Annotated in this window: 48 protein-coding genes (2 of these 48 only partly in view); 26 read left to right on the plus strand and 22 right to left on the minus strand. The window is 60.8% G+C overall.

Translation table 11 applies throughout. The annotated features are described in order from the left end of the window. Positions 1-1,092: the 3' portion of an HAAAP family serine/threonine permease gene (locus AB5Y73_RS15335; protein ID WP_005338498.1), read on the plus strand. Its footprint begins 201 nt before the window's first position; 1,092 of the gene's 1,293 nt are visible here — the last part of the coding sequence; the start codon falls outside the window, past its left edge; it ends in the stop codon at positions 1,090-1,092. A 91-nt stretch (positions 1,093-1,183) separates the two neighbouring features. Here AB5Y73_RS15335 and AB5Y73_RS15340 read toward each other — a convergent pair whose 3' ends face one another. Together AB5Y73_RS15340 and AB5Y73_RS15345 are read right to left on the minus strand one after the other, a co-directional pair. Then, entirely contained in the window at positions 1,184-1,903 is a 720-nt protein-coding gene (locus tag AB5Y73_RS15340; protein ID WP_043818930.1) for an ABC transporter substrate-binding protein, read from the minus strand. Between the two features lie 91 nt (positions 1,904-1,994). Further along, positions 1,995-3,017, minus strand: a complete 1,023-nt coding sequence (locus AB5Y73_RS15345; RefSeq protein ID WP_181497527.1) for an MBL fold metallo-hydrolase — start codon at positions 3,015-3,017, stop codon at positions 1,995-1,997. Between the two features lie 155 nt (positions 3,018-3,172). Here AB5Y73_RS15345 and AB5Y73_RS15350 point away from each other — a divergent pair, with 155 nt between their 5' ends. The 6 genes from AB5Y73_RS15350 (at position 3,173) to pdxY (ending at position 12,656) form a co-directional block, all read left to right on the plus strand. Further along, entirely contained in the window at positions 3,173-4,072 is a 900-nt protein-coding gene (locus tag AB5Y73_RS15350; protein WP_181497526.1) for a LysR family transcriptional regulator, read from the plus strand. A 101-nt stretch (positions 4,073-4,173) separates the two neighbouring features. Further along, a complete protein-coding gene (yjeH, locus tag AB5Y73_RS15355) occupies positions 4,174-5,454 on the plus strand; it encodes an L-methionine/branched-chain amino acid transporter (RefSeq protein WP_107682419.1) in 1,281 nt (426 codons plus the stop codon). Between the two features lie 392 nt (positions 5,455-5,846). Continuing rightward, positions 5,847-7,400 (plus strand): lysine decarboxylation/transport transcriptional activator CadC, encoded by a 1,554-nt coding sequence (cadC, locus tag AB5Y73_RS15360; RefSeq protein WP_107682418.1) that lies wholly within the window; start codon positions 5,847-5,849, stop codon positions 7,398-7,400. A 757-nt stretch (positions 7,401-8,157) separates the two neighbouring features. Then, the gene (gene cadB, locus AB5Y73_RS15365) at positions 8,158-9,492 is read left to right on the plus strand and encodes a cadaverine/lysine antiporter (RefSeq protein WP_005338486.1); all 1,335 of its coding nucleotides are present in this window, start codon (positions 8,158-8,160) and stop codon (positions 9,490-9,492) included. A gap of 77 nt (positions 9,493-9,569) precedes the next feature. After that, entirely contained in the window at positions 9,570-11,702 is a 2,133-nt protein-coding gene (locus AB5Y73_RS15370; RefSeq protein WP_005358790.1) for a lysine decarboxylase CadA, read from the plus strand. 93 nt (positions 11,703-11,795) lie between these two features. Then, on the plus strand, positions 11,796-12,656 hold the full coding sequence (gene pdxY, locus AB5Y73_RS15375; protein WP_107682417.1) for a pyridoxal kinase PdxY: 861 nt from the start codon (positions 11,796-11,798) through the stop codon (positions 12,654-12,656). A 76-nt stretch (positions 12,657-12,732) separates the two neighbouring features. Here pdxY and AB5Y73_RS15380 read toward each other — a convergent pair whose 3' ends face one another. After that, entirely contained in the window at positions 12,733-13,170 is a 438-nt protein-coding gene (locus tag AB5Y73_RS15380; RefSeq protein WP_107682416.1) for a PliI family lysozyme inhibitor of I-type lysozyme, read from the minus strand. A gap of 58 nt (positions 13,171-13,228) precedes the next feature. Next, positions 13,229-15,262: a M13 family metallopeptidase gene (locus tag AB5Y73_RS15385; RefSeq protein WP_181497525.1), complete on the minus strand. Its 2,034-nt coding sequence runs from the start codon at positions 15,260-15,262 to the stop codon at positions 13,229-13,231. A 180-nt stretch (positions 15,263-15,442) separates the two neighbouring features. Here AB5Y73_RS15385 and tilS point away from each other — a divergent pair, with 180 nt between their 5' ends. After that, positions 15,443-16,801, plus strand: coding sequence for a tRNA lysidine(34) synthetase TilS (gene tilS / locus AB5Y73_RS15390; RefSeq protein WP_107682414.1), 1,359 nt, complete (start codon positions 15,443-15,445; stop codon positions 16,799-16,801). An 85-nt stretch (positions 16,802-16,886) separates the two neighbouring features. Here the strand turns inward: tilS and AB5Y73_RS15395 are convergent, their stop codons facing one another. Continuing rightward, positions 16,887-17,789: a GGDEF domain-containing protein gene (locus AB5Y73_RS15395; protein ID WP_107682413.1), complete on the minus strand. Its 903-nt coding sequence runs from the start codon at positions 17,787-17,789 to the stop codon at positions 16,887-16,889. A gap of 118 nt (positions 17,790-17,907) precedes the next feature. Between AB5Y73_RS15395 and AB5Y73_RS15400 the strand changes: the two genes are divergently transcribed. Then, positions 17,908-19,860 carry a monovalent cation:proton antiporter family protein gene (locus AB5Y73_RS15400; RefSeq protein ID WP_162516072.1) on the plus strand — a complete coding sequence of 651 codons (1,953 nt, stop codon included), beginning with the start codon at positions 17,908-17,910 and terminating at the stop codon, positions 19,858-19,860. A gap of 28 nt (positions 19,861-19,888) precedes the next feature. On the opposite strand, the gene AB5Y73_RS15405 is transcribed toward AB5Y73_RS15400, so the two are convergent. From AB5Y73_RS15405 to AB5Y73_RS15420, 4 genes are all read right to left on the minus strand, one after another. Beyond that, positions 19,889-21,034 (minus strand): patatin-like phospholipase family protein, encoded by a 1,146-nt coding sequence (locus AB5Y73_RS15405; protein WP_107682412.1) that lies wholly within the window; start codon positions 21,032-21,034, stop codon positions 19,889-19,891. Between the two features lie 112 nt (positions 21,035-21,146). Continuing rightward, the gene (locus tag AB5Y73_RS15410; protein WP_107682411.1) at positions 21,147-22,025 is read right to left on the minus strand and encodes an alpha/beta hydrolase; all 879 of its coding nucleotides are present in this window, start codon (positions 22,023-22,025) and stop codon (positions 21,147-21,149) included. A gap of 82 nt (positions 22,026-22,107) precedes the next feature. Further along, entirely contained in the window at positions 22,108-22,704 is a 597-nt protein-coding gene (locus AB5Y73_RS15415; protein WP_058059041.1) for a TetR/AcrR family transcriptional regulator, read from the minus strand. Between the two features lie 113 nt (positions 22,705-22,817). Continuing rightward, complete coding sequence (locus tag AB5Y73_RS15420) at positions 22,818-23,462, minus strand: response regulator transcription factor (protein ID WP_076492859.1); 645 nt, start codon at positions 23,460-23,462, stop codon at positions 22,818-22,820. Between the two features lie 170 nt (positions 23,463-23,632). On the opposite strand from AB5Y73_RS15420, the gene AB5Y73_RS15425 reads away from it, so the two are divergent. Beyond that, positions 23,633-24,259 (plus strand): glutathione S-transferase, encoded by a 627-nt coding sequence (locus tag AB5Y73_RS15425; protein WP_107682410.1) that lies wholly within the window; start codon positions 23,633-23,635, stop codon positions 24,257-24,259. A gap of 68 nt (positions 24,260-24,327) precedes the next feature. On the opposite strand, the gene AB5Y73_RS15430 is transcribed toward AB5Y73_RS15425, so the two are convergent. The 5 genes from AB5Y73_RS15430 to AB5Y73_RS15450 form a co-directional block, all read right to left on the minus strand. Then, positions 24,328-26,439, minus strand: coding sequence for an alpha-amylase (locus AB5Y73_RS15430; protein WP_118854194.1), 2,112 nt, complete (start codon positions 26,437-26,439; stop codon positions 24,328-24,330). Positions 26,440-26,668: 229 nt separating this feature from the next. Further along, on the minus strand, positions 26,669-27,835 hold the full coding sequence (locus AB5Y73_RS15435; RefSeq protein ID WP_005338464.1) for a hypothetical protein: 1,167 nt from the start codon (positions 27,833-27,835) through the stop codon (positions 26,669-26,671). Continuing rightward, a complete protein-coding gene (locus AB5Y73_RS15440) occupies positions 27,835-28,206 on the minus strand; it encodes a GtrA family protein (RefSeq protein WP_005338463.1) in 372 nt (123 codons plus the stop codon). Before AB5Y73_RS15440 ends, AB5Y73_RS15435 begins: the two co-directional genes overlap by 1 nt. Beyond that, positions 28,203-29,222: a glycosyltransferase family 2 protein gene (locus AB5Y73_RS15445; RefSeq protein WP_100646553.1), complete on the minus strand. Its 1,020-nt coding sequence runs from the start codon at positions 29,220-29,222 to the stop codon at positions 28,203-28,205. The genes AB5Y73_RS15440 and AB5Y73_RS15445 overlap by 4 nt, the downstream gene beginning before the upstream one ends. Before the next feature lie 55 nt (positions 29,223-29,277). Next, the gene (locus AB5Y73_RS15450; RefSeq protein WP_041202288.1) at positions 29,278-29,823 is read right to left on the minus strand and encodes a hypothetical protein; all 546 of its coding nucleotides are present in this window, start codon (positions 29,821-29,823) and stop codon (positions 29,278-29,280) included. Between the two features lie 316 nt (positions 29,824-30,139). Here AB5Y73_RS15450 and AB5Y73_RS15455 point away from each other — a divergent pair, with 316 nt between their 5' ends. From AB5Y73_RS15455 to AB5Y73_RS15470, 4 genes are all read left to right on the plus strand, one after another. Beyond that, positions 30,140-30,904, plus strand: coding sequence for an ABC transporter substrate-binding protein (locus tag AB5Y73_RS15455; protein ID WP_107682408.1), 765 nt, complete (start codon positions 30,140-30,142; stop codon positions 30,902-30,904). A 92-nt stretch (positions 30,905-30,996) separates the two neighbouring features. Then, on the plus strand, positions 30,997-32,481 hold the full coding sequence (locus AB5Y73_RS15460; protein ID WP_107682407.1) for a murein L,D-transpeptidase: 1,485 nt from the start codon (positions 30,997-30,999) through the stop codon (positions 32,479-32,481). 164 nt (positions 32,482-32,645) lie between these two features. Continuing rightward, entirely contained in the window at positions 32,646-33,191 is a 546-nt protein-coding gene (locus AB5Y73_RS15465) for a DUF882 domain-containing protein (RefSeq protein ID WP_005338458.1), read from the plus strand. Between the two features lie 47 nt (positions 33,192-33,238). Beyond that, positions 33,239-33,490: a hypothetical protein gene (locus tag AB5Y73_RS15470; RefSeq protein WP_021229156.1), complete on the plus strand. Its 252-nt coding sequence runs from the start codon at positions 33,239-33,241 to the stop codon at positions 33,488-33,490. Positions 33,491-33,574: 84 nt separating this feature from the next. Here AB5Y73_RS15470 and AB5Y73_RS15475 read toward each other — a convergent pair whose 3' ends face one another. Together AB5Y73_RS15475 and cysZ are read right to left on the minus strand one after the other, a co-directional pair. Beyond that, positions 33,575-34,189 (minus strand): trimeric intracellular cation channel family protein, encoded by a 615-nt coding sequence (locus AB5Y73_RS15475; RefSeq protein WP_005338456.1) that lies wholly within the window; start codon positions 34,187-34,189, stop codon positions 33,575-33,577. 146 nt (positions 34,190-34,335) lie between these two features. Next, complete coding sequence (cysZ, locus tag AB5Y73_RS15480; protein WP_005338455.1) at positions 34,336-35,100, minus strand: sulfate transporter CysZ; 765 nt, start codon at positions 35,098-35,100, stop codon at positions 34,336-34,338. Between the two features lie 213 nt (positions 35,101-35,313). On the opposite strand from cysZ, the gene AB5Y73_RS15485 reads away from it, so the two are divergent. The 3 genes from AB5Y73_RS15485 (at position 35,314) to ligA (ending at position 41,977) form a co-directional block, all read left to right on the plus strand. Then, positions 35,314-38,688 carry an AAA family ATPase gene (locus AB5Y73_RS15485; RefSeq protein WP_107682406.1) on the plus strand — a complete coding sequence of 1,125 codons (3,375 nt, stop codon included), beginning with the start codon at positions 35,314-35,316 and terminating at the stop codon, positions 38,686-38,688. 15 nt (positions 38,689-38,703) lie between these two features. After that, positions 38,704-39,870: a cell division protein ZipA gene (zipA, locus tag AB5Y73_RS15490; protein ID WP_107682405.1), complete on the plus strand. Its 1,167-nt coding sequence runs from the start codon at positions 38,704-38,706 to the stop codon at positions 39,868-39,870. A 100-nt stretch (positions 39,871-39,970) separates the two neighbouring features. Continuing rightward, a complete protein-coding gene (ligA, locus tag AB5Y73_RS15495) occupies positions 39,971-41,977 on the plus strand; it encodes an NAD-dependent DNA ligase LigA (RefSeq protein ID WP_107682404.1) in 2,007 nt (668 codons plus the stop codon). Positions 41,978-42,059: 82 nt separating this feature from the next. On the opposite strand, the gene AB5Y73_RS15500 is transcribed toward ligA, so the two are convergent. After that, complete coding sequence (locus AB5Y73_RS15500) at positions 42,060-43,034, minus strand: ABC transporter substrate-binding protein (protein ID WP_005338444.1); 975 nt, start codon at positions 43,032-43,034, stop codon at positions 42,060-42,062. Positions 43,035-43,478: 444 nt separating this feature from the next. Here AB5Y73_RS15500 and nrdD point away from each other — a divergent pair, with 444 nt between their 5' ends. The 4 genes from nrdD (at position 43,479) to AB5Y73_RS15520 (ending at position 47,010) form a co-directional block, all read left to right on the plus strand. Next, entirely contained in the window at positions 43,479-45,596 is a 2,118-nt protein-coding gene (gene nrdD, locus AB5Y73_RS15505; RefSeq protein WP_107682403.1) for an anaerobic ribonucleoside-triphosphate reductase, read from the plus strand. 100 nt (positions 45,597-45,696) lie between these two features. Next, on the plus strand, positions 45,697-46,206 hold the full coding sequence (nrdG, locus tag AB5Y73_RS15510; protein WP_107682402.1) for an anaerobic ribonucleoside-triphosphate reductase-activating protein: 510 nt from the start codon (positions 45,697-45,699) through the stop codon (positions 46,204-46,206). Positions 46,207-46,270: 64 nt separating this feature from the next. After that, the gene (locus AB5Y73_RS15515; RefSeq protein WP_005338440.1) at positions 46,271-46,441 is read left to right on the plus strand and encodes a YqaE/Pmp3 family membrane protein; all 171 of its coding nucleotides are present in this window, start codon (positions 46,271-46,273) and stop codon (positions 46,439-46,441) included. Positions 46,442-46,617: 176 nt separating this feature from the next. Further along, positions 46,618-47,010, plus strand: coding sequence for a TonB family protein (locus AB5Y73_RS15520; RefSeq protein WP_107682401.1), 393 nt, complete (start codon positions 46,618-46,620; stop codon positions 47,008-47,010). Between the two features lie 56 nt (positions 47,011-47,066). Here AB5Y73_RS15520 and AB5Y73_RS15525 read toward each other — a convergent pair whose 3' ends face one another. The 5 genes from AB5Y73_RS15525 to AB5Y73_RS15545 all read right to left on the minus strand — a co-directional run bounded on the left by AB5Y73_RS15525 (position 47,067) and on the right by AB5Y73_RS15545 (position 51,160). Continuing rightward, on the minus strand, positions 47,067-47,423 hold the full coding sequence (locus AB5Y73_RS15525; protein WP_042058536.1) for an MliC family protein: 357 nt from the start codon (positions 47,421-47,423) through the stop codon (positions 47,067-47,069). A gap of 142 nt (positions 47,424-47,565) precedes the next feature. Continuing rightward, complete coding sequence (locus tag AB5Y73_RS15530; protein WP_118854192.1) at positions 47,566-48,330, minus strand: ABC transporter substrate-binding protein; 765 nt, start codon at positions 48,328-48,330, stop codon at positions 47,566-47,568. 173 nt (positions 48,331-48,503) lie between these two features. Next, complete coding sequence (locus AB5Y73_RS15535; RefSeq protein WP_205422049.1) at positions 48,504-49,601, minus strand: DUF2955 domain-containing protein; 1,098 nt, start codon at positions 49,599-49,601, stop codon at positions 48,504-48,506. Next, a complete protein-coding gene (locus tag AB5Y73_RS15540) occupies positions 49,591-50,646 on the minus strand; it encodes an HlyD family secretion protein (RefSeq protein WP_118854191.1) in 1,056 nt (351 codons plus the stop codon). Before AB5Y73_RS15540 ends, AB5Y73_RS15535 begins: the two co-directional genes overlap by 11 nt. Position 50,647: 1 nt before the next feature. Beyond that, a complete protein-coding gene (locus AB5Y73_RS15545) occupies positions 50,648-51,160 on the minus strand; it encodes a MarR family transcriptional regulator (RefSeq protein WP_118854190.1) in 513 nt (170 codons plus the stop codon). Between the two features lie 298 nt (positions 51,161-51,458). Between AB5Y73_RS15545 and AB5Y73_RS15550 the strand changes: the two genes are divergently transcribed. The 5 genes from AB5Y73_RS15550 to AB5Y73_RS15570 form a co-directional block, all read left to right on the plus strand. Next, a complete protein-coding gene (locus AB5Y73_RS15550) occupies positions 51,459-51,629 on the plus strand; it encodes a hypothetical protein (protein WP_088869905.1) in 171 nt (56 codons plus the stop codon). Between the two features lie 521 nt (positions 51,630-52,150). Beyond that, entirely contained in the window at positions 52,151-53,467 is a 1,317-nt protein-coding gene (locus tag AB5Y73_RS15555) for a 2-hydroxycarboxylate transporter family protein (protein WP_118854189.1), read from the plus strand. A gap of 23 nt (positions 53,468-53,490) precedes the next feature. Beyond that, complete coding sequence (gene maeA / locus AB5Y73_RS15560) at positions 53,491-55,041, plus strand: oxaloacetate-decarboxylating malate dehydrogenase (RefSeq protein WP_181497521.1); 1,551 nt, start codon at positions 53,491-53,493, stop codon at positions 55,039-55,041. 17 nt (positions 55,042-55,058) lie between these two features. Next, positions 55,059-56,627, plus strand: coding sequence for a sensor histidine kinase (locus AB5Y73_RS15565; protein WP_107682396.1), 1,569 nt, complete (start codon positions 55,059-55,061; stop codon positions 56,625-56,627). Between the two features lie 3 nt (positions 56,628-56,630). After that, positions 56,631-56,998 carry the 5' portion of a response regulator gene (locus AB5Y73_RS15570; protein WP_107682395.1) on the plus strand. The gene runs 328 nt beyond the window's last position, so 368 of the gene's 696 nt are visible here — the first part of the coding sequence; the start codon lies at positions 56,631-56,633; its stop codon lies beyond the right edge, outside the window.

A 56,998-nucleotide genomic window follows, 5' to 3' on the forward strand; every position in this document is an offset into this window, starting at 1 on the left:
TTTGCTCACCGTGGTCTGACCCGCTTCGTGCTGTCCGGCTCTACCCGTGATGGCGACATCACTGAAGTAGTAGAAGAGCACTTCGGCAAGACCGCAGGCAAATTCATCACCCTGCTCTACTTCTTTGCCATCTACCCGATCGTGCTGATGTATTCAGTCGCCATCACCAACACCGTCGAGAGCGTGATTGTTCACCAGCTGGGCATGTCTGCACCTCCCCGTGCCGTTCTGTCACTGGCCCTGATCCTCGGTCTGATGGCGGTTGTTCGTCTGGGCGGCCAGGTTATCGTCAAAGCGATGAGCGTGCTGGTATTCCCGTTCGTGCTCACCCTGATGGGTCTGGCGTTCTACCTGATCCCGCACTGGAACGGTGCCATCATAACTGAAGCTCCGGCCCTGTCCGACGCCTTCAACGGTGACTTCATCAAGACCCTGTGGCTGGCTATCCCGGTAATGGTGTTCTCCTTCAACCACTCCCCGATCATCTCTTCCTTCGCGGTGGACAACAAAGGTCGTTACGGTGAAGGTGCCGAGAAGAAGTGCAGCAACATCCTGCTGGGCGCCCACGTCATGATGGTGATGACCGTTATGTTCTTCGTATTCAGCTGCGTACTGAGCCTCTCCCCGGCTGACCTGGCTGCTGCCAAAGAACAGAACATCTCCATCCTGTCCTACCTGGCCAACCACTTCGACAACCCGGTTATCGGTACTGTGGCTCCGCTGATCGCCATGGTTGCCATCAGCAAATCCTTCCTGGGTCACTACCTGGGTGCGCAAGAAGGCATGAACGGCCTGATGGCCAAGGCGCTGCGCGAGAAGGGCAAGAACGTTGACACCAAGCAACTGAACAAAGTCACTGCCGTGTTCATGATCCTGACCACCTGGGCCATCGCTACCATCAACCCGAGCATCCTCGGCATGATTGAAGACCTGGGCGGCCCGATCATCGCAATGCTGCTGTTCCTGATGCCGATGTACGCCATCACCAAGGTTCCGGCCATGCGCAAATACGCTGGCAACATCAGCAACGGCTTCGTGACCATCATCGGCCTGATCGCCATGTCCGGTATCATCTACAAGCTGATTGCCTGATAACGCCGGTTACCAAGTTGAATGAAGAAGCCGCCTCGCAAGAGGCGGCTTTTTTTATGGCTGTTTGGGGTGGTGAGCGGATGCGGTATCGCTACTTCATCAGCTTCTTCACCTCGTCGCTGGCCAGCGCCTTGTTGAATTTGTCCCGCGCCTCTTTCCCCTTGGCGGAGTTGGTAAAGCAGACGTGGAGGGATTTGTCCTCGAGGATCTTGCCGTTGAAACCGAGGTTGGCGGCGACGTCCTTGAGCTGGGGATCGCTCTCCAGCAGATAGGTCATCACATTCTGGTCGATGACCGCCAGATCGAGCCGACCGTTGCCGAGCTTGAGCAGGTTCTGGCTGTCCGAGCTGGTGGCGTCAGCCGAGAGCGCCTTGCTGGCCACTTTTTCGTCGAACTCGGTGGTATTCACATAGCCGGTGACGACACCAATTTTCTTGCCCTTGAGGTCATCAAGGCTCTGCCAGGTGACCGGCTGATCGGCTCGCTGGGCAAACCCGAGAGGGCCGTTACCTATGGGGTCAGAGAAAAGGCAGCTGCTCTTGGGGTCGAGATACTCGGGGAAATAACCCAGTACCTCGGGGTTGTTGGTCGCCTCGTCCACGGCCCGTTGCCAGGGATAGAACTTGATGGTCAGCGGGTCGCCAGCCAGGGCAAAGGCTGCGGTCACCACCTGACTGCTCTTGCCCTGTTCAGGGAGGCTGGCGCTGGTGTAAGGGGGCCATTCAAGGCTGGTCAACACCGCCGCCTGCGCGGCCGACATGCCGAACAAGGGAAGAGTGGCCAGGGCGAGGTGCTTCCATTTCAGGCTCATAGAGATAACTCCTTGTGGTCAAACACCCCTTAAAGATAGCCCCCGGTGTCGATTGCGGATGCCGACCATGGCTGACCGGCATCCGTGCCATCTATTTGTTGTCGATATTCTCCGACTGCCAGAGGGCATAGCCCTTGCCAGAGGCCGTGGTGGTCAGATCAATCTGCATCAGGTCGTTGCCGATGACAAAGGGGCCCGTGTAGCGGGCGCGCAGATCCTGCGCCAGATCTTTGACCCTGATCTTGCCGTTGAGGCCGATATGGCTGAACACGGTCAGCGCCGGTTTGGCTTCGTTCATTACCCGGGCCGCCAGCTCGGGGGAGGCGAGGTGACCGGCGATCGCCTTGTAGCCGGGGTTGGCCTTCATCTGCTCGGCAGAGGTCATGGAGACGCAGTGCACCAGCAGATCGGCCCCTTTGGCCTGCTTCACTACTTCGGGGCTGTAGCGGGTATCGCCGGAGAGCACCACGCTGTGGCCGTGATAGTCGATGCGATAGCCGAATGACGGCTTGATGTTGACCCCGTGGTCGTTGTCAAAGGCGGTTACCTTGACCCCGTCATGGTTGTAGACCACCCCGGCGGTGACCTCGTGGCTGTTGATCTCCACCCCGTCCAGCGGCGTTCCCTCATCCTTGACCCGGGTGGCGATGTCAGTGGCGTAGGCCTGCTGCAAGCCACGGGCGAGAGCTGTGGTGCCTTTGGGGCCGTAGAGTTCCATCGGCGCGTGGCGCTGGCCATAGGCCGGTTGCAGCCAGCCGGTCAGCCAGAGATCCGCCAGCCCGTTGGTGTGGTCGGAGTGAAAGTGGGTGAGGAAGAAGGCGTTGACCCGGCCGATGGGGATATGCAGCTGCCACAGGCGAGTGGCGGAGTTGCGGCCAAAATCGAACACCAGCTTCTGGTTGCCTGCCTCGACCAGGGTGCTGTAGCCGCCCCGACTGATCTGGGGCACCGGAGTGCCGGTGCCGAGCAGGCTGACCCGAAAGATATCGGGCCGGGCTTGAGTTGCTGAGGCAGGGGCTTGATCGTGGTTGCTGATAAAGCTGCTCTCGGCAGCCTGACTGACACCGGTAGCCAGCAGACCGACCAGCAGGGCGGCCAGATAGGTGCTTTTCATGGGAATTTATCCTGTGGGGGAGGGATGGTATCACTGTATTGGTAACCAAAAGTTGAATAAATTGGCTAAAATCCATTTCTTACTAAACTTTTGGTTGTGAATCAGGGTCTTTGTCGCGGGCTAAATGGCCTTGAAACGGGCAAAAAGGAGGGGTTGTGGACCGATTGACCAGCATGCGTATCTTCACCCGGGTGGTGGATCTCGGCTCCTACAGCGCGGTGGCGAGCGAAGAGGGGATCAGCGCCCAGATGGTGGGCAAGCATGTGCTGGGACTGGAGCAGTGGCTGGGGGGCAAGCTGTTTCACAAGACCACCCGCCAGCAGACCCTCACCGAGCTGGGCCAGCTTTTTCTCGCTCGCTGTCAGCGGGTACTGGAGGAGATGGCGCTGACCGAGTCGCTCACCCAGAATCTGCTGGCCGAGCCGGCCGGACGGCTGCGCATCGCCGCCCCCCTCAGTTTTGGCCACCACCGGCTGGTGCCGCTGCTGCCCGCTTTTCTCGACCGCTACCCCAAGCTGGATCTGGATCTGCAGCTCACCCCGCGCTGGGTCGATCTGGTGGAGGAGGGGTTCGACGCCGCCATCCGCACCCTGCGCCCGCAGGATGAGGCGCTGATTGCCCGTCCGCTGCTGACCCAGCACTACCGCCTCTGCGCTTCCCCCGACTACCTCAATCGCCACGGGGTGCCCCGTCATCCGGCCGATCTAGTTCACCACCAGTGTCTGCACGGCAACTGGGGGGAGCACGAGCGTTGGCAGTTTGTCGGGGAGGATGGCCAGAGCGAGGAGGTGCGGGTCGCCTCGCGCCTGCGCATCAATCACTGGCCAGCCTTGTTGACGGCTGTGCTCTCGGGGGCTGGCATCACCTTGCAGCCAGCCGAACAGGTACGTGAGCATATCGCTGCGGGGCGTCTGTTGCCGCTGCTTGGCCGCTATCAGAGCCCTGCCAAGACCCTCTACTTCATCTATCCGGCGGCGCGGCGGCAGGTGCTCAAGATCACCCTGCTGGGGGATTTTCTGGCCGAATCCCTGCAAGCTGGGCCCGAGCCTGAATAAAAGGCTGCATATTCTCGCAGCCGCGCTTAACCATCGTGCTTAACAAAGGGGCGGTGGAGGCCTAACATGGCGGGATGTTTTTCTAGTCGGGACAAAAGGATATGTCTGGGTTGAAAAAGGATCTCGGGCTCTGGCAGGGGATGGGGCTGCTCGCCACCTCGCTGCTCGGCACCGGGATCTTCGTGGTACCGGCGACCGCCGCCTCGCTGGCGGGCGGGGCCTCGCTCTGGGCCTGGTTGCTGCTGATTGCGCTGGTGCTGCCCATCGCCTTTACCTTCGCTCGCCTCGGCCGTCGCTATCCCCATGCGGGTGGCGCGCCGCACCTGATTGGCCTCGCCTTTGGCAACGGCGCCGAGCGCTTCTCCGCCTTCCTGTTTCTGGCAGTGCTGCCGGTGGGGCTGCCTGCCGCCCTGATGATTGCCGCCGGCTTCTGGCACGCCCTGTTCGAGATGGGGGAGTGGACCCTCTGGGCCATCCAGCTGCTGACCCTGCTCGGGGTCTTTCTGCTGGGGCTGCGCGGGGCGCGCTCCTCCGGCAACCTGCAGTTGCTGATCGCGCTCGCCATTTTGGGGCTCACCCTGCTTATCTGGTTCAAGGGGGAGGTGAGCTGGCGCGATGCGGCCCGGCCGCTACCGAGCGCGGATGAGTGGCCCCCTATGGCCACTGCGCTGGCGGTGATGTTCTGGTGTTTCGTCGGGCTGGAAGCCTTTGCTCATATGGGGGAGGAGTTCAAGCGGCCTGAGCGGGACTACCCCATCGCCCTGCTCGGCGGGGTACTGCTGGCGGGGCTCATCTACTGGGTACACTCGCTGGTGGTGCTCAAATATGGCCTCTACGGCGATGAGGCGAAAAACGCCACCGCCATCCCCTCCCTGCTGGCGCTGCTGTTCGGCCCCACCGCCAAGTGGCTGGTGGCGGTGCTCGGTTATCTCTCCTGCTTTGCCAGCATCAATATCTACATTCAGGGCTTTGCCCGGCTGATCTGGAGCATGGCACGGGAAGGCAAGTTGCCCCCCTCGCTGGCCGTGCTCACCGCGCGCGGCGCGCCGCTGCGGGCGCTCACTCTGGTGCTCGCTATCTGTCTGCTCTGCATCACCCTCATCATCTGGCTGCGACTGCCCCTGGATGAGCTGATCCGCTACGCCAACGGCAACTTCGTGCTGGTCTACCTGCTCTGCATGGCGGCGGGCTGGCGCCTGCTCGGCGGGGTGGGCAAGGGGCTGGCGGGGATAAGCGTGCTGCTCTGCGCTCTGGTGCTGGTGGCGCTCGCCACTCAGGTGCTCTATGCGGTGGTGCTCACTCTTGGCTACGGCGGCTTCTCGTTGTGGCGGCGTCATCTGCGCCGCAGTCGTCAGCAGGATGTGCTCCCGCTGGCGAAGTAACGTCTCCCCGATTGTCGAAGAAATGAGAAAGCCCTGATGTTCAGGGCTTTTTGATTCCGGCATATGGGATGTTCATATGAATATTAGTTGGCACGCTATTTGCCGAAAAGTGCGGTGTCGGATCAACTCAACGGCGATTTATAGCCAAAAAAAGTGGGATCCAGCTCCCGTTTTGCTTAAAGTGATCCCTTCCGATCCCGGTGGTCGGAATGCCCGCAAGGATGCCCTTCAGACGTAAACAGGATGGCCTGGCCAGACTGACTCTCAGAGATGTGATTGCTTCGGTTCTCTTTTTATCTGTCACCTGTGGTGATAGCGCCTTGTTCCGTTCAGTCAGCCCGGGTTTTGCGTCTCTCTCATCGTGCATTGTCACCATCTGCAGCGAGTGAATCATGAGCGAATCGGTTTTTGAGATCCACGACTGGACCCTGAGCGTTGACGACAACATGCTGTGTCGCCCCGACCGCGAGGTCTACCTCGAACCCAGACTGGTCAATCTGTTGCGGTTTCTGGCCCATAATGCCGGCACCGTGTTTGGCCGCGATGCCTTGATCAACGAGGTGTGGGATGGCGCCGAGGTGACCGATCAGGTAGTGACCCAGTCCATCTTCGAACTGCGCAAGATCCTCAAAGATGGTCGCACAGATGCGACCGACTATATCGTCACCGTACCCAAGCGCGGCTACAAGCTGGTGGCACCGGTGCGGCCGTTGCAGGTGGTTTCCGTGGTGATGGCGGACGAGCAGCCCGCGCCCGCGGTCAATACCGCTCTCTCCGACAACCCGACTCTCTCCGATCTGAGCCCGCCCGTGGCTGATCAGGATGATGATGCACAGCCCAATGTCGCCCCTTTTCCCGCCGGGCCCCTGACCCGCGCCATCTCCACCCATGCCAAGGATGCCCGCAGCCGCTGGAAGATGGTGAGTTTCGATATCTTCGTTGCCATCGTGCTGATCGCCATTGTCAGCATGCTCAGCTACCAGCACACCAGCCCCCAGGTGCATGCCATGCTGGATCCCAATCTGCTGGTGTTCCGCTTCCACTCCGGCATGGATGACAACAACGAGAACGTGCGCCTCGCCGATGGCATTACCCGCGCCCTGATGGGGGAGGTGGCGGTGGCTACGCCGCTGCGGGTGCAGTACGGTGCCACCACTCTGATGGGGGGCATCATGCCCGGCAAGGAGCTGAGTGTACGAGTCACCCGCCAGCCCCGTGGCACCTATCTCGATCTGGAGTATCGCAATATCAACACCAACCGGGTGCTGTTCAGCCATCAATACCAGCTCAGTCGCCACAGTGTGCACGGCGTGTTGCAGGCGAGCAGCCAGGATCTGCTGCGCGCCCTTGACCAACCCGATGCCGAGCCGGGGATGGGCTGGCCGACCGATGATGCCTCCCTGATGGCGATGATGGAGGCGCAGTACTACATCAACAGCCGGGATCCGGTCGCCCTCAAGCGGGGCATCGATCTGCTGGAGCAGGCGCTGATTGCCCATCCGGATCAGCCGCTGCTGCTGGCGGAGCGCTATCTGGCGGGCGAGGCGCTGGCCACTCTGGCGGGCAAATCCGAGAGCGAGCGGCTGCAGGGGATTGGCACCCATCTCGCCAGCGTGGTGCAAAACAGCGGCGCCCTGCCAGCCCGGGTGTGGGAGGCGTTGACCCTGCAGGCGATCCTCAACGGCCAGCAACAGCAGGCCAACTATCTGCTGGAGAAGGCGGCGAGTCGCGGCCGCTCGGTGCTCTACTACATACTGCAGGGCAAGCTGGCGGAGCTGGACGGTCGCCCCGAGGCGGCGGGTGATGCCTACAGTCAGGCCTTCCTGATGGAGGCGACCGAGCAGACCTATCTGCTCTGCCAGCAGCTCGGTTTTTACAGCAATATGGAGAGCCTCACCCCGGCTCTGTTCAATGCGCTGGGTCAGAGCAAGGTGAAGCTCTTCTAACTCCGCAGTGTTGGTTTTCCCCCGGTCGGTGCGGTTGCCGACCTCATCCACAGGCTGCCTTCGGGCGGCCTGTGCTGTTTCTGCTCGTCTCAATCCTGCTTCTTTGCCATTGGGGATAGTTGCTCGGGTGCGGCCCGATTTATCCCCCGCAGCTCCCCACTATCCCCACTTGCCTTTGTCTTGCACGCGGCATTCGTTGCACTCGCGTTTGTTGGGCTTTACGCCGCGCACGCAGCTTGTGTCATCTGCTCATTGTTGGCGGCGGGATAAGCTGTCCGTCTCGACCCATTTCTCATTGCTGACCGGTTATCGCCGTTGCGCTTTACCTCTGAGCCTGAATTGTGATGAGCCGAGCGAAGGGGAAAGCAGGAGGTGAGCGGCCACTCAGGGTGATGATCCGCAGGGCTTCCAAATGGCCGCAAGGGCAGGGGGGCGCAATGGGAGCTGCTTTATCCCGGGTTTATCTGGCCAAAAATATCAAGACGGCGAGATAAGGGGGTTATCAAGGGGCAAAAACGGGTTGGCCGGATATCAAGGTTTTATCAAGACGGCTGTGTGGTGTGATGTCAACTTGCTGTTTTTAAATGGTTTTTATCAAAAGTGACGAGGCGGCGAAAAAAGTTGCCTCATATTTTTATCCGTTAGCTGGTCTTTATGTTTTCCGGGGATGAGAGGCCTAGTCTGTGCCCATTCTTTGGCGGGGCGTTCCGCCAAATGTGTATGTGACGACCCGACCTTTTATAGAACCGGAGATCTTATGTCCCTAGATACGAGCAAGAAGATTGGCCTTATCGCCTGTACAGGTGTGGTGGCCGGCAACATGATGGGGAGTGGTATTGCGCTGCTGCCTTCGGCACTGGCCACCATCGGCTCCATCTCTGTCTTTAGCTGGGCAATCTGTCTGGTAGGCGCCATGGGCCTCGCCTTTGTCTTCGCCCGCCTTGCTACCAAGAACCCGCAAGAGGGTGGCCCCATTGCTTACGCTGGCGAGATCTCTCCGGTGTTCGGTTTTCAGACCGGTGTGCTCTATTACCACGCCAACTGGATCGGTAACCTGGCTATCGCCATTACCGGCGTCTCCTACCTCTCGGTCTTCTTCCCCATTCTCAACAGCCCAATTCCGGCCGCTGCAGCCACCATCGCTGCCGTCTGGATCTTCACCTTCGTCAACCTGCTTGGCGGTAGCTGGGTGAGCCGACTCTGTACTCTGGGTCTGGTGCTGATCCTGCTGCCGGTTGTCGGTACAGCGGTGATGGGTTGGGGTCATTTTGATGCCACCGTCTACAGCCAGAACTGGAATACCACCAGCGGCAGCGACCTGCATGCGGTCATCAGCGCCGTGCTGATCTGCCTCTGGTCCTTCGTCGGTGTTGAATCTGCCGCCGTCTCTTCCGGCATGGTGAAGAACCCCAAGCGCACCGTACCGCTCGCTACCATGCTGGGTACCGGTATCGCGGGTGTTATCTACATCCTCTCTACCCAGGTGATCAGCGGCATGTTCCCGGCCGGTGAAGTGGCTGCCTCCGGTGCCCCGTTTGCCATGGCCTCTTCCGCCATCTTCGGTAGCTGGTCTGCACCCTTCGTCTCTGCCTTCACCGCCCTGGCCTGCTTCACCTCGCTCGGTTCCTGGATGATGCTGGTGGGCGAAGCGGGCAAGCGTGCCGCCAACGACGGCAACTTCCCGAAAATCTATGGCGAAGTGGACAAGAATGGCGTAGCCAAGAAGGGTCTGATCCTGGGCTCCCTCAAGATGACTGCCCTGATGGTTGGCCTGACTGCCTTCACTTCCCAGTCCGCTCACGCTGCCGATCTCTTCAACGTGCTGACCACAGATGCGGTGCTGCTGACCATGCTGCCCTACTTCTACTCCAGCATTAACCTGATCCGCTTCGAGGGTATGACCTCCCGCAGCATCGGCGCGATGATCTTCTCCGGTGTGGCCTGTGTCTTCTGTCTGGTGGCCCTGATGGGCGCCAAGGGTTCCAACCTCACCGCTACCTTCGTGGTGTCGCTCATCATCCTGATGTTCTACGCCAAAAAGCAGGGTCTGCGTCAGCACGACGCCCTGCTGAGCGAACAACCCAGCAACTAATTCCCCCTTTTATCTTCCGAGCGCTCTTCACTCACCATCCCTGATGGAGAGCGCCCCTTTACGTGTGGAGCATTACGATGAATATCATTGCCATCCTCAACCACCTGGGCGTTTTCTTTAAAGAAGAACCCATTCGCCAGCTGCAAGCCTCCCTCGAGCGCAAGGGTTTCGAGGTTGTTTATCCGGTCGACGTCGCCGACCTGCTGAAACTGATTGAGAAGAACCCCCGCGTTTGCGGCGCCATCTTCGACTGGGACAAATACTCTCTGGGCCTGTGCAAGGAGATCCATGATCGCAACGAGAAGCTGCCGATCTTCGCCTTCGCCAACGACCAGTCCACCCTGGACATTCACCTGACCGACCTGCGTTTGAACGTGCACTTCTTCGAGTACCGTCTCGGCATGGCCGACGACATCGCCCTCAAGATGGGTCAGGCCACTCAGGAGTATCAGGACGCCATCCTGCCGCCGTTCACCAAGGCGCTGTTCAAGTACGTGGAAGAGGGTAAATACACCTTCTGTACTCCGGGTCACATGGGCGGTACCGCCTTCCAGATGAGCCCGGCCGGCAGCATCTTCTATGACTTCTACGGCCCGAACGCGTTCAAGGCTGACGTCTCCATCTCCATGCCGGAGCTGGGCTCCCTGCTGGATCACTCCGGTCCGCACAAGGAAGCCGAAGAGTACATCGCCCGTACCTTCAACGCCGATCGCTCCTATATCGTCACCAACGGCACCTCCACTGCCAACAAGATCGTCGGCATGTTCTCCGCGCCGGCCGGCAGCACAGTGCTGGTTGACCGCAACTGCCACAAGTCGCTCACTCACCTGATGATGATGAACGACGTGACGCCGATCTACTTCCGTCCGACCCGCAACGCCTACGGCATTCTGGGTGGTATCCCGCAGAGTGAATTCAGCCGCGACACCATCGCTGCCAAGGTCGCCGCGACACCGGGTGCCCAGGCTCCCCGTTACGCCGTCGTCACCAACTCCACCTATGATGGCCTGCTCTACAACACCGGCTTCATCAAGGAGAGTCTGGATACCCCTTACATCCACTTCGACAGTGCCTGGGTACCTTACACCAACTTCAGCCCGATCTATGAAGGCAAGTGCGGCATGAGCGGTGAAGCCATGCCGGGCAAGGTGTTCTACGAAACCCAGTCCACCCACAAGCTGCTGGCGGCCTTCTCCCAGGCCTCGATGATCCACATCAAGGGTGACGTGGAGGAAGAGACCTTCAACGAAGCCTTCATGATGCACACCTCCACCTCGCCGCAGTACGGCATCGTGGCATCGACCGAGATCTCTGCTGCCATGATGCGTGGCAACACCGGCAAGCGTCTGATCAAGGACTCCATCGATCGCGCCATCTCCTTCCGCAAAGAGATCAAGCGTCTGCGTGATCAGAGCGAAGGCTGGTTCTTCGACGTATGGCAGCCGGACAACATCGACACCGTCGAGTGCTGGAAGCTGGATCCGAAAGATGACTGGCACGGCTTCAAGGACATCGATGACAACCACATGTACCTGGATCCGATCAAGGTCACCCTGCTGACTCCGGGTATGGGTCGTGATGGCCAGCTGCTGGAGAAGGGCATCCCTGCCTCTCTGGTCTCCAAGTTCCTGGACGAGCGCGGCATCGTGGTCGAGAAGACCGGCCCCTACAACATGCTGTTCCTCTTCTCCATCGGTATCGATCAGTCCAAGGCGATGCAGCTGCTGCGCGCCCTGACCGAGTTCAAACGTGGTTATGACCTGAACCTGACCATCAAGAACATCCTGCCGAGCCTCTATCGTGAAGACCCGAGCTTCTACGAAGGGATGCGTATCCAGGAGCTGGCGCAGCGCATTCACGAGCTGACCAGCAAGTACCGTCTGCCGGAGCTGATGTTCAAGGCGTTCGACGTGCTGCCGGAGATGAAGATGACTCCGCACGCCGCATGGCAGCAAGAGCTGGCCGGCAACGTGGTGGAAGTGCCGCTGCGTGACATGGTTGACCGCATCAGCGCCAACATGATCCTGCCGTACCCGCCGGGAGTTCCGTTGGTACTGCCGGGCGAGATGGTGACCCAGGATTCTCTGCCGGTGCTCGAGTTCCTCGAGATGCTGTGCGAGATCGGTGCCCACTACCCGGGCTTCGAGACCGACATCCACGGCCTCTATCGTCAGGCCGATGGCAGCTACACCGTCAAGGTGCTGCGTTAATCGACAGTGACAACAGTCGAGAGTCACAACAACGGGCCGCAAGGCCCGTTTTTCCCTCCGGAATTCCTGTTCTTATTGCGTGAGTCGCCAACCATGAAGCGAGTGCTCTCCATTCAATCCCACGTAGTCTTTGGCTGTGCCGGCAACAGCGCCGCCGTTTTTCCCATGCGTCGCCTCGGGATCGAGGTGTGGCCGATGAACACGGTGCAGTTCTCCAACCACACCCAATACCGCGAAGGCTGGCAGGGGATGGTGATGCCCGGCGGTCATATCCGTCAGCTGGTAAACGGCCTGGCGGAGATCGGTGTGCTGGCCGAGTGCGATGCGCTGCTGAGCGGCTACCTCGGCTCTGCCGAACAGGGGGAGGAGATCCTGGCGGCGGTGGCCCGGCTCAAGGCGCTCAATCCGGCCGCCCTCTATTTTTGTGATCCCGTGATGGGTCACCCCGACAAGGGGTGCATAGTGGCACCCGGCGTCGCCGATTTTCTGAAACATCGGGCACTGGCCTGCGCCGATATGCTGGCCCCCAATCTGCTGGAGCTGGAACAGCTCACCGGCCGCGATATCCGCAATGTGCCGGAGGCCATCGAGGCGTGCCAGCAGCTGCGCGCGCAAGGGGTCAAGCTGGTGATGGTCAAGCATCTGGGCAAGGCCGGCTTTGCCATGGACCGCTTCGAGATGCTGCTTGTGTGCGAGGAGGGGACTTTTCACCTCTCCCGCCCGCTCTACCCTTTTGCTCGCCACCCCATCGGGGTGGGGGATCTGCTGAGCGCCACCATGCTGGCCAATCTGCTGGCCGGTTGTACCCCGGTCGCGGCGTTCGAACTTACCAACGCCAGCGTTGATGCCGTGCTGGCCCAGACCTGGCTGGCGGGGGCTTACGAGCTGCAACTGGTGGCGGCCCAGCACGAGATGGCGCTGCCGCAGGTCTCCATTCGGGCGACCCGCCTCTAGGCTATTTACGTCAACAGCAGAAACAACAAAGCCCTGTTCATCAGGGCTTTTTATATTTCAGATTCGGGGAGATGGCTTAGTCCTGCGGGCTTTTGAGCGCCTTGACCACATCCTCTTTGGGCTCCAGCTCCTTGACCTGATTGAAGATTTCCAGCTCCCCTTGCGGGCTGACGGTGTAGGCATCGGCATCCTGATAGCTGCCGCTGCCAGCGCTCTCGATGATGACCACCAGCTCGGGCTGCTTGTCGCCATTCAAATCGATCAGTTTCAGCTCCCGGATAAAGCCGTTACGGGCCATCACCTTGCCATCCTGAAACTCATCCAGTGGAAATTGGGCGTTCTGGCCCGAATAGAGCCGCACGTCATAGCTGCCGATGGAGGCGGGCTCACCCACCCCCTGCGCTACCCGGATCACCTGCCCGGAGGGGAGGGTCAGTTGCTTGCTAAATCCCTCTTCGGCTTGTGCCGCCAGCGGCAGGGTCAGCAGCCCTGCCATCATCAATGCTCTGTTCATCTTGCAACCTCTTGCTGTCTCTTGAGTGCGGGCTCCCGGGAAGCCCGCCGTGATGCTGTTACCAGATCTTCACCCGTTTCTGGGGCGGCAGATAGAGCTTGTCCCCCGGCTGGATGTTGAATGCCTCGTAGAAGGCGGGAATGTTCGGCACCACGCCGTTGACCCGGTACTCGGGGGGCGAGTGGGGGTCGGAGCGCAGCAGCATCTGCATCAGCTCTGGGCGATACATCCCCTTCCACACCTGCGCCCAGCCGAGGAAGAAGCGCTGCTCGCCGGTAAAGCCATCCAGCACCGGCGCCTCCTTGCCATCCAGTGACAGCTCATAGGCCTTGTGGGCTATGGTTAGGCCGCCGAGATCGCCGATGTTCTCCCCCAGGGTAAACTGGCCGTTGACGAACTGGCCGTTGATGGGCTCGAAGCGGTTGTACTGGGCCACCAGACGGCTGGTGCGAAAGCGAAACTCCTTGAGATCCTGTGGCGTCCACCAGTCGCGCATCATGCCGTCGCCGTCGGATTTGGCCCCCTGATCATCAAAACCGTGGCCCATCTCGTGACCAATGACCCCGCCGATGGCGCCGTAGTTGACCGCATCATCCGCCGTCATGTCGAAGAAGGGGGGCTGCAAGATGGCCGCCGGGAAGACGATCTCGTTGTTGCTCGGGTTGTAGTAGGCGTTCACCGTTTGCGGCGACATGTGCCACTCGTCCCGGTCGACCGGCTTGCCGAGGCGCGCCAGACTGTCTGCGTATTCAAAGGCTTGCGAGCGTTGCAGGTTGCCCACCAGATCATCCGGTTTGATGGTGATGGCGCTGTAATCTTTCCACTTGTCGGGGTAGCCGATCTTGGGGCGGAACTTGGCCAGCTTCTCGAGTGCCTGCGCCTTGGTCTCGGGTGACATCCAGTCGAGCTCCTTGATGCTCTGGCCGTAGGCGGTGCGCAGGTTCTCCACCAGCTGCTCCATCCGCTCCTTGGCTGCTGGCGGGAAGTAGCGGGCCACATAGAGCTGGCCGACCGCTTCACCCAGATGATCGTTCAGCACCCCGAGCGCCCGCTCCCAGCTGGCGCGCTGCTTGGGCGTGCCGCTCAATGTGGTGCCGTAGAAGGCAAAGTTGGCGCGGTCGGTCTCGCTGTCGAGATAGGGGGCGTAGTCGGTCAGCAGTTGCCACTTGAGGTAGGCCTGCCAGTCGGCGATGGGGGTCTGGGCCATCAACTGATCCAGCGCGCTCAGATAGGTCGGCTGACCGATGATGAGCTCCGGCTGGGCCGCAATGCCCGCGGCGTTCAGATAGGCCTGCCAGTCGAGATGGGGGGCGAGCCGTGCCAGTTCGCTGGCGGGGCGCTTGTTGTAGTTCTTCTCCCGATCCCGCAGGGCGACGTTGTCCCACTGGATGGTGGCGAGCCGAGTTTCGAGGGCCAGAATCCGTTTGGCTTTACCGCTCGGGTCAGACTCCCCGAGGCGGCCCAGCATGGCGGCGATATGCTGCTGGTACTTCTGGCGCAGGGCCTGACTCTCGGTATCCTGCTTGAGGTAGTAGTCCCGATCCGGCAGCCCCAGTCCCCCCTGATAGAGGTAGACCGCATAGCGGTCGGGGGACTTGGCATCGGCGTCGATCCAGATGCCAAACGGTGCGCCGCCGCCCATGCGGCCCGACTGGGCAAAGGCGCGGGCCAGCGCAGCCTGATCACCGATCCGGTCGATATCGGCCAGCGCCGGTGCCAGCGGGGTGAGCCCCTTGGCGTCACGGCCTGCCTGATCCAGATAGCTGGCGTAGAGATCGCGGATCTGCTGGGTCGGCGTGCCGGTGGCGGCCTCCTGCTTGGCCAGCCCCTCGACCAGCACCCGCACATCGGCGAGGGATTTGTCCCGCAGCATGTAGAAGGCGCCATCGGCGGGTCGATCGTCGGGGATCTTGGCGGTGGCGAGCCACTTGCCATTGACGTAGCGGAAGAAGTCATCGCCGGGTTTGACCTGGGTGTCCATATTGGCCAGCGCCAGCCCGGAGTGTTTGGGGGATTCTTGCGGTGCCTGACTGCAGCCAGCCAGCAGGGCCAGTCCAATCAGGCCGGCCAGTAAGCTTTTCTTATTGTTCATCTTGTTTGATTCCAATTCGGATTGTTTGCTTCCCTGCCCATCTTCCTTGCTCCAACCGGTTGTGCGACCGCCTTGCGGCCAGCCTGGTGGAGAGGGCGGGCGAGCCTCACTCTAGCAGCAGGGTTGCAGCTTGATAAGCCCGACTCTGCTAAGATCGGCCGGTTCGTATTGGGGAAGCCTATGATTTCTCATCTTTATTCTCGCTTTTGTCTGACTATGCCAGCGCCGGAAGGTTCCACCGGTCTGCTGGTGGCCTTCAGTGGCGGCCTCGACTCCACCCTGCTGCTGGTGCTGGCGGCGCAGTATGCCCGCGAGCACAGCCTGCCGCTTCGCGCCCTGCACGTGCACCACGGCCTCAGTCCCCATGCCGATGAGTGGGTCGCTCATTGTGAAGCCGTGTGTCAGCAATTGGCGGTGGAGCTGCTGGTCGAGCGGGTGACCCTGATCCGCGGCAATGGCGAGAGTCTGGAGGCGCAGGCGCGCACCGCCCGTTACCAGCGACTGACAGCTAGGATGCGGGAGGGGGAGTGGCTGCTCACCGCCCACCATCAGGACGATCAGCTGGAAACACTGCTGCTGGCCCTCAAGCGTGGCGCCGGCCTGCGCGGGCTGGCGGGGAGCTTGCCAAGCCAGCCCTTTGCCGGTGGCCTGTTGCTGCGTCCGCTGCTCGATATGAGTCGCGCCGAGCTGGCCGAGGCGGCGGCGAGCCTCCCCTTTGGCTGGGTGGAGGATGAGAGCAATCAGGACGTGAGCTATGACCGCAACTTTTTGCGCCAGACGCTTATCCCCCAACTCAAGGCGCGCTGGCCCGCCATGGCCCAGACCGCGGCACGCAGCATGGCCTTGTGCGCCGAGCAGGAGGCGCTGCTGGATGAGCTGGCCGAGAGCGACTGGCAGCTTGCGGGCGAGGGGGAGGCGCTCCATATCGGCCCGCTGCACGCCCTCTCCCCCACCCGGCGCAACAACCTGCTGCGCTACTGGATCCGCCGTCAGGGGGGGGAGATGCCATCCCGTGAGCAGCTTGCCCGGCTCTGGCAGGAGGTAGTGCTGGCGCGTGGCGATGCCAATCCCCAGCTCAACTGGGGGCGCCAGAGCTGCCGCCGTTTTCAGGAGCGGCTCTATCTGGTGAGCCCGGACTTGCAACCCTGCCATCAGCTGTTGCCGCTGACAGTGGGTGAGCCGCTGACCTTGCCGGACGGGTTGGGTGAGCTGGTGGTGCGCATGGCGGAGCACGGCGAGGATCTGTTGCGTGCCCCCCGAGCTAATGAACCGCTCTCGGTGCGCTTTCAGGTAGCGCCCGGGATCCCCCTCAAACCGGTGGGGCGAAGCGGTAGTCGGCGGATGAAGAAGCTGCTGCAGGAGTATGGCGTGCCTTCGTGGCAGCGGGGGCGCATCCCCATCCTCTACTATGGCGAGCAGGTGGCGGCGGTGGTGGGGCTCTTTGTCTGCGACGGTTTTATGGCACAGGGGGCAGGGCTGGTGTGCCACTGGCAGGGGAGCGGTGCAGCCCCGGTTCTGCCCGAGCAGGATCTTGCCTGAGGTGATCTCGGTGTGAGGGGGGACCCCATAAAAAGAAGCTCCGGTCACATGGCGCGCATGTGCCGGAGCAAAGAAGAGTTCGGGATTATTCGAGAAGGCCGGCCTTGCCGGCTTTTTTACGGGCGTAGAGGTGACTGTCGGCCGCCTCGTAGAGGCTCGGCACATCGACCCCGGATTGCCAGCTGGCGGCGCCAAGGCTGCATCCGACCGAGAAGGTGCTGAGCTCCTTGTTGGTCATCAACATATGCTGCAGTCGCAGCCAGACCGGGCGCCACGCCTCGGGTTCGGCCGGTTGCAGCAGCAGGGCAAATTCATCTCCCCCGAGCCGGAAGGCTTGATCCGTGCTGCGGATGCACCCCTTGAGCAGCTGGGCGAAGCGGCTCAGCACCAGATCCCCCACCGGATGACCCCAGGTATCATTGATCTGCTTGAAGCGATCGAGATCCAGCAGCACCAGCACCAGACCGTGGGGCTCGCGGCTGTGCTGCTCGATGGCGCGACCGATAGCCTCGTCAAAGTAGGAGCGGTTGCCAAGGCCGGTCAGGTGATCGAGCCGGACCAGCTGATCCAGTTTTTCCAGCCGCAGATAGAGGGGCAGCAGCAGGCAGAGCAGCTGATGGTATTGCATCAGTACCCGTTGCTGGCTGCCGCTCAGCGGATGTTCCAGCTCGTAGTGAAGCTGGCCGAGCAGCTGGCCATGCTGACCGCGCAGCTCGAACGGATAGTTGTGCAGGTTGAGGGTGGCCTGCGGCGGGTGCTGGATCAGCACGTGATGCTCGGCGCTATCGAGATAGAGGCCATGGATCCTGACAATTCTTGCCGCACGATCGGCAAAAGTTGTCAGCAGACCGCCGAGATCGCTCTGCCCCAACAACTGCTCAAGCAACTGGTTGCGCTCAACGCTGGGCAAGGGCGTGAGCCGCTCCATCTGGCGAACCCACTGCTCGATGCCATGGCTAAAGCCATTAAGTGACGACGTATTTTCCATGGTCTTCCACCTGTAACACCTGACTACTGTCTCCTCCCTGCAATTGGCATGCCCAATATATCTTTCCTGCCCGCCAGATCGGCTGACTAAGCTTAAGTCGATAAAAGGAGAGGGAAATTTGTACACCGACCTGTTGATCCTGCTGTTCGCCGCCGTGCTGCTGGTGGCGACTTTCCGGCGCCTCGGCTTGCCGGTGATCCTCGCCTACCTGATTGCCGGCGTCTTGCTCGGCCCTCACGGGCTGGCGGTGATCACCGGCCAGTCGATCATGCAGACCATTGCCGAGCTGGGGATCGTCTTTTTGATGTTCTCGCTGGGGTTGGAGTTCTCCCTGCCGAAACTACTTGCGATGCGCCGATTGGTGTTGGGGGTGGGGATGTTGCAGGTGCTGCTCACGTCACTGCTCTTTTTCGCCATCGGCTGGTGGTGGGGGTTGGGTCTGGCCCAGTCGCTGGTGGTGGCGGGAACGTTGGCACTCTCCTCGACGGCGGTGGTGATCAAGCAGCTCGGCGAGCAGAAGCAGCTCCATACCCGCCGCGCCCAGCTGGGGGTGAGCGTGCTGCTGTTTCAGGATCTGGCGGTGGTGCCCCTGCTGGTGATGATCCCTATCCTCGCCCAGCCGGAAGTGCAGGGCAGCGCTTTGGCCGCCGAGATCGCCTGGGCCACTCTCAAGGGGCTGTTTGCCCTCTTCACTCTGTTGGCGGTGGGCAAGTGGTTGTTGCCGCTGCTGTTTCACGAGGTGGCGCGGGCCCGCTCCGACGAGTTGTTCGTTCTGAGTGCCCTGCTGGTGGCGCTGCTGGCTGCCTACATGACCCATTCGCTCGGGCTGTCGATGGCGTTGGGGGCGTTTCTGGCGGGGATGATGCTGGGGGAGTCCCACTACCGTCATCAGCTGGAGGTGGACATCAAGCCCTTTCGCGATGTGCTGATGGGGCTCTTCTTTATCACCATCGGTATGGCTATGGAGTGGGAGCTGGTGGCGCGGGCTTGGTGGCAGGTGCTGATCTGCGTGGTATTGCTGGTGCTGTGCAAATCCCTGCTGGTGCTGCTTGCCGGGCGGCTGATGGGGGAGCGCAAGCGCGACAGCATGGCCGCCGGCATCATGCTCAGTCAGGTGGGAGAGTTTGGCTTCGTGCTGCTGGCACTGGCACTGCACCACGGTCTGCTGGATCAGCAGCTGGTCTCCCTGCTCATCGGCATCGGCATCATCTCCATCGCCATGACCCCCTGGCTGGTGACCCAGGCCCATTCGCTGGCCCGCAGCCTGACCGATCCGGCGCTGCTGACCCGCTCCGAAGTCGCCCAGTCGGGCCTGAGCAAAAACCAGCATGTCATCATCGCCGGGTTTGGCCGGGCCGGGCAGACCTGTGCCCGCTTTCTCAAGATCGAGGAGATCCCCTTTCTGGCCCTCGATCTTGACCCGGAGCGGGTGAGCGAGGCCAAGCTGGCGGGGGAGCAGGTGGCCTTCGGCGATGCCAGCCGCCGCGATATTCTGCTGGCCGCCGGGCTGCTGCGGGCGCGGCTGGTGATCATCACCTTCGATGATCGCAAGCGGGTGGAGGCGATGCTGGCACTGATCCGCGAATTGGCGGGGGATCTCAAGGTGCTGGTGCGTACCCGGGATGACAGTTTTCTGGAGCAGTACAAGCAGGCGGGGGCATTTGAGGTGATCCCCGAATCCCAGGAAGGGGCCCTGATGCTGGTCTCCCATCTGCTGGTCAATTGCGATATTCCCCTCGGGCGGGTTATCCGCCGGATGGAGCTGGAGCGCAGCAGCCAGTATCGCTTCCTGCACGGTTTCTACTGGGGGGATCAGAGTGCCAGCAATCTGGAGGCAGATCAGTTGCTTGAACGTCTCCACCCTCTGCTGCTGCACGATCAGGCGTGGGCGGTAGGCCGTGAAGTGCGCGAGTTGCCGCTTGATGAGGTGCGGATCAAGGAGGTGCAGCGTGGCGATCAGAGCCTGGAGCCCAGACCCGAGCTGGTGCTGGCGGCTGGCGATCGGCTGATCCTGTTTGGTACCGTGGTGGCGATGGAGCAGGCGGAGCAGCGTTTGCTGGAGGGGCGCTGAGTCCCCTTGCACTCATCGGCAGCGCCCTTTACTCCCGCTCTTTTGGCAGCCCTTCGATATCGAGGAAGGCGGTGACCCGCTCCCGCTCCCTCAGAGTGTCCTGATAGCCCAGCTTGATCAGCTGCTGACAATAACCCGGATAGAACATCAAAAAGCTGGCCAGACTGCTGGTCTCATCCCCCTTCACGCCCAGCACCCGCAACAGGCGGCGCAACTTTAGCGGCAGTTTGCGCAGGTAGGCCAGTGCGATGGTGTCGAGATCCTGACTCGGTTTCAGCACACAGGTCTCCACCCGTTTCAGCTTGAGGCGATTGCGTTCCCGCTCAGGGATAAGATCCAGAGTCTGGTTGATGCGCCACAGCCGCTCCAGATCGGAGTTGAGGGTGTCGGTAAAGACGGTATCGAGCAGATGGCTGGCGATATTGGAGCTGGTGAGGTGGCCGTGGTGCTGGGTCGGCGCCGAGTGCGCAGGTGGATCGAGGGTGATCAGCAGGATCCGCTCCGCACCCAGATGGATGGCGGGGCTGAGCGGGCTCAGCTGGTGGATGGAGCCGTCGCCGTAGAACTTCTCGCCGATCCGGGTGGCCGGAAAGACAAAGGGCAACGCCGAGGAGGCGAGCAGGTGCTCCGATGTAAGCACGGTGCGTACACCGCGCCGTCTGGCCCGCTCCCAAGGATGGTGGTCGGCTCGCCCCTGAAAGAAGGTGGTGGAGAGGCCGTCATCGTAATCCGACGCCGTGATGGCCAGCGCCTCCAGACTGCCGTAGAGGATGTTGTCATCGATGCGGTGATAGTCGATGAGCTGATCCAGCAGGCGGTGCAGCGGCGCGTTGTCAAAGAGGTGAAAGGCGTGGTTGGTGTGGGGATTGATCAGCCCCGCCGACCCCTCGTACATCAACCGCCACAGCAGGCGCCCGGGGTGAAAATCGAAGATGTGGTGAGTCTCGAAGCGGCGCCAGACCCACTCCAGCTTGCGCACCCCCAGATGGAAGCAGGAGGCGTAGCAGGCGAGCGCAGTGACATTGATGGCCCCCGCCGAGGTGCCGCAAAGGATGGGAAAAGGGATGCCGAGATTGCGCGGGTAGAGCTCCGCAATCGCTTTGAGGGCTCCGACCTGATAGGCGGCGCGAGCACCGCCACCGGTGAGCAACAACGCTGTATTGGGTCTGGCCATATGCTGGCGCCTTATTGTGTGCTGACAAGAATGTTCCCACTGACAAATTAACTATAAGGCGCTGTATCAAATATAAAAACGGGCGCTTGCCCGTTTTTTTCATGGCCCCATGTCAAAGGGCGCGGTGAGGATTTTCCGGCCGCGCCAGCTGATCGAAGGCGGCGAATACCGGGGCACTGGCAAGAATGCGACCGTGGCCCAGACCCCGGGTGCTTACCAGCCGGGTATGACTATCCTGACTGGCCCGCAAGGAATCGCTGTGCGGGGCAAATCTGTCCTCCTCGTCGTGCACGATCATCGCCGCGCCGCTGCGACTGGCGAGGCGACCCAGCGGATCGACCGTGCTCAAGGGGTGCTGGTACTCCTGCTCAATCTCCTTGACCACCGCATCAAACAACCGGATGGAGTAGCCGGAGCGCGCCACCATGCCGTAGAGCTGGGGCACATAGTCGAGCACCGGTGAAATCAACAGCAGCGGCAGGGTATCGATACCCGGCTGACGGCTGGAGAGTGTGACGGCGCCTCCCATGCTATGGGCGATGACGCCGTGCAGCGGGCCTGCTTCGCTGGCCAGCTTGGTCGCCAGCTCGTCGAAGGCGCGTACGAAGCGGGGCAGGTGGCCAGTGTTGCCTGCGCTCTGGCCGTGGGCCGGATGATCGTAGGCAATGGCGGTGAAACCCTGCGCAGCGATATGGCTCATCAGTGGATAGAACTGGCTGGCGCTGCCGGACCAGCCGTGCATCAGCAGCCACAGCGGCCCCTGACCGAGCCGATAGCTCATCAATACCCCTTCGCTGGTATGGACGGCCTGCTTCACCAGACCGGCAGGTTCGTGGCCACCCCGCTGGTTGCGCTGGGGGGTGAGCAGCAACTTGCTAGCGGTACGCTTGGCATGGGTGGGGGCGAGTCTGTGGTGCAACCGGGTGCCGATCCCCAGCAGCCATTTGCTCGGGCTGAAGCGGCGGGTGTTGAAGTAGATCTTGCTGCTCATGGTCATCCTGTGGTTTTTGTGTGCGAACGGTCGTGCTTTTTTATCGGTTTTTAAAAAGTCGTGTTGAACGGATGCCAAAACATCAGCGCCAGCTGCTCAGCAGAGCGTCCACTTCGGGCCAGAAGTGGCGGGCCGGATCCTGACACAGTTCGAGGTCGTTGAACACCTGATCCGCCAGATAGAGGCCATAGAGGCGGTAGACGGCGCGCCAGGGATCCATCTCCTGTCGCCACTCGCCTGCGGCCTGACCCTGCACCACCTGACGGGCCAGATAGTCGAGCCAGAAGCGCACCAGTTGCCGGGCGGCTTGTTGCACAGGGCTCTCTTGCTCATGGCCATCCTGCACCGAGGTCCAGGCATCGAGGAACATGCAGCGTCCGGCGAAGCAGTGGTTCCACGCCTGCCAGGCGCGCAGCAGGGCGATCAGCTTGTCGTGCTGGCTCTGGTGCTCCTGCTGGCGTACCGGCTGGATCACCCGCAGCCGGAACACCTCGGCGGCGTACTCCAGCACGGCGATCTGCAGATTGTCGCGGGATTGAAAGTGGGCAAACAGGCCGCTTTTGGACATCTCGCAGGCGCTGGCCAGCGAGCCTATGGTCAGGCTCTCCAGCCCTTGCTGGCTCGCCTGCTCAAAGGCAGTCTGCAAAATGGTTTCCCGGGTCAGGCGCCCCTTGCTCATCACTCTCTCCTCGTTGGCGCTGGCAGCATAAAGTACGATCGTGCTAATTGTCGAGCAACAGATAGCCAGCATGGCTGGCTATGTCGTCTCGCGTGTGTCACTGCGTGCGGGTTTCAGCTCTCCTTGATATCGAGCTGTTGCAGGGCGATAACCGCCTGAGTGCGGTTCTTGACCCCCAGTTTTCTGAAGATGGCGGTGATATGGGCCTTGATGGTGGCCTCGGAGACGTTGAGCTCCCAAGCGATCTGTTTGTTGAGGCTGCCATCGCGCAGCATGATCAGCACTTTGTATTGCTGGGGGGTGAGGCTGGCCAGCTTGCTGGCGAAATCGGGGCCATCTTCCGATTCGGGATGGAGCGAGATGCCTTCCGGCACCCAGTTATCCCCCCCGATCACCGTATTGAGGGCGTTGACCAGCTCCTTCATCGGCACCGACTTGGGAATGAAGCCGAGCGCCCCGAGCCGCAACACCTGTTGGATGATGGCCGCATCTTCCGAGGCGGAGACCACCACGATAGGCAGGTCGGGATATTGGCCGCGCAGGTGGGCCAGCCCCTCGAAGCCGTTGGCCCCCGGCATCTTGAGATCGAGCAGCAACAGGTCAACTTCGGGGTGCTCGCCGAGCAGGTTGGTCAGGCTGTCGATGGAGTCCGCTTCCAGCAATTGAGCGTCGTTGATGGCCATGTGCACCGCTTGGTAAAGGGCGCCCCGAAACAGGGGGTGGTCATCTGCGATGACGATGGTAAATTGGCTGTCCATATTTCGGTTAATGGCTCACATTGTTGCTAACTGATTGTTTTGAAAAATCAAACTAGCATCGCTCACCAAGAGGGTCAAACCCGCCGGTGCGCAAATGTGAAGCGACCATCGGATGTTTTGCCATCAGGGCAGATCGGCCGGTCGCAGGCAACTCATGCAGGAGGCAACAGATGGGATCCTTGGTATTGGCGGTGGGCACCGGCTCCACCTGGGCGATGCGGGCGGCACTGGTGCTCGCCATGAGCGGGCTGACGTGGCAGGAGCAGGTGTTCGATCTGGAGGATGCCAAGTCGCTGGCCCGGCTCAAACGGCTGGCACCGGCCGGTCTGGTGCCCTGGCTCGAACACGATGGCGTGCGGGTTCACGACTCGCTGGCCATCGCCGAATATGTTCACGAGCTCTGTCCCGACCGCCAGCTCTATCCCGTTTCGCTGGCCGAGCGGGCATTGGCTCGCAGCTTCTGCGCTGAGCTACACGCGGGATTTCGGCAGATCCGTTCTCTGCTCCCCTTCTTTCTTGGGGCGCCAACCCGTATCGATCCCCCGGTGGAGGCGGTCGGTGAGCTGGCCCGTTTGCAGGAGATCTGGTCGCAGGCGCGGGGCCCCTTCTACTTTGGCGAGGCGGGCATTGTCGATGCCTTCTATGCCGTGATGGCCTATCGGCTGGCCAGCTACGGCATCCTGTTGCCCGGTCAGGCCGGAGCCTATCAGCAGGCACTGTTGGCCTGGCCGTTGTGGCAGGAGACCCTGGTCAAAGCGCGCCTGCAGTGGCCGGCGGCTGTACGCCAGACGCAGTAAGCCGATAGACGTGCAAAAGAGAGGGGAGCCACTGGCTCCCCTCTCTTGTTTTCTCAGCCTCTTCGCCTCTATTTTTGCCGGCCGGCGAACACGATGACCACCTTGTCATCCCCCTTCTCTCGCACGAAGGCATAGGGGCTGTCGGCCAGTTTCTTGTGACTGCCCGCCGCTACCGCCGGGTGGGCGGCACGGAACTGGCCGAGCCGCTGCCAGTGCTTGACCAGCTCGGCCTTGTCGCCGCTGGCCAGCTCCTGCCAGTTCATGTCCGAGCGCAGTGCCTGATCGAACACGCCGCCATCCCTGGCGAGTCCGCGCCCTGACTCATCGCCGTAGTAGATCTGGATGCCGCCCGGCAGCAGCATGAAGCTGCTGGCGACCCGGCGCTGCAGCGGCACGTCCTGATAGTCGCCGAAGAACAGCTTGGTGTCGTGGGAGCTGATGTAGCTCAGCATGTTGAACTCAGGGTCCTGATTGATGCGGCTGGCGTAGCTGGCATAGGTGGGCTCGGCGCTGGCCAGACACTGGGCCTGAGGCAGGGCGAACTCGCGCTGATAGTCGAAGTTGATCAGCGAATCGAAGCCGTTCTGATACCAGAAATCCTTGGCAACCCCGTGATCCCACACCTCGCCCACCATGTAGAAGGGGATGTCATCGAGTTTCTTGGTCGGGTTGGCGGCTTTCCACTCCTTGAGTGCAGCGGTGCCCGCTTGCTTGAGCTTGGCCCACACCTCGGGCTCCAGATGCTTGACGGTGTCGGCGCGGAAGCCGTCGATGCCAAAGCGGCGCACCCAGTCGGTGTGCCAGGCGATCAGGTAGTCGCTCACAGTAGCATCGGGCAGCGCCTTGGCGAGGGTGTCTTTTTTCGCGGCCAACAACGGCGGCAGCCCTACCGGTTTGGTCGATTCGGTCAGAAAGTCCGGCAGCCCCGCCACCGAGCCGGTGACATCGTCGGTGCCGGGCTGCGGGTAGCCGGGCAGACCGGCGCGCACCCAGTCACCGCTCCACCACTTGTCCCACTTCGGCGACTGGTAGTCGATGAACTGGTTGTAGCCATGCCAGCTGAGGCCACCGCTCGGGCGCCACTGGTTCCAGACGGTCGGCAGCTTGTCTGTGTTCCGGGTGAGATCGGTGAGCCCCAAATCCTGCAGGTCGGCTAGGGTGGCGTAACCGGCGTGGTTCATCACCACGTCGAGGATGATGCGCATGCCGCGCTTGTGGGCCTCGTCCACCAGGGTCTTGAGGCTTTCCTCGTCGCCGTAGTTGGGGTCAATTTTGGTGAAGTCGAGCGCCCAGTAGCCGTGGTAGGCGTAGAAGGGGAAGTTGCCCTGCTCGCCGCCGCCAATGAAACCGTGCACCTGCTCCACCATGGGGGTGATCCAGATGGCGTTGATGCCAAGCTGCTTGATGTAATCGAGCTTGGCGGTCAGCCCCTTGAAGTCACCGCCGTGCCAGGTGGCCACTTCATCCTGACCATCCTTTTGGCGCCCGAAGCTGTGGTCATTGGCGGGATCGCCATTGTTGAAGCGGTCGGTCAGCAGGAAATAGACACTCGCCTGATCCCAGCTGAACGGTGCTGGCTTGGCCGCCTTGACCGGCTCGAGTAGCAGCAGGCCGCCGCTCTCTTTACTCGGCGTCAGGGTCAGCTTGCCGCCCTTGACCACGCCCTCCTGACCGGAGTAGGCATCCCGCAACCGGGTGCCGTCAGGCCAGACTCCTTTCAGGGATACGGTAACCGGCCCGCCATCCCAGCTGATGCAGGGCTCTGTCGGCGGCTGGCGTTTGAACTCGCTCTTTTTGGTCGCCCGCAGCACCTTGAGGCTGGGGGTATCCGGGTTGAAGCTGAACTGATAATCCCCCGCCAGCATCACTCGCAGGGTAAAGCTCTGATCCTTGCTGCATTTGTCCATGGGCTGGGCGGTGCCGAAGGGGAGCGGCTTGCTCTCGCTCGGGCCAAAGCTGGTGCCGCAACTGTTGCCTGCGTCGCTGATGCGGATCTGGTGGCTCCCCTTGGCAAGGGGATGGACCAGCTCCACCGTGCCCTTGTCCAGCGCGATCGGAGTCGCCACCGGCTGACCATCTACATAGAGGCGAACCTCGGGGGCAGCCATCGCCTGTTGGATGAACAGAGGGGCGGCCAGCAGGGCGAGCCAGAGAGGGGATAAGTGATGAGCACGACGCATAAGCCATTCCTTGAGCAGGGCAGTTCGGACAAGGGCCCATTCTAGGAGCAGCAAAGCGTGCCTTGGATCGGCAAAACGCCGATTTGTGACATCAGTTCAAATGGTTACGTTTTCAAGCCGAGGAAAGTGTGACGGGGAAGTGGTGGGATGCTTTGTCGATAAAAATAGCGGCCATAAAAAAATGCCGGTCAGGTGGCCGGCATTTGGTGTGTCAGGCATTGTCGTCACATCAGACGGTGAAGAACTTGAAGTTGACGAAGGCCACCGCGATGAAGGAGGCAACCATGCCGCTGATGCAGAGCACCGCCGGGCGGATGGCGGGCCAGCGATGGGTCAGCAGAATGATGGCCAGCAGGGTCGGGTAGAGCCCGAACATGTAGCGTGGCATGGCGTTGAGGCCGGTCATCAGCGGGATGGTGCAGCAGATGAACATCAGGGTCGCTTCAGCCCAGCGTTTCTGGCTGAACAGGTAACCGTTCAGGCACCAGCCGAAGATCACCATGATGGAGAGGTAAGCCTTGCGGCCGCCCAGCTCGAAACCGCTCAGCCACCAGTCCAGCGGGCTGTCCATGTAGCGACCCCATGCCACCTGAATGTGTTTGAAGGCGAAGGCATCGCCGGTCAGGTGATAGAGGTAGACCATGTAGGCAAACAGGCCAAAGGGGATCATCCAGAGGGTGAACACCACCTTGAAGGCGCGCTCGGTAAAGCGGAAAAATTCCCGCCAGCCGTAGGCCTGCAGCGCCAGGATCAGCACCGGGAAGACCATCATCACCCCCAGGTTGCGGGTGGCGGAGATACAGACTCCCAGCACGGCCACCATCAGCCACTGCTCCCGATAGGCGAACAGGAACATCCCCAGCATCAGCGCCATAAAGGTCGACTCGGTATAACCGGAGACGAAGTAGGCGGAGAAGGGGGAGAAGGCGAGCAGCCAGACGCCGAAGCGGGCGGTATCGTCCCCCAGCTTGAGCTGCCGCAACACCAGCAACATCAGCGGCAGGCTGGCGAAGAAGGAGATATTGGTAACAATAATGAGGCCGATCAGGCTCTCCACATTGAACAGGTTGGAGATGGCACCGGAGACCATCGGATAGAGCGGCATAAAGGCCCAGTTGGCCGCATTGCCCTTGCTCAGCCAGCGCGGGTAGAGATCGTAGCCGTTTTCGATGATGCGCTGGAACCAGACGCAGTCAAACTGACAATAGGCCTGCAGCGGGCCAATGTCGGGGGAGCCATAGAGCTGGACCCCGAAGTAGCCCATGCCATACAGCGCCACCCGGCTCAGCATGAAGGCGGCGATGATCATCAGCCAGTCACGGCCGCTGATGCGCAGTGACGGGCGATAGGGGAGTGCAGCCCCGGTTAGCGGGGCAGTATTGGTCATATCATTCATCAGGCAAAAACCCAGACGCGAGAGAGAACGTAAGTGAGGACAGTAACGGTCAGGGTGGCGATGACCACCGGCAGCAGACCGGAGAGCCCCGCAAACAGCAGGCCGCTCAGGATCAGGTTACGCACCGCCAGCGAGAAGAGGGCAACCAGCAGAAACTTGCTGGCGGCTCCCTGCTTCTGGAAGGTGATGTAGCGGTGACCAAAGAAGGAGAACCAGAACGCGATGGCAAAAGCCAGCGTGGTAACCAGGTGCTCCGAGATGGTGGGCCAGGTATGAAACAGTGCGATGGAGGTGCCAAGGTCGACGAGGGTAGCCCCCCCGCCGACAAAACCGAAACGTACCAGCCGCCAGAATTCCTCGCGGGAGATCATTGCGGCGCCTGCTCCTGCAGCTCTTGCGGGTTGCTGTCAGCGCTCTGCGGTTTGGTCGCATCCTGCTTGGCATACTGGCCATAGACCCCTTCAATGAGGTAGACCGGGCGCTGTTTCACTTCCACGAACATGCGGCCGATGTACTCGCCGATGATGCCGAGCGACAGCAGCTGGATACCGCCGAGGAACAGCACTACGGACATAAGGGAGGCATAACCGGGCACGTCGATGCCGAAGAAAACCACCTGGGTCACGATCTTGAGGATGTAGAGGAAGGCGACGAAGGAGACGCCGACACCCACATAGCTCCAGACCCGCAGCGGCCAGCTGGAGAAGCTGAGCAGACCGTCGAGCGCGAAGTTCCACAGTTTCCAGTAGTTGAATTTGGTTTCACCGGCGTGACGGGCCGGGCGCTCGTAGGGGACGCCAACGGCACGGAAACCGGCCCAGGCAAACAGACCCTTCATGAAGCGGTTGCGCTCCGGCAGCAGTTTGATCGCCTCGACCACGCGACGGTCGATCAGGCGGAAGTCACCGGCGTTTTCCGGCAGCTTGGTGCTGGTGGAGAGGGCGTTGAAGAAGCGGTAGAAGCCACCGGCAGTCAGGCGCTTCATCGGGGTATCGGCGCTGCGATCGACGCGGATGCCGTAGACGGTGTCATAGTCACCGGTCTGCCACAGTTTGACGAACTCCAGGATCAGGGCGGGCGGGTCTTGCAGATCCACATCCATCGGCACGATGGCATCCCCTTTGGCCTGATGCAGACCGGCGGTCAGGGCGGCTTCTTTACCGAAGTTGCGTGCCAGGTTGACCAGGGTCACGCGCGGGTCACGGGCGATGGCCTGCTCGACCACTTCACGGGTGCGGTCACGGCTGCCATCGTTGACGAATACAATTTCAAGCTGGTCTTTCAGCGGGGCCAGTTCGTTGTCTATCGCGTTGATGAAGGCATCGATGCTCTCTTCCTCGTTGTAAACGGGAACGACCAGAGAGAGTCGAAAATCTGGATGCGACATAAGAACGTCCTTATTTGGGATAGTTGTTTTTATAAAATGGTATTCGGGGCAAGGATCACTGGGCTACGGTCAAACGTACCGACTGCACATTGATGGGAGTAGGTGCCGAGAGCGCCAGAAAATTGGGGCGCTTGGGATCTGCCGTGAGCGAGTCACCGGGCAGACTGAGGCGGATTTCGTTGATGCCCGCTTTGGCCAGTTTCACCGTGGTGGTGAAGTCGTGACCCAGCGCCACTTTCAACAGGGCACCGGCTTCCGGACTATTGATGCGGGCCTGTACGGTCAGTTGATCCGGATTGGCCGCCTGCTTGGGCAGCACAAAGTAGAGACCGCCCTGACCGCTGAGCAGGGTACCTTCGTCGCTCGGCTTCTTGGCCCAGCCTTCGCTGGAGAGGAAGCGGCTCGGCTTGGTCAGATTGAGTTCGTTACCAGGCTGATAGGTCATGCTGGAGTTGTGTTCCCAGAAGCGGGTTTTGCCTTCCAGATAATAGAGTTTGTAGGCCAGGCTCACGTTGGGGTGAGCAGCCAGATAGAGGGTGTAAAGATAAAAACCGCTTAACGCCAGAATGGCAGTCAAAAAACCGAACTTTTTGTACGTCATATCACTCTCTATGCCTGACAGAATGGGTAGGCCGATGTCGCGCATATGCTAATCCAATTGCAAAAAAAGCATAGTGGATCACAAAAAAATATTTGGTCACATATTAACCCCTTTTTACCACTGTTCCAAACGTTGCTGTTTCCCGGTTAAACAGGTCTGGCGGGGCGCTGGTTGCCAGTGGTGCTCCGGCAGGGCATTTGGCAAATAGACGTGCTTTGCTGCGTCATTTTCTAGCGGATGCGATAGTCATCTGGCCTCTATCGCCATTTTGCAGGGGGCGATTTATGATGACTCACTTATTCGTCAAGGATGACATATGAAGTGGCTCTCTTGCTGTCTGTTGCTTGGATTATGGGCGCCAATGGCATTGGCCAAGGCCCTGTGTCCCGAGCCCATTCAGGTCGGTTACGATAACTGGCCCCCCTACCATTATTACGAAGCCGACTCACCGCAAGAGGTGCGCGGTTATGCCGCCGAGGTGCTGACGGCTGTGCTCACTTCCATGCACTGCAAGGTCAACTATGTGGAGCTGCCCTGGAAGCGGGTACTGCACGAAATGGAGCATGGCGAGATAGACATGGCGATGGAGGCGAATATCAATGATGAGCGCGCTCGTTATGCCTGGTTTTCCGACTCCTACAACCCGGGGCGCACTTTGCTGTGGATCCGCAAGGGCAGCCATTATCCCGAACAGGAGCTGGCGAGCTGGCTGGCCAGTGGTTACTCCCTCGGCGTTACCAAAGAGTACTTCTATGGCGATGAAGTGATGTCGCTGCTCGCTCGCTATGCCAAACAGGTGAGTGCGGTGAGCGACCAGCAAAATTTTGAGAAGCTGGCCCGCGGGCGGATCGACGGTTTCCTCGGTGACATGCTGGCTACCCCCAGCGCCCTTAACAAGGAGGGTATGAGCGGTCTGTTCACCAGTCACCCCATGGTGGTATCTGAATCGCCGAGCTTCTTTATGTTGGGCAAGCGCAGCTTTTCGCCGCAGTTCTTGCAACAATTCAATCACGCGTTGGCGCGGTTCAAGGAGACAGATGCGTATGACATTATCTGGCAGCGTTATGCCCCCGGGCGCTAGCAAAGTATTGGCCGTTCACGCATCATGAGCGGCCTGAGCATCGGGTCTGCTTGTCAGGCCTGACAGAGTGAACAAACCGTTTTGAGGTACCCATGGGGATGAAGTATTGGCTAGCCCTTGCCAATCTGGTGTGGCTGGGATGTTTGCCCGCTGGCGCGGTACATGCGACCGAAGCACAAGTTGTGGTGGCGGCCAGTGAAACCGGACACGACTGGTATCAGGGCAGTAAGGCCGAACAGGCCCGTGTCGAGCTGGAGCAGCAGTTGCAAGAGGCTGTGCTTGCCCAGCTGCATCCCGATTTTTTCACGCTGTGGAAGCGTCTGCAGGCCACCCCTGCAGACAAGCGTGGCGCCATCTATGACGACATTTTTGCCAAGCTCAGTCGTTTCCAGCACGCCTGGCGGGGGATGGATCTGGTCTCTCGTGAGCAGATGAAGACCCTCAAGCTCGATTTGAACCGCCCTGTAGTGACCCAACCCAGCGATGATGACCTACTCACCCAGGTGAAATCCCTGCGCCCCCAGGTGTCAGAATACGAGGCGGTGCGGGCCAAAGTGCACAAACTTCTGGCAATGCCGATGGCCAGCAAGTGGCCGACCCTCGATATGCCGACCCTGCGTGCCGGAGAGAGCTCCGCCGAGCTCGGCCAAATCCGCGCCATGCTCAACGAGCTGGGCGATAGCGCCCCGAGCCATGGTGATCAGATTTACGATGGTGATACCGAGCAGGCCATCAAGCAGTTCCAGCGTCGTCATGGTCTCACCGCAGACGGCATCATCGGCCGTCAGACCCGCTCCTGGCTCAATACCGGCCCGCAAGTGCGCGCCAGCCTGCTGCTGCGCAACCTGTGGCGTCGCGATCTGGTGGATCAGCTCGCCGGTGGCCGCTACGTGCTGGTCAATATTCCTGACTACCGCCTGAGCGTGGTGGAGTCCGGCAACGAGGTATTCACCAGCCGGGTCATCGTCGGCAAGGAGCAGCGGGCCACCCCCATTCTGGCCAGTGAAATTCGCTCCATCGTGCTCAACCCCTCCTGGCATGTGCCGCGCTCGATCCTGAGCAAGGACATTCTGCCCAAGCTGGGTCGCGATCCCGCCTATCTGAGTCGCGAGCAGTTCGAGGTGATCGACAGCGAGGGTAATCCGGTCCAGTTCACCGAAGAGGGGTGGCATCAGGCGCTGGCTGCCGGTTTCCCCTATCGCCTGCGGCAAAAGCCGGGGGATCACAATGCTCTGGGGCGTTACAAGTTCTACCTGCCCAACAATGACGCCATCTATCTGCACTCCACCCCGCGCAAGGCGCTGTTCGAGCAGGGGGCGCGCGCCTTCAGTTCGGGCTGCATCCGGGTGGAGCATGCGGACGATCTGGCCGAACTGTTGCTGGCAGATTCCCGCTATCAGCCGGACAAGGTGGCCAATATCCTCAAGGAGAGCCAGACCAAATGGTTGCCGCTCACCACGCCTATCCCGGTCTTTACTGTCTACTGGAGCAGCTGGATCGACGAAAATGGTCGCCAGCAACTGCGCAACGACATCTACGGATTTGATCGGGTCAGCTTCCAGAGCCGCCTGCTGTGATCCCTGCCACAGAGTGAAAAGCCCGGCCTGTGCCGGGCTTTTCTATGGGCGATTGAGGTTTGACAGGTCCCCCCGCCGGAGGGTAGTTTCAAGCGCCTGTATCACATTCAATCAGTGATCTTATTCAACTATTTTCGCTTGAATCTGCGATGGACGAACCCCTTATGCTGGAACAAGAGATAAGTCGACGTCGCCTGTTGTTGGGAGCCGGTTGCCTGCTGGGCAGCTCGCTGATCTCTTTCCCTGCACTGGCCAGCCGCAGTACCACCGGGCGTGAACTCAGTTTCTTCAATCTCAATACCGGCGAGCGGGTGCGCGCCAGCTATTGGGAGAACGGCCACTATCTGAGCGACGGGTTGGCCGAGCTCAACCACATCTTCCGCGATTACCGGCGCAACGAAGTGTTCAACATCGACAAGAAGTTGTTTGATCAGCTGTTTCTGTTGCAGCACAAGCTGGGCCGGCGCAGCGAAATCCAGCTGATCTCCGGCTATCGCGCCCCGGCGACCAATCGTCAGAAGCGCCACAAGAGCCGCGGCGTGGCCAAGCACAGCTACCACACCTTGGGGCAGGCGGTGGATGTGCGGATCCCCGGCGTACAGCTGGCCCATCTGCGCAAGGCGGCGCTCCAGCTCAAGGTGGGTGGGGTTGGTTACTATCCTCGTGATAACTTCGTTCACCTTGATACCGGCCCGGTGCGCAGCTGGTAAAGGGGATGGCAAGCTGCCAAGCTCTTCCCACCAGAGAGGAGATTGCGATGAAAAAGATAGTGATTGGCGGCCTGCTCGCCCTGTTGTTGGCCGGTTGCAGCAAGCTCAACCGTGAAAATTACGACCAGTTGAAGATGGGGATGAGTTACGCCGAGGCCAGCACCATTTTGGGCAAGGCGGAGCGCTGTGATGACGCACTGGGCACCACCAGCTGCCTCTGGGGCGGGGAAGGGAAGAACATCAAGATCCGCTTTATCGCCGACAAGGCGACCTTCTTCAGCTCGGAAGGGATTAATTGAGTCGCAGAACGTCCATGAAAAAAGCGCCGCTCGGGCGCTTTTTGTTGCTCGCAATTCAACCCGCCTCGCCAGAAGCTGGCGTACTCAGTGGGTCGCGTACTGGTAGTTGAAGGTGGGCAGACCCCACTTGAAGCGTACCGCCAGCAGCCGCAGCACAAAGCCGATCCCGATGGAACCGAACGCGGCCCAGTTGGTCGGCAAGCCCTGATCCAGCGCCAGACAGTAGAGTGCTGCGGTGATCAGCGAAATGGCTGCATAGAGCTCGCGACGAAATACCAGTGGAATCCGCTGGCAGAGCAGATCCCGCAGCACCCCGCCAAAGACCCCGGTCACTACCGCCATGATGCAGGCAATACCGGCGCCGTGGCCCATATCCAGCGCTCGGGCCGCACCGAAGATGGAGAAGACCACCAGTCCCAGGGCATCAAGGGCCATGAACAGCTTGCCGAGGTAGCGCATCAGGGGGGCGGAGACCACACCCGCCATCGCAGCTGCCGCAACCAGCAGCACGTATTCCGGATGTTCAATCCAGAGCAGCGGATAGTGGCCGAGCAGCACATCGCGGATGGTGCCACCACCGATGGCCGTCGCCGAGGCGATGATCACCACACCAAACAGGTCCATCCGTCGCCGACCCGCGGCCAGCGCGCCGGTCATCCCTTCGGCCACCAGGCCAACCAAGAAGAGTGCATGTAACATGAGATATCCCAGGGAACGAGAAAGGCCAGAATCCTACCAACTCGTGTCATATGGGACAAGCTATCGAATGCATGCATTAATTTAATTCATGCTAAATGCGAAAAAGGCACCGTTTCGGGTGCCTTTTCCTAATCAATGTTCAAGGGTTAGCGCCCCAGCTGCTCCTGCCGGTAGTGATCGACCCACATGGCGGTGGCACCACAGATGGCGACCGGCATCACGAAGAGGTTCACCACCGGAATGGCGGAGAAGAGGGTCACCAAAGCGCCGAAGCTGAGGCACTTGCCACGGCGTTGCTTCAAGGCGTCACGCATGGTGATGAAGTCGATCTTGTGGTTGTCGAACGGATAATCCACATACTGGATCGCCATCATCCAGGCGCTGAACAGGAACCAGAGCACAGGCGCCAGGGTCTGGCCCACCACCGGGATCAGGAACAGGATCAGGCAGCCAATGGCCTTGGGCAGGTAATACTTCAGCTTGGTCCATTCGCGGCCGAAGGTGCGTGGCACATCCTTGACGATATCCAGCATGCCGCTGTCATTGGCGGGCTGACCGGTGAGGATCTGCTCCACCTTCTCCGCCAGCAAACCGTTGAAGGGAGCGGCTACCCAGTTGGCAACCGAGCTGAAGATAAAGGAGAAGACCACCAGGATGGTGATTAGGGCGATGGGCCAGAGCAGATAGTCCAGCCAGTCGAGCCAGGCGGGGATCTGCTGATGGAGCCAGGCGAACAGGCCGTCCAGTTGCAGCAGCAGGGCATAGAAGGCCCCGGCAAACAGCACGAAGTTGACCAGCAGGGGGATCAGCACAAAGGTGCGGATGCCCGGTTGGCGAATGAGGGAAAACCCGCGCAGAAAGTAGTCTGCACCGCTGATTGAATCTTTGACCATATGGGGTGATTGGCTCATGTGAGCTCCATCTATGCATGGGAGAACTGCCAGCATATTACAAACAAGCCTTTGATTTGGTAAAGTCGCCGACTATTCCTTATTTCGTGCCGTGGCGACCAAAAATCGGGCATGAATGGGGATGATGCCTGCATATTACAAACAAAGCCGGGTCTGGATTTGGTAAAGTCACCTGCCCGCATCCTCTTTATTTAGCCACTGATACAGGTCGCCATGCGTCTGAAACTGATCAAACTCGCCGGCTTCAAGTCGTTCGTCGAGCCGACCCGCATCGAACTGTCGGCAGACATGACTGCCGTGGTGGGCCCTAACGGCTGTGGCAAATCCAACGTCATCGACGCGGTGCGTTGGGTGCTGGGGGAGAGCTCCGCCCGCCATCTGCGCGGCGAGAACATGACCGATGTCATCTTTAACGGCTCCATCAATCGCAGTGCGCACGGGCGCGCCTCGGTCGAGCTGGTGTTCGACAATCCCCACAACCGGGTGCCCGGCGAGTTCGGTCGCTTTACCGAGATCTCGGTGCGCCGCGAAGTGCTGCGCGACGGCTCCAACCACTATCAGATCAACGGCCAGAAGTGCCGCCGCAAAGATGTGACCGACCTCTTCCTCGGCACCGGTCTTGGCCCCCGCAGCTACGCCATCATCGAGCAGGGCACCGTCAGCCGACTGGTGGAGTCGCGTCCGGCCGATCTCAAGCTCTTTATGGAAGAAGCCGCCGGGGTCTCCCGCTACAAGGAGCGGCGCCGCGAGACCGAGCAGCGCATTCGCCACACTCAGGAGAACCTGGAGCGCCTCGGCGATATTCGCGGCGAGCTGGGTTCGCGCCTTGACCACCTCAAAGCCCAGGCCGAAACGGCCGAGCGCTACAAACAGCTCAAGAGTCGTTCGCGCGCAGCTCGCGCCGAGCTGATTGGCTCCGAGTTGTGGGCGCTGGAGACGCGCCTTGGCGAGGCTAAAACCGAACTTGCGCAGGCCGAGCAGGCGCTGGCGGCGCTCGATGCCAAGCGCACCGCCGATGAGGGGCGCCACGTCACCCTGTCGGTCGCCAGACAAGAGGCACAAGCCGAGCAGGCGAGCCGTCAGCAACAGATTTTTCTCGGCGGGCAGGCCATCGCCCGTCTCGAGCAACAGCAACTGCACCAGAGTGAACTGGGGCGCGACTGGCAGGCCCGTGCAGAGGCGCTGGGCGAACGGATTGCTACCCGCAAGGCGCAGCTTGCCAGCCAGCAGGATCAACTGACCGAAGGGGTATTGCGTGCAGAGCAGGAGAGCGCCCGGCTGGAGCAGTGTGAGCAGTTGCTCACCGAGCAGCAGGAGGCCCGCCAGCACGCCAGCGAGCAGCTGGAGCAGGCCCGCCTGTGTCAGCAGCAGTGGCAACAACAGTTGGCCGGGTTGCAGGGGCAGCTCAATCAGACCCGTACCCGGTTGGGTGGTTTGCAGGAGCTGCAAGCCAAGACCCGGCTGGCGCGCCTCAAGCTGGAAGATGAACGCGCTGGCCCCCTCGGTACAGAGGCCGACGATCTGCAACCGGCCCTCGATGCCCTGAGTGGTGAGCTGGAGCTGACGCGGGCGGCCAATGGCGAGCTGACCGAGCAGCTGGCGCAGGCGGTCGACACCCATGAACAACTCAAGCAGCAGCATGGCCAGCAGTTGAGCCTGCAACGGGAGCTGGAGGCGCGGCTGGCGACCTTGGATCAGATCCTCGGCGAACAGATGGAGGGGGCGACTCTGGCCGACCGGTTGCAGGTTGCCCCCGAGTGGGCACAGGCGCTCGATAAAGTGCTGGGTCGCTGGCTCACCGCAACGCCGGCGGAGGAGTGCAATCTGGCGCAAGAGGGGCTCTGGATTGGCCCGGCGCAACCGGCGGTTGCCGGTACGCTGGCGGCGCAACTGGGTGGTGAGCATATTCCTGCCTTCCTCAACGCCATCTGGCTGGTGGAGAGCCGGGAGGCCGCATTGGCCCGCCAGCCAAGCCTTGCGGCCGGTGAGTCGGTACTGACTCCTGCTGGCGACTGGCTGGGGCCAAACTGGGCAGATCTGGGGCAGGGCGTGGCGCTCGGCACCATGGCGCTGCTCGGTGAGCGTGAGCGGTTGCATACCGAGCAGGAGAAGGTTGCCGCGGGGCTGGCACAGCTGAGCGAGCAACTTGTCTCAGCCGATGCCCGGCGTGCCCAGCTTGCCAGTGCGCAGGAGTTGTCGCAGCGAACCTTGCGCGAGCAAGAGCTGAAATGGCAACAACTGCGCGAAGCCTGGAGCCTGCAACAGGGTCAGCGGCAGGAGCGGTTGCAGCGGCTCGGTCAGCTCGGCGAAGAGCTGATCCGGCTCGATCAGGAGCAGGCCGAAGAGGCAGAGCGACTGGCCAGCGCCCGTGAACAACTGGAACTCGATGAGGCGCGCCTTGCCGAGTTGCAGGAGCAGGGGGAGCCGCTGACGCAAGGGTTACAGGTTGCTCAGGAGCAGCTGACCCGCTGCGAGCGGGCGGTCGACGAGGCCCGTGCGCGCCGCGAACAGCAACAAGCGACCTGCCAGCGTTTGCAACTGGAGTTGGGCAATCTGCGCCAACTCATTACCTTGGGCGAAGAGGAGTTGGCGAGGCTCGGACTGGAGCTGGCCGGGTTGAAAGGGCCGGATAGCGACGCAGTGCCGGATCTGGCGCCCCTGTTGGCCGAGCAGCGCAATCTGGAGGCGCAGCAGCTTGCCTGCCATCAACGGCTTGCGGAGCTGGAGCGCCAGCTCGGTGAGCTGGAACAGGCCAGAAGTGCCGATCACAAGCAGCTGGTGACGTTGCAGGAGAAGCTGGCAACCCTGCGCCTTGAGCGCGAACGTAACCTCACCCGTCGACAGGGGCTGCACGAGCAGTTCGAAGAGTTGGGGGTTCGACTGGTAGATCTCGATCAGGCGGTGTTGATCGCCGCTGATCGCAGCAAGCTGCGGCAGGAGATCCAGACCCTGGAGGCGCAAGTGGAAGCGCTTGGCGCCATCAACCTGGCGGCGCTGGAGGAGTATGAAGAGGCGAAAACCCGGGCAACCTATCTTGAAAATCAGTGTCAGGATCTCGAGCAAGCGCTGGAAACCTTGAGCCAAGCCATTAAAAGAATTGATAAAGAGACACAAATACGGTTCCGGGACACTTTCGATAAGGTCAACGAAGATTTAAAATCCCTGTTTCCAAAAGTGTTCGGTGGGGGCAGTGCCTGGCTTGAGCTTACCTCCGATGATCTTTTGGAGGCCGGAGTGAGCATCATGGCGAGACCTCCGGGTAAGAAGAATGCTACCATTGCCCTGCTTTCCGGGGGGGAGAAGGCGTTAACCGCGCTTGCGCTGGTTTTTGCCATCTTCAGACTCAACCCAGCACCTTTTTGTCTGCTGGATGAGGTGGATGCACCGCTCGATGAAGTGAACGTCGGTCGCTTCTGTTCTCTTGTCAAAGAGATGTCGAGCACAGTACAGTTCGTTTACATCAGTCATAATAAGGTCTCCATGGAGATGGCTGAGCAGCTGGTTGGCGTCACGATGCAAGAGCCCGGGGTTTCTCGCATTGTGTCGGTCGATATCGGTGAAGCCGTCGCTTTGGCTGAGCAAAACTAGAAAGAGAAGCAGCTAATGCAGGAATTGCGTTACATCTTGGTTGCCCTGGGCGGTATTGCTATTGCGGCATTGCTCATTCACGGGTTGTGGAGCAACAAAAAGAATCGTCAGGCACCGATCAAAGAGAAACCGATTGGACGGATGGACTCCAAGTCGCGGGATCGTGATAACGACGCCTTCGACAGCGATGGCATCGGCCAGGTACGTGTGGTCAGTGGTGGCCGTCGTGCCGAGCCCAAGCTGCGCAGTGAAGAGAGCCGCCAGCCGGAACTCGGTCGTCGCCCTGCCGTCCCCGCCTTTGATGATGAAGATGACGAGGACGATCTGCCGCCGCCCGTAGTGCGCAAGCCTGCTGCCCGCCCGGTTCCGCCGCCTCCTGTCTATGAAGAGGAAACATTCGACGAACCGCTGCCCGAGGAGATCGACGAGGCGCCTGCCGCGCCGGTGCGCAAACCTGCTCAGGTCAATCGTCGTACCCCGGTCTACCGTTCCCGTCCCCAGCGCGAGCCCATGATGCAGTCGCTGGACGACGAGCCGCTGGTCGAGCCCGCCTATGCGACCGCCCCGACTTTTGGTGCCCGTGCAGAGACAGTCCGTACTGCCGACACCGTTCGTGCCGAACCGGTGCGTGCACCCGAGCCGGAATATCAGCCGCAGCCCCGTCATGTGGCTCCCGAGCCTGTTTATGAAGAGCCGGCCTATGTGGCACCTGCACCTGTGGTGGAAGAGCCGCGCATGGCGCCCCAGCCGGTCGAGAAGATCTGGCAGGATGTCTATGTCATCAACCTGATGGGCCGTCCTGGTCACGACTTGCAAGGTGCGACCCTGCTCTCATCCCTGATGGCGTTGGGCTTCAAGTTTGGCGAGATGGATATTTTCCACCGTCACGAAGATCTCAACGGTAAGGGTGAAGTGCTCTTCTCCATGATCAACATGGTCAAGCCAGGCACCTTCAATCCGTACCGGATGGAACAGTTCACCACGCCGGGTGTCTCCCTGTTCATGCAACTGCCGCTGCGCAGCAATGCCGCGTTTGCCTTCGAGGACATGCTGCAGGCTGCCGATCAGCTGGCCAGCGATCTCGATGCCATGCTGACAGATATGGATCGCAGCCCGCTGAGCGACGAGACCATTGCCCGTTACCGTCACGAGCTGGCTGCCTACGAGGCCAGCCGCGACTAATACGCCATGCGGGTCGAGTGAAGAAAAAGTGCGGTACCCTGGTACCGCATTTTTGTTTCTACCCCAGGCCGTATGTTCAATCACACTTCGAGACTTTTTCATGAGCGACACCCTCTCCCGCCACCGTCAATTGTGTGAACTGCTTACCGAATATGGTCATCAGTACTATGTGTTGGATAACCCGACCGTACCGGACGCCGAATATGACCGTCTGATGCGCGAGCTGATTGCGCTGGAGGCTGACCACCCCGAGCTGAAAACACCGGCGTCACCCAGCGTGCGGGTCGGCGGTCAGCCGCTGACCGCCTTCAAACAGGTACGTCACGAGATCCCCATGCTCAGTCTGGATAACGTCTTTAGCAGCGAAGAGTTGCAGGCGTTCGAACAGCGCATGAGCGATCGCCTCAAGCGTGACGTGCGTTTCACCTTCTGCTGCGAGCCCAAGCTCGACGGTCTGGCGGTGAGCCTGCTCTATGTTAATGGTCAGCTGGTGCAGGCGGCCACCCGGGGCGATGGCGCCACTGGTGAGGAGATCACCGAGAACGTGCGCACCATCAAGGCCATTCCGCTCGCGCTGCGCGGCACTGGCTGGCCAGAGCGGCTCGAGGTGCGTGGCGAAGTCTTTATGCCCAAGGCCGGTTTCGAGGCGATGAACGCCAAGGCGCTGGCCGCAGGCGAGAAGGTGTTCGTCAACCCGCGCAACGCCGCCGCCGGCAGCCTGCGTCAGCTCGATTCACGCATCACCGCCAGCCGTCCCCTGAGCTTTTACGCTTACGGTGTCGGTGTTGGCGGCGAGCTGCTCGGTGACTCTCACTTTGGTCGCCTCACCCAGCTCAAGGAGTGGGGGCTGCCGCTTAGTCCCGAGGTGAAGCTCAAAGAGGGGGCCGCCGGTTGTCAGTCGTTCCACGACGACATTCTGGCCCGCCGTGGTGAACTCCCTTACGAGATCGACGGCGTGGTCTACAAGGTGGATGCCATCGCCCTGCAGGATGAGCTCGGCTTTGTGGCCCGCGCCCCGCGCTGGGCGACTGCCCACAAGTTCCCGGCGCAGGAGGAGATGACAGAGCTTGAGAACGTCGAGTTTCAGGTCGGCCGTACCGGCGCCGTGACGCCGGTGGCCAAGCTTAAACCGGTGTTTGTCGGCGGCGTGACTGTCTCCAACGCCACTTTGCACAACGCCGACGAGATCGAGCGCCTCGGTGTGATGGTCGGCGATACCGTGATCGTGCGCCGGGCAGGGGACGTGATCCCGCAGATCGTCGCCGTGGTGGAGGCGCAACGCCCAAGCGATGCCCGCGCGATCCTCTTCCCGACCGAGTGTCCGGTCTGTGGCTCTGCGGTCGAGCGGCTGGAAGGGGAAGCGGTTGCCCGCTGCTCCGGCGGCCTGTTCTGCGAGGCGCAGCGCAAGGAGGCGATCAAGCACTTCGCCGCCCGTCGCGCCATGGATGTGGACGGCCTTGGCGACAAGATTGTCGAGCAGCTGGTGGACAAGGGGCTGGTAAAGACCCCCGCCGATCTCTTCAGCCTCAATGCCATCCAGCTGGCCGGTCTTGAGCGGATGGGGCAAAAATCGGCCCTCAATCTGGTAGCCGCCATCGATGCTGCGCGCAGTACCACCCTGCCGCGTTTCCTGTTTGCCCTGGGGATCCGCGAAGTGGGGGAGGCGACTGCGCTCAACCTTGCCAACCACTTCCTCACGCTGGATGCCCTGCGCGCGGCCTCGGTGGAGCAACTGCTCGAAGTGGCCGATGTGGGTGATGTGGTGGCCAAGCATGTCTACTACTTCCTGCGTCAGCCGCACAACGTGGAGGTGCTGGAAGCCTTGCTGGCTGCCGGCATCCACTGGCCGGCCATCGAGAAGAAAGAGGCCGCGGAGCAACCCTTTGCCGGCAAGACCTTCGTGCTGACCGGCACCCTGACCACCTTGTCGCGCAACGACGCCAAGGCTGCGCTGCAGGCGCTGGGGGCCAAGGTGGCGGGCTCTGTATCTGCCAAGACCGATGTGCTGGTCGCGGGGGAAGCGGCCGGTTCCAAGCTGACCAAGGCGCAGGAGCTCGGTATCACCATCTGGACCGAAGAGGAGCTGCAACAGGCGTTGCAGGGCTGATAGCCCTCACCAAGCCTGCTAACCGCAGCACCCGATAAAAGAGAACCCGGCATGGCCGGGTTCTCTTTTTTTGTTTCGGCGGTCACTCACGCCAGAGGATTTTGTGGCGCCATTTGTCGGGCACTGTGAGCTGCCAGCGGGCCAGCTCGCTCTTGCTGAAGACATATTCGCCGCGCAGGGCCGCGCGGGGGGAGATGGTACGGGGCAGGGTGCCCGCCAGTATGGTGTTGATGAGGCTGGCTGCCTGTATCCCCTGATCGTGGCCGTCCAGCACCAGCCCGCCGATGGCCATCCCCTTGCCGACGGTAAACTCCCAGAAACAGAAGAGTGGCACCGGCGTGTTGGCGCTGGTCCACTCCAGCACCGTCTTTTCGCTCACATGCTTGCCATTGTCATCGACCAGCGTGTGGTAGAGGCCGAGGAAGATTGCCTGATAGCCGTTCTTCTTGGCGTTGAGCACCGCCTCCTGCCATAGGCTGTAATCCCCCATCAGCTGGCTGTTGATCCGGGTCTGGCCGACCCGCAGCTCGGTCTGGGTCTTGAATTCATCCTCGATGGCGGTGAGGGCCACATTACTGGAATCAAACAGCACCAGTGCCTTGTCGAGCCCTCCCATCATCTGGCTTATTTCGCTGATGTTGCGTTTGAGCAGGGGACGCTCCAGCACGCCTGTGATCTTGGGGTGGCCGACAAAGCCCTTGAGGCGGGGGTTTTCGTTCATGCCGAGAAAGACCACCGGGGTACCCAGCGAGGCGATCTCGTTGGCCAGATAGTTGATGGCGTTGTCATCCCCCAGTACCACTAAATCCGGCTTGCTCTTGAGATAAAAGGCGATGGCTTGCTGGGCGATCTCGTCAAACTTCTCCCGTGGATGGCGTTTGGTGTCCATATAGAAGTGAGTGATCTTGTGCTCCCCCTGCAAGCCATCGAGCAGCCCTTTGTTGTAGCTTTGGTCCCACAGGTATTCGGGATGGTAGCTGCTGATCACCAGAATGTTGGCGGCCCAGAGCGGCAGAGAGAGGGTGGATAGCAGTAGCAACAGCAGGGAGGTGCGCATGGGTTGTCCCTTGTCGAGGGTGAGGGAGTTCTTGTTCAGTATGGGCGGTTTTGGTTGGCGCTGTCATCTCGAAACCGGTGCGGCGGGGGGCGATTTTTTTCGGGTGGGCGGATCGGACGCCAGCCCGCACTCTGCTTGAGGTTGGATTTGAATGGGGCTCTTTTTGGTTGGTCGTGAACTGTCCCGCTCGCTGAAAAACCTGTTCTGGATCAAGAAATGAGGTGGCGCTTTGGTGCCTAATAGACACCACATATAGGGACGCATTCGTTTTTAATCCCTATATGTTGTGTTATTAAGCTGTGTATAAGCTGTTCCCCTCCTATCTTCAGCCCAGGCTTGTCAAGCCTCGGCTGAATTTATTTGCGTCCAGGACGAGATGCCGGGAGGGGGGCCCAACAAGGGTGAGCCAGAGGCAAATGCCTGGCCTTTTAACGGGGAAAATTCATGAAACCGGTTGTGATCAAACGTGACGGATGTCGCGCACCATTCAATGCCCAGCTGATTGCAGAGGCGGTCAGCCGTGCGGCGGAAGCGGTCAATCAGGCCAATCCGGCACTCGCCTCCCGCATTGCCAATGCCGTGAGTCAGGAGCTGGAAGGGCGTGGTGAAGTTGATATCCACGAGATCCAGAACCGGGTCGAAAACCACCTGATGGCTTCCGACGACAAGGCCATCGCCCGTGCCTATATCGAATATCGTCACGACAGGGATCAGGCTCGCGAGGCGCGCGGCCGTCTGGCGCAGGAGATCCGCGGTCTGGTTGAGCAGACCAATGCCGCCCTGCTCAACGAGAATGCCAACAAAGACTCCAAGGTGATCCCGACCCAGCGCGACCTGCTGGCCGGTATCGTCGCCAAGCACTATGCCACCAGCCACATGCTGCCCCGTGATGTGGTTCAGGCTCATGAGAGCGGTGATCTGCACTTCCACGATCTCGATTACTCACCTTTCTTCCCGATGTTCAACTGCATGTTGATCGATCTGAAAGGGATGCTGACTCACGGCTTCAAGATGGGCAATGCGGAGATCGATACTCCGAAATCCATCAGCACCGCCACGGCGGTGACCGCCCAGATCATCGCCCAGGTGGCGAGCCACATCTATGGCGGCACCACCATCAACCGCATCGACGAAGTGCTGGCCCCCTATGTGACCATCAGCTGGCAGAAACACCGTGAAGTGGCTGAAGAGTGGGGCATTGCCGATGTGGAAGCCTACGCCATGGCTCGCACCGAGAAAGAGTGCTACGACGCCTTCCAGTCGCTGGAGTACGAGGTCAACACCCTGCACACCGCCAACGGTCAGACGCCTTTCGTCACCTTCGGCTTTGGTCTGGGGGACAGCTGGGAGTCGCGGATGATCCAGCGCGCCATCCTCAGCAACCGTATCGCTGGCCTTGGCAAGAACAAGAAGACCGCCGTGTTCCCGAAACTGGTGTTCGCCATCAAGAATGGCCTCAACCACAAGCAGGGCGATCCCAACTACGACATCAAGCAGCTGGCGCTGGAGTGTGCCTCCAAGCGGATGTATCCGGACATCCTCAACTACGACCAGGTCGTGAAAGTGACCGGCTCCTTCAAGACCCCCATGGGTTGCCGCTCCTTCCTCGGTGCCTACGAGGAGAATGGCGAGCTGATCCACGAAGGTCGCAACAACCTGGGTGTGGTGAGCCTCAACCTGCCGCGCATTGCCCTGAAATCCCGTGACGAAGCGGACTTCTGGGATCGTCTCGATGCCTCCCTACGGGTCGCCAAGAAGGCGCTGATGTACCGCATCACCCGTCTGGACGGGGTGAAAGCACGGGTTGCTCCGATCCTCTATATGGAAGGGGCCTGCGGCGTGCGGCTGAAGGCGGACGACAACGTCAGCGAGATCTTCAAGAACGGTCGTGCCTCCATTTCCCTCGGTTATATCGGGGTTCACGAGACCATCAACGCCTTGTTTGGTGACAAGGTTCACCTGTTTGACAGCGCCGAGCTGCAACAGAAAGCCATCGCCATCATCGCCCGTCTCAAAGCAGCCATTGACGAGTGGAAAGAGGAGACTGGCTACGGCTTCAGCCTCTACTCCACCCCGAGCGAGAACCTCTGCACCCGTTTCTGCCGCATCGACGCCAAGGAGTTTGGCGTGGTATCCGGCGTGACCGACAAGGGTTACTACACCAACAGCTTCCACCTCGATGTGGAGAAGCAGGTCAATCCGTACGACAAGCTGGACTTCGAGGCGCCCTATCCGCCCATCGCTAGTGGTGGCTTCATCTGCTACGGCGAGTACCCCAACATCCAGCACAACCTGGAAGCGCTCGAAAACGTCTGGGATTACAGCTATGACAAGGTGCCCTACTACGGTACCAACACCCCCATCGACGAGTGCTACGACTGCGGCTTTACCGGTGAGTTCGAATGTACCTCCAAGGGCTTTACCTGCCCGCGCTGCGGTAACCATGACCCGGCCAAGGTGTCGGTGACCCGCCGTGTCTGCGGCTACCTCGGCAGCCCGGATGCGCGCCCCTTCAATGCGGGCAAGCAGGAAGAGGTGAAGCGCCGCGTCAAACATATGTAAGCGCACAGGCGATGAAGAGCTGGCCCCTGACTCAAGGGGCCATTTTCATTGGAGGGCGGCAGTTATGCCGCTGTCCCGTGAACGAGGCAGGAAACAAGCGATGCACTACCACCAATACTACCCGGTCGATGTGATCAACGGCCCCGGCACCCGTGCCACCCTGTTTGTCTCGGGCTGCGAGCACCAGTGCCCAGGTTGCTACAACCAGAGCACCTGGCGGCTCGATGGCGGCAAGCCGTTCGATCAGGCGATGAGCGATCGCATCATTAGCGACCTCAACGACAGCCGCATCAAACGGCGAGGTCTGTCGCTCTCCGGCGGCGATCCGCTCCACCCGGCCAACGTGCCCCACGTGCTGGCGCTGGTGAAACGGGTGCGCGCCGAGTGTCCGGGCAAGGATATCTGGTGCTGGACCGGCTACCGGCTCGGCGAGCTGTCAGAGGCCCAGCGTGAGCTGGTGGCCTTGCTGGATGTGCTGGTGGATGGCAAGTATGAAAAGGCGTTGGCAGACCCCGGCCTGCTCTGGCGTGGCAGCAGCAATCAGAAGATCCATGACCTCAACGCCTGGCGTGATGCGGGTGAGCGAATTCCCTGTCTGGTTTGCAGTTGAAGCCCGGGATGTTTATGGTTAGCCCATTCCAATCCTGACGACATTTTTGAAAAGGAGAGCCGAGATGAACAATCTGCTCAAGATCCTGCTTGCCATTTTCCTGCCCCCGGTGTGCGCGTTTATCCAGGTGGGCTTTAGCCTGCACTTTTTAATCAACATCGTGCTGACCCTGATGGGCGGTCTGCCGGGCATGGTCCATGCGCTCTGGCTGGTGGTGAGCGACAAGCGCGGCTGATGCCAGAGGCTGGTTAGTGAGCTTATTGACGATAAAAGGGCCAACCTCTCGGGGTTGGCCCTTTTGTTCATGTTCATACGAATACTTTTTCGTTAGGATGGGTGACTGACCAAGCGGGCCGCGTTGAGCGCCCCGCAGTCCGGCAACAAGCACCGGCAGAGAACAAGGAGCGTTACATGAAGTGGAAAGTCGCAGTATGGTCAGGTCTGGCAGTGACACTGTTGCTGGGGTGCTCATCCCGTCAGGAGGTGGCGCACGAGCGCGCTCCGATCGCTATCCCTCTCGAGCACTTGTCCAGCTACTGGGTTCAGGAGAAGCAGTGGTCATGGCTTTGCAATGACGAGCCGGCCCTGCCGGCCAAACCGGTCAAAGGGTATGTGGAAGTTCGCTATCAAATCGACGCCAGCGGCACGCCGGTCAAGCCGGAAGTGGTGGCGGCCGAGCCTCCCGGCGAGCTGGAGCAGAGCGCGCTGGCGACCCTCTCGCGGATCCGCTACAGCCCGGCAGAGGGCAACCCGGATGCCATTCCGGTCGAGGTGACCAACCGCTTCGAAATCGAGATCAACTGATCCCCCATCAGTTTGATGCCAGAGAAAGAGAGACCCCGGCCAGGCCGGGGTCACGTTTATTGCTGTTTGCAGTCGTTGTAGGCAGTCTGCCACTCGCCATCCTGATCCCGCAGTTCCACAAAGCCCTCATCCCCCTTGTTCCACCAGACGGCCTCATGTTCGTCCGTATAGCGGGCGCCGGAGGCCGAAATGGCCTGGGGCAGGGTGTAATCCTTGCCATCCGGCAGCGACAGCTTGATAAAGCTGAGGCTCTCGTCGGAGAGGGAGAAGTAGCGCACCTGCACCTTTTTGCCTTGCTCGCACTGGTAACTGACCGGTTCGCCACCAGTGACTGAGAGGGTATTGCCCTGATTGCAGCCAGCGAGCAGGCCGAGGGCCAGCGCACCAGCGGCCATCATATGTACCTTATTCATGATTACAGCTCCATTGGTGTCATACGGGCGTGAGCCTAACAGGTTGCCGTGATTGTGCAATCAGCGGGGCCATTCGGTGCGTCGCTGGCTGTCCGGCATACCGCGCGAGTATGAGGGGGCGCTATCAGGAAGGAATCGTCAATCAGTAGAGGCCAAGTCTGGTTTCAAACTGGCGGATCAGCGTCTCATAGATGCCGTTGTTCTTGATCTTCTGCAGCCCCTGTTCGAACTGTTTGGCCAGCGCTTCCCCTTGCGGGTGGTGGCGGGAGAATGCGAGCCAGAAGCCATCGGTGGAGAGTTTGCCAACCTTGACCACCTTGCCGGTCAGCTGCTTCTGCTGGATCTTGAGGTAGCCCGGCATGCCGTTCATCAGGATGTAGTCGACCCGGCCACGTACCAGCATCTCGAGGATCTGGGCATCGGATTTGGCCTGAAAGCGGGTGATCCTGGGGTTCTCCATAAAATCGGTGGGGTAGGTGTAGCCGAGGGTGATGCCCACCCGCTTGCCCTCCAGCGAGGTGAGCTTGAGATCCCGTTGCGGCTCGCTGGCAAGGGCGAAGATGGCGAGATCCTCCTCGAACATGGGGGTATCGTGCCAGTGGTACTGGTAACGGTTCTCTTCGGTGATGGTGGCGTTGAAGCACCCCGCAAGTTTGCCGCTTTTCGCATCGTGCATGCAGCGGGCGAAGGGGAGGGTGCGAAAGACAATCTCGATCCCTTCGGCGGCGAACACCGCCTTGACCAGCTCAGGCGCCAGTCCGTGGGGCTGGTCATCCTCATTGTCCTTGTCGCGCTCGCAGTAGGGGGCCCAGTCATCTTCGGCACCAATGACAAGCGGGGTGGCCCCGAGCGGGCTGGTAGCCAACAGTACCAAACAAACCAGCCATTTTTTTAACAACGGAACCATAGGTACACCTCATCGACAGCAGCCTTACAAGCATAGCCACACTTCTGCGCTGACTTGTAGTGGCAGGAGTATTGGTGAGGGAGGTAAACGAGGGCGAGAAAAAAACGCCCCGGCAGGCGACGGGGCGAAAGAGAGCTCATCCATGGGCTGACAACAGTGCTTACAACAGGAAATCAATAACCGAAGCGGGTCGCCTCGAAGCGATTGAGCAACCGGTGGACGAGGTAGCAGGCCAGCAGGGTGACCACGATGGCAAACAGGATGCTGCTCACCCGGTAGAGGGCGCTGAACACCAGATCGTTGCCCGGAGTGAGGTACTGGCCAAACAGGATGCCGAGGGTGGTGAGGGCGCCGAAGCCGACCCCTGAGCCACCAGCCTCCTTGACGTGGGCATGGCTGAACAACATGGCGCCGAGCCACAGCAGTGGAGCGACAAGCAACAGTTGCCCTGACCAGTCATAGAGCAGCAACTGGCCGAGCAGGCCGAAGGTGACCCCCAGCAAGGTGCCCATCGCCCGTTTGCGGGCATAACTCAGTGCACCGTTCCAGTGCATGGGGAACAGCACCAGCAGGGTTGTGGCCTGGGCAGACATGGAGTCGCGCAGGTCAAACACCTGAAATACCAGAAACGACAGGGTGGCCACTGTGGCCCCCAGCAGAGCTTCATGGCGCATCCGGTGCGGCGCCTTGGGGGCCGAGGCTGGCTTGGGTCTGGCCTCCACATCCGGGATCAGCATGGTCATCAGGTAGGCGATCAGCACCGACAGCACGCTCGCCCAGATATTGTTGAGGATCAGGTCGTTGAGGTCGGTCTGCGGATAGCTGGCAAAGTGCAGCATGATGCTGAGGCTCAGCACCCCGTTGGCCCCGAACAGAAACAGGCTGCCCCGCGACATGGCGGCGAAGCGGTAGAGAAACAGCATGAAGGCGATAGGGGTCATCAGCGCCGGATGGCTGCCAAACAGTCCCCCCAGCAGCCCGACCTCCACCCCACAGACCACCGCAGCCGCGATCAGCTGGCGTGCGGCATGGCCATTCATCACCGGCACCATTCCCAGCAGCAGCACCGGCGTGACCGTATAGAAGACCCCGTAATTCCAGCCAAACAGCTTGCAGAGCAGAAAGCCCGTGGTGCAGCCAAAGGCGATGCGCAGGCACTGGCGCAGCTCGTTGCCGGTGAGGGGCCGATACCAGAGGTGAGTGGCAGCACCACCGACGGGGTGGGCTGGGGCAGCATTGGCCGACGGGTGAGTGGCGTGGTTAGTAGACATAATGGAGCAGGCTGAGCAGGTGGATCTGGCCCCGTGCCAGCATGGCGGTCAGGGCATTGTCCGGCAGCAGTTGCACCGTGGCCCGCGCCCCGGCTGGCAGATGATCGGGGAGCTGGTCCAGCTCGAGGTGCAGCCGCATCCGCTGGGCATCTCTTACCCAGCGATCCGACTCCACCGGTGCGGCCAGTCGACCGTTGGCATCAAACTGACCGGCACTCACTCCTGCATCCAGACTGCTTACCCGGGCAGGATAGAGCTGACCCGGCTCGCCATCGAAGGCCACCAGTGCGCGGGTTTGCTCGCCAACATGGCGCAGGCTCTTCTCCCGAAAATCGGCAATGACGTCCACCTGTTCCGACACCAGTGCCAGCAGCGGGCTGCCGGCGCTGGCGATACTGCCCGGCTTGAGCTGCAGGTTGGTGATGGTGCCATCCTGATCCGCGTGGACCTGGCTGTAAGAGAGGGCCAGCTGCGCTTGCGCCAGCTTGTTGCGGGCCTGGCGCAGCAACAGATTATCCTCACCGGTCACGCCACGACTGGCCTTGATCTGGGCCAGTTTGGCCTGACTGGCGCGCAGGTTGGCCTGGGCGCTGCGCAGGGCGCTGTCAGCCTCATCTTTTTGTTGCAGCGAAACCATGTGACGTTGGTACAGCGCATCGATCCGCTCAGCCTCGCGCCACTTCTGGCTGGCCAGGGTCTCCTTGGCGTTGATCTCGGCAACGGCGGCGGTCAGGGCGGCATCCAGTTCACTGTTCTGCTGCTCTGCCTGCGCTAGCGCAAGGCGGGCCTGCTCCACTGCCAGTTCAAAAGGGGCCGGATCCAGCCTGAACAGCAGCTCTCCTTTCTTGACCTGCTGGTTGTTGTGAACGGCGACCTCGATCACCTTGCCGCTCACTTGCGGGGCCAGCTTGGTGACCACCCGGGTCGCCATCGCCTGAGGGGTGAGGGGCATCAGCAGGTCGGCTATCAGAAAATAGGCAAACAGGGTGGCAAAGCCAGCCATGGACCATTTGATCCAGCGGGTAAATTGTTGGTCCGGGGTCATCTTATTCTCTCTCTGTGTCGGTCTCGGGAGGGCTTGTATCGCCTCCGGTTTGTCGGTCGTGGTGTTGTTCAATTTTGCTGAGGGCGTTGGCCGAGATCCGCTGCACCGTGGCTTCAAACAGCTGCAGGGTCTGCTCGTCAATGCCCCCCAGCAGCTCCCGGCGGATATTCATGATGCGGTCGGCGATCTGATCGAGCAGGGTCTGGCCAGCCGGGGTCACGCAGACGATGCGGGCCCGCTTGTCCTGACTGCAGCAGTGGCGCTCAATCAGTCCCTGCTCTTCCAGCTGGCCCAGGGTGCGCATCAGGGAGGGGAGCTCTATCTCGAGGGCTTCGGCCAGGGTCTTCTGGCTGACATGGTTCCCCATGCGGGAGAGTTTCCACAGCGCGGTCCAGCGGGGATGGGTGAGGCCAAGGGGAGCCAGCTCCAGGTCGGCGGCAGTACGCCATAGCCGGTGCATCCGCGCTATCTGCTCGGCGAGCGACAGCTCGCGCAACCTTTCCAGATCCGTCATCTTCTCATCCTCAATCTACTTAGCCTGCTAAGTATCATACTTGTTTAGCAGGCTAAGTAAATAGTGTGATGCGGATCATGTTTCTGGTCGGATCATTCGCTGGTGCGAGTTAGCATCGTTCGAGCCCCTGATATTATTCTCGGAGCTGATCCACTCGAGGCTCTCTTGCCGATTCGGATATTACGTCGTGAATGGAGGATATCCGGCGATTATTTTCATGAAATTTTCAGCTTCAGCGAGCAGCTCTTTTTTTATCCGCTAATATTGATGGGGTTATAAAACAAGGGGGAAACGGGTTGTGGATGGATATGACAGTGGATGTGTGTATCTGGCAATTGAAACGCTGTTGAGTGATGGAGAATATGGTGCAGAGTCACACCATGGCGTGAATCGGGAAGGCGCTATCAGAAGTACCGATATCAGTCATGATTTTGACCCCGCCAATATTCCATTGCTGTTGGCAGAATAGACCTGACCGTGTGTGATCCTTGTGAGTTCAAGCCAGTGCTCTGGTATTCGCTGGCTTGACTCATCACTATTTCAATCTCCCCTTTTTGCATCTTTCTCCTCACCATTTTTCATCGTGCGTGCTTCCTTCCTGCACGCCGACTCAAACCCTAGTGTGGCATGCCGTGGCACTCGCGTTATGGCGATGACATTACCCGCTGATAATCACTCACAGGAGCTGTGGCGATAAATGGTCGCAGAGCTTGTCATCTGGCTCTGTTATTTCCCCGAAGGGGGGAGATCATCGCATCGTTATTACTCCTGATCACCCAAATATCCGCCATTGGGCTCGCTCGTTTTATCACCCTATTTCCTGACTTGGTCGGGTATCGGATGTCTGGTGTTCTATTGTGCTGCGCACGTTGGCGGCACCATGATGTTTAAGTTTTTAATGTTTTTATATGGCTTTGCAATCTGGCTAACCGACAGGGGCGAGGGGGATCAATAAAGTAGCGGCCACAATCACACGCAGAGTACATAACAATGAAAAACCTCTCTACCCTACAAACCACACAAGAAAAGGCCGCCTTTATGGGCGGCCAACAAATTGCCGGTATGCCTCTCTTTATATTTCTGGGGCTGGCGACCTGTGTTCTCTTTTCCGGCTGGAATAGCTCGCTGCCGCTGGGCATGGTCGGTGCGTTGGCGCTGATGTTCGTGCTGGGCACCCTGCTGACCGAGCTGGGTGAGCGGATCATGCCGATCCGCGAATACCTGGGGGGCGGCACCATCCTCGCCATCTTCGGCGGTACCGCCCTGTTTGAATATCAGTTGCTGCCGGTGCAGGCGGGGCAGGTCATCACCAACTTCATGAAGGAGGGGGGCTTTCTCAACTTCTTTATCGCTAGTCTGGTGACCGGTTCGGTGTTCGGCATGAGCGGCGCGCTGCTGAAAAATGCCGCCATGCGCTACCTGCCGGTCATTCTCGGCGGCGTCGCACTGGCGCTGCTGAGCGTGGGGCTGGTCGGCTCCCTGATGGGGTATGGCTTCAAGAATGCGGTGTTGCTGATCGGCCTGCCCATCATGGGCGGTGGCATGGGCGCCGGTGCGGTGCCCCTGGTGGAGATCCTCTCCGGCCCGATGCAGATGTCCAGTGCGGATCTCTTGTCGCGCATGGTACCGGCGGTGGTGATCGCCAATACCCTGGCCATTCTGGTGGGCTCCCTGCTGGCGCGCCTTGGTCGCTGTTATCCCTCCCTGACTGGCAACGGCAAGCTGATGGTCAAAGAGAATAGCCAGAGCATTGCTGACGAGCAGGCCGAAGCGCCGACCCTGCAGAGTCTGGGTATGGGCCTTTTCATCAGCTCCAGCATGTTTGTGCTGGGTTCCCTGCTTGGCAACTTTATCCCCATGCACCCCTTCGCCCTGATGATCCTGGCGGTCGCTTTTATCAAGGTGAGCGGCCTGCTGCCGCGCCGTTATGAGCAGGCGGCGGCCGACTGGTATCAGTTTGTGGTGAGCAACCTGACCCCCTCCCTGCTGGTGGGGATCGGTGTCGCCTACACCAGTATTCCGGAACTGATCAGTGCCTTCTCCATCAGCTACTTCGTGCTGGTCATGGTCACCGTGATCGGTGGCGCCCTCGGCGCGGCGCTGGTGGGCCGGATGATCGGTTTCTATCCCATCGAGGCGGCCATCACCGGCGGGCTCTGTATGGCCAACATGGGCGGCACCGGCGACGTAGCCGTGCTCTCGGCGGCCCAGCGCATGAAGCTGATGCCCTTTGCCCAGATCTCCTCCCGTCTCGGCGGTGCCGTGATGCTGATTTTGGCGACCGCTCTTATCTCCCTGCTCGCCTGATACCGGATTGAGGAACAAACAAGATGAACGACATCATGATGGGCACCAGCCTGCCCTATGCCGAACGCAAGCGTCAGGGTGTACGCGGCCGCATGCCGCACAAGGAGGAGTCCCTCTCCCAGCAGCGGTGCCGGATCTACCGATTGGTCAGCGCCATGCAGAGTCCGTTTGACCAGCATCTGCTGCTGCGCCAGCTGCAGGAGGACAATCCTGTGCTCTTCTACGATCTGGTGCGCCACCACCTGCCGGAGCTGCTGCCGATCATCTACACCCCGGTGGTGGGGGAGGCGTGCCAGCGCCACAGCGACCTCTATCTGCGCAGCCACGGGCTCTATCTCTCCTGGCATGACAGGGACGATCTTGACGACATCCTCGAGTCGGTGGAGCAGGAGGTAGACGTGATCGTCATCTCCGATGGTGAGCGGGTGCTGGGGCTCGGCGATCTCGGTATCGGCGGCATGGGGATCTGTATCGGCAAGCTGGCGCTCTACTCCACTGCGGGTGGTATCAACCCGGCACGTACCTTGCCGCTCTGCGTCGATGTGGGCACCAACAACCCCGAGCTGCTGGAGGATGACTCCTACCTCGGCTGGCAATCCCCGCGTATCGATGGCGAGAGCTACTACCACTTCATGGACAAGGTGGTGGCCGCCATTCGCAAGCGCTGGCCGCAGGTGGTGTTGCAGTTTGAGGATTTCGCCGGCAAGCACGCTGCCAACCTGCTGGCCCGCTATCGCGACGAGCTCTGCATGTTCAACGACGACATTCAGGGCACGGCGGCGGTCGCCTCTGCCTGCGTGCTGGCCGGTTTGCAACAGTCGGGTATCGCCCTCAGTGATGCCCCTGTGCTGATCGTCGGTGCCGGTTCTGCCGGTTGCGGCATTGCCGCCATGTTGGCCCAGCTGGCGGGGAGTCACGACGGCGTCTGGCTGTTTGATCAGGACGGGGTGGTCTGCAGCGATCGTCCCAACTTGACTCGTGCCCAACAGCCGTTTGCCCGCGCCGTTGAGGAGAGGAGTAGTTCGCTGCTGGAGACCATCCGCCAGGTGCGCCCGGCGGTGCTGATCGGGGTGAGCGGTCAGGGCGGCCTCTTTACTGGCGAGGTGTTGCAGGCGATGGGGGATGTGTGTGCGCAGCCGGTGATCCTGCCACTTTCCAACCCGACCCGCAGTGCCGAGGCTACTCCCGAGCAGGTGTGGGCCGCCACAGATGGCCGCGCTTTGCTGGCCACCGGCAGCCCGTTTGTGCCGGTGACGGTGGCGGGGGAGCGGCGGGTTGTCTCCCAGTGCAATAACGTCTATGTCTTCCCGGGGATTGGTCTCGGGGCCTGCGCGGTCAAGGCGCGCCGCATCAGCGATGGCATGTTGCTGGCCGCGGTGCGGGCAGTTGGCGCCTATCCGCTGGTAGCGGGCCGGCTGTTGCCCCCCATCGAGCAGGTGGGAGAGGTGGCCCGCGCCGTCGCCAGAGCGGTGGCACTCAGTGCCCGCGAGGAAGGATTGGCCGATTTTGCCGGTGATCCGGCACCTTTGATTGACCAGACCTGGTGGCATCCGCACTATTGGGCTGCGTCCTGACGTTTTAAGGTATGTGCATGAAACTTCGCCACCAGTTGGTCACCCTCTCTCTTGGGCTCTCCCTGCTGCTGATCCTCATTCTGGGCAGCCTGCTGGCCCTCTTTATCCGTCATCTGCTGGAGAGCAACTTGCAGGATAAAGGGAGCGATCTGGCACGGGTGATGGCGGCAGACACCCGGGTGGTCGAGGCTCTGCGTCAGGGGAGTGATCCTACCCTGCGCGGCTACGTGGAGGCGGTCTGCAACCGTACCGACGCCACCTATATGGTGGTGACCGATGAGCATGGTCGCCGCCTCAGCCACCCCAACCCCGAGCTGGTGGGGCAGAAGTTTCGCGGCGAGGATATCTGGCCCGCGCTGCAGGAGCGACGCAGCTACTGCTCCAAGGATCGGGGCACCATGGGGCCGGCGATCCGCTGCTTCTCCCCGGTGGTGGGCGGGGATGGGCGCGTCATGGGGGCCGTGGTGGTGGGCTACCTGATGCAGCAGGTGGAGGGCATCTATATGGAGCGGGTGGCCCTGCTCATCAGCGCCATAGTAGCGGTGCTGGGGTGTGGTCTGCTGCTGGCGCTCTGGGTGCAATACCTGCTGCGCAAGACCCTGCTCGATCTGGAGCCGGAGGCGATCGTGCGCCGCTTTACCCTGCAGGATCTGGTACTTGAGCACATCACCGAAGGGGTTATCGCCCTCGATGGCCGCGGCAACATCAACATGATCAACAGCACCGCCAGCTATCAGCTGCGGCTGCCGGTCACTGGGCGCCACGCCCTGCAGGGGCAGTCGCTGGCGGAGCTGGTGCCGCCCCTTGCCCCCTGTCTGGAGCAGGAGGGGGGCGAGGTGAGCTTCACCATTCAGGGGGAGTCATTTGTCGGTCGCTGGCAGGCGGTGCAGGGCAAGGCGCCGGGGCGGCTGCTGATCTTCAGCCGTCCGGAGGTGGCCGCCAGTCTGGGGGTGCAGGTGACCCACCTGCGCCAGTATGCCGAGATGCTGCGGATGCAGAGCCACGAGTTCGCCAACAAGCTGAGCAGCCTCTCCGGCCTGTTGCAGCTGGGCCATGTGGATCAGGCGGTGGAGCTTATCCAGCAGGAGAACGAAGCGTGCCAGACCATGCTGCAGGAGCTGCTGCGGCTGATCGACAACAAGCCGGTGGCGGGGCTTATTCTCGGCAAGTTCAGCCGGGCCCGCGAGCTCGGGGTAACTCTGGAGCTAGATCCCGATTCGGCGCTGGCGGAGTATCCGGCCTCGGTCTCGGCCGATCTCATCACCCTCATTGGCAACCTGCTGGACAACGGCCTGCAGGCGGCCTGGCGCAACCGCCAGCAGCGGCCACCGCGGGTGCTGCTCTCTCTGTGCGATGTAGGGCGGCGGCTGGTGATCGAGGTGGAGGATAGCGGCGAGGGGGTCGACGAGGAGCTGGCCGATCATCTGTTCGATTACGGGGTGAGTCGCCAGAGCGGCGATCACGGGGTGGGTCTGTTCCTGGTCAAGGAGACCGTGGGTCGGCACGAGGGTGTGATAGAATGGCGGCGAACCGCCGAGCAGACCACCCTGTTTGGTATCTACTTGAATAAAAACCAATTAATGTGAGCCATGGACCCAATAATCACGCTTGTTATTGAAGATGACGATCGGATCGGTGCCATCTTGTCAGAACTGGTGGCGGTGACATCCGGTTTCTCCCTGCTGGGGCGGGCCGGCACCCTGGCCCAGGCCGATGCCATGATGGCCGGTGTGGTGCCCCAACTGCTGCTGGTGGATGTCTCCCTGCCCGATGGCTCCGGCCTTGAGTGGGTGAGCCGCCTGCGCAGCCACAACCGCGAAGCCTATGTCATCATGGTGACCGCCTCGCGGGATGTGGAGACCATCCAGCAGGCCCTCAATCTGGGGGTTCATGACTACGTCATCAAACCATTGCGGCTGTTTCGCATCCAGCAGAGTCTGGATGAGATCCTGCAATT

The organism is Aeromonas sp. s7(2024), from assembly GCF_040907825.1.
GTDB lineage: Bacteria > Pseudomonadota > Gammaproteobacteria > Enterobacterales > Aeromonadaceae > Aeromonas > Aeromonas veronii.

What these genes read in the sequence shown, in the direction of transcription:
- AB5Y73_RS15340 (WP_043818930.1), bottom strand. Translation starts at nt 1,903, where the DNA reads ATGAGCCTGAAATGGAAGCACCTCGCCCTGGCCACTCTTCCCTTGTTC.
- AB5Y73_RS15345 (WP_181497527.1), bottom strand. Translation starts at nt 3,017, where the DNA reads ATGAAAAGCACCTATCTGGCCGCCCTGCTGGTCGGTCTGCTGGCTACC.
- yjeH (WP_107682419.1), top strand. Translation starts at nt 4,174, where the DNA reads ATGTCTGGGTTGAAAAAGGATCTCGGGCTCTGGCAGGGGATGGGGCTG.
- cadC (WP_107682418.1), top strand. Translation starts at nt 5,847, where the DNA reads ATGAGCGAATCGGTTTTTGAGATCCACGACTGGACCCTGAGCGTTGAC.
- cadB (WP_005338486.1), top strand. Translation starts at nt 8,158, where the DNA reads ATGTCCCTAGATACGAGCAAGAAGATTGGCCTTATCGCCTGTACAGGT.
- AB5Y73_RS15370 (WP_005358790.1), top strand. Translation starts at nt 9,570, where the DNA reads ATGAATATCATTGCCATCCTCAACCACCTGGGCGTTTTCTTTAAAGAA.
- pdxY (WP_107682417.1), top strand. Translation starts at nt 11,796, where the DNA reads ATGAAGCGAGTGCTCTCCATTCAATCCCACGTAGTCTTTGGCTGTGCC.
- AB5Y73_RS15380 (WP_107682416.1), bottom strand. Translation starts at nt 13,170, where the DNA reads ATGAACAGAGCATTGATGATGGCAGGGCTGCTGACCCTGCCGCTGGCG.
- AB5Y73_RS15385 (WP_181497525.1), bottom strand. Translation starts at nt 15,262, where the DNA reads ATGAACAATAAGAAAAGCTTACTGGCCGGCCTGATTGGACTGGCCCTG.
- tilS (WP_107682414.1), top strand. Translation starts at nt 15,443, where the DNA reads ATGATTTCTCATCTTTATTCTCGCTTTTGTCTGACTATGCCAGCGCCG.
- AB5Y73_RS15395 (WP_107682413.1), bottom strand. Translation starts at nt 17,789, where the DNA reads ATGGAAAATACGTCGTCACTTAATGGCTTTAGCCATGGCATCGAGCAG.
- AB5Y73_RS15405 (WP_107682412.1), bottom strand. Translation starts at nt 21,034, where the DNA reads ATGGCCAGACCCAATACAGCGTTGTTGCTCACCGGTGGCGGTGCTCGC.
- AB5Y73_RS15410 (WP_107682411.1), bottom strand. Translation starts at nt 22,025, where the DNA reads ATGAGCAGCAAGATCTACTTCAACACCCGCCGCTTCAGCCCGAGCAAA.
- AB5Y73_RS15415 (WP_058059041.1), bottom strand. Translation starts at nt 22,704, where the DNA reads ATGAGCAAGGGGCGCCTGACCCGGGAAACCATTTTGCAGACTGCCTTT.
- AB5Y73_RS15420 (WP_076492859.1), bottom strand. Translation starts at nt 23,462, where the DNA reads ATGGACAGCCAATTTACCATCGTCATCGCAGATGACCACCCCCTGTTT.
- AB5Y73_RS15425 (WP_107682410.1), top strand. Translation starts at nt 23,633, where the DNA reads ATGGGATCCTTGGTATTGGCGGTGGGCACCGGCTCCACCTGGGCGATG.
- AB5Y73_RS15430 (WP_118854194.1), bottom strand. Translation starts at nt 26,439, where the DNA reads ATGCGTCGTGCTCATCACTTATCCCCTCTCTGGCTCGCCCTGCTGGCC.
- AB5Y73_RS15435 (WP_005338464.1), bottom strand. Translation starts at nt 27,835, where the DNA reads ATGAATGATATGACCAATACTGCCCCGCTAACCGGGGCTGCACTCCCC.
- AB5Y73_RS15440 (WP_005338463.1), bottom strand. Translation starts at nt 28,206, where the DNA reads ATGATCTCCCGCGAGGAATTCTGGCGGCTGGTACGTTTCGGTTTTGTC.
- AB5Y73_RS15445 (WP_100646553.1), bottom strand. Translation starts at nt 29,222, where the DNA reads ATGTCGCATCCAGATTTTCGACTCTCTCTGGTCGTTCCCGTTTACAAC.
- AB5Y73_RS15450 (WP_041202288.1), bottom strand. Translation starts at nt 29,823, where the DNA reads ATGACGTACAAAAAGTTCGGTTTTTTGACTGCCATTCTGGCGTTAAGC.
- AB5Y73_RS15455 (WP_107682408.1), top strand. Translation starts at nt 30,140, where the DNA reads ATGAAGTGGCTCTCTTGCTGTCTGTTGCTTGGATTATGGGCGCCAATG.
- AB5Y73_RS15460 (WP_107682407.1), top strand. Translation starts at nt 30,997, where the DNA reads ATGGGGATGAAGTATTGGCTAGCCCTTGCCAATCTGGTGTGGCTGGGA.
- AB5Y73_RS15465 (WP_005338458.1), top strand. Translation starts at nt 32,646, where the DNA reads ATGCTGGAACAAGAGATAAGTCGACGTCGCCTGTTGTTGGGAGCCGGT.
- AB5Y73_RS15470 (WP_021229156.1), top strand. Translation starts at nt 33,239, where the DNA reads ATGAAAAAGATAGTGATTGGCGGCCTGCTCGCCCTGTTGTTGGCCGGT.
- AB5Y73_RS15475 (WP_005338456.1), bottom strand. Translation starts at nt 34,189, where the DNA reads ATGTTACATGCACTCTTCTTGGTTGGCCTGGTGGCCGAAGGGATGACC.
- cysZ (WP_005338455.1), bottom strand. Translation starts at nt 35,100, where the DNA reads ATGAGCCAATCACCCCATATGGTCAAAGATTCAATCAGCGGTGCAGAC.
- AB5Y73_RS15485 (WP_107682406.1), top strand. Translation starts at nt 35,314, where the DNA reads ATGCGTCTGAAACTGATCAAACTCGCCGGCTTCAAGTCGTTCGTCGAG.
- zipA (WP_107682405.1), top strand. Translation starts at nt 38,704, where the DNA reads ATGCAGGAATTGCGTTACATCTTGGTTGCCCTGGGCGGTATTGCTATT.
- ligA (WP_107682404.1), top strand. Translation starts at nt 39,971, where the DNA reads ATGAGCGACACCCTCTCCCGCCACCGTCAATTGTGTGAACTGCTTACC.
- AB5Y73_RS15500 (WP_005338444.1), bottom strand. Translation starts at nt 43,034, where the DNA reads ATGCGCACCTCCCTGCTGTTGCTACTGCTATCCACCCTCTCTCTGCCG.
- nrdD (WP_107682403.1), top strand. Translation starts at nt 43,479, where the DNA reads ATGAAACCGGTTGTGATCAAACGTGACGGATGTCGCGCACCATTCAAT.
- nrdG (WP_107682402.1), top strand. Translation starts at nt 45,697, where the DNA reads ATGCACTACCACCAATACTACCCGGTCGATGTGATCAACGGCCCCGGC.
- AB5Y73_RS15515 (WP_005338440.1), top strand. Translation starts at nt 46,271, where the DNA reads ATGAACAATCTGCTCAAGATCCTGCTTGCCATTTTCCTGCCCCCGGTG.
- AB5Y73_RS15520 (WP_107682401.1), top strand. Translation starts at nt 46,618, where the DNA reads ATGAAGTGGAAAGTCGCAGTATGGTCAGGTCTGGCAGTGACACTGTTG.
- AB5Y73_RS15525 (WP_042058536.1), bottom strand. Translation starts at nt 47,423, where the DNA reads ATGAATAAGGTACATATGATGGCCGCTGGTGCGCTGGCCCTCGGCCTG.
- AB5Y73_RS15530 (WP_118854192.1), bottom strand. Translation starts at nt 48,330, where the DNA reads ATGGTTCCGTTGTTAAAAAAATGGCTGGTTTGTTTGGTACTGTTGGCT.
- AB5Y73_RS15535 (WP_205422049.1), bottom strand. Translation starts at nt 49,601, where the DNA reads ATGTCTACTAACCACGCCACTCACCCGTCGGCCAATGCTGCCCCAGCC.
- AB5Y73_RS15540 (WP_118854191.1), bottom strand. Translation starts at nt 50,646, where the DNA reads ATGACCCCGGACCAACAATTTACCCGCTGGATCAAATGGTCCATGGCT.
- AB5Y73_RS15545 (WP_118854190.1), bottom strand. Translation starts at nt 51,160, where the DNA reads ATGACGGATCTGGAAAGGTTGCGCGAGCTGTCGCTCGCCGAGCAGATA.
- AB5Y73_RS15555 (WP_118854189.1), top strand. Translation starts at nt 52,151, where the DNA reads ATGAAAAACCTCTCTACCCTACAAACCACACAAGAAAAGGCCGCCTTT.
- maeA (WP_181497521.1), top strand. Translation starts at nt 53,491, where the DNA reads ATGAACGACATCATGATGGGCACCAGCCTGCCCTATGCCGAACGCAAG.
- AB5Y73_RS15565 (WP_107682396.1), top strand. Translation starts at nt 55,059, where the DNA reads ATGAAACTTCGCCACCAGTTGGTCACCCTCTCTCTTGGGCTCTCCCTG.